Raw genomic sequence first — 56,291 nt, forward strand, 5'->3', positions numbered from 1 at the left:
GATGGAACACTTGCGCGCCTGATGGGAACGCTGAAATCACGCAGCAGCAGGCTGTTGGGGCAGCAATTTGGCGTGCAGACGCCGCTATGGCAGCCGAGCTACTTCGATCATGCGGTGCGCACTGAAGATGCAATCAGGCGCCATGCGCTGTACATCCTTGGCAATCCCGTTCGTGCGGGGCTGGCGGTTCAGCTGGACGAGTATCCATTCGCTTGGTGCCGCTGGTCCCTGCGGTAGCACTGAGCCCTGCGAATGTCTGACCGAAAAGCCGCCGGGTATGACCCGGCGCTACCGGGATCTCACCTACAGGTAGCGCCGGGCCATGCCCGGCGAGCGCACAGCGCGGCCTGCGTCAGGCCCTGCGAATGTCTGATCGAAGCGCCGCCGGGTATGACCCGGCGCTACCGGAATCCACGCCGGGCCATGCCCGGCGCGTCCCGTCAGCTGCGTTCGTGCCAGCCGCCGCCCAGCACCTTGTACAGGGTGATGCGGTTGGCCTGCTGGGCCAGCTGCGCCTGCAGCCGCGTCTGCTGCGCGCTGTAGGCCGTACGACGCGCGTCGAGCAGGCTGACGAAGCTGTCCAGGCCGGCGTCATAGCGCGCCTGCGACAGCCGGTTGGCCTGCTCGGCCGCGTCGACCAGACGCTGCTGCGCGCTGACCTGCTCATCCAGGCTGACATTCATCGACAGCGCATCCGCCGCTTCGCGGAAGCCGTTCTGGATCGCCTTCTCGTACTGCGCCAATGCGATATCACGATCTGCATTGGCGATGTCGAGATTGGCACGCAGACGGCCGCCCTGGAAGATCGGCAGGGTGATCTTCGGCAGGAAGCTCCACACGCGCGTGCCGCTGTCGAAGAGGTTCGACAGTTCGTTCGATCCGCTGCCGATGCTGCCTGTCAGCGAAATGCTCGGGAAGAACGCTGCGCGGGCAGCGCCGATGTTGGCGTTGGCGGCCAGCAACTGGTGTTCGGCCGCCATGATGTCCGGGCGCAGCAGCAGCACGTCGCTGGGCAGGCCGGCCGGTGGTGGGGCCAGTGCCAGCAACTGCGGCTCGATGCCATCCGGCAGCAGAGCCGGGTCGACCTGGCCACCGGCCAGCAGCGCCAGGGCATTGCGGTCCTGCGCGAGCTGGCCGCGCAGGCGTGCGGCATCGGTGCGCGCGGTTTCGACCAGGGTGCGGGTCTGGGTCAGTTCCAGTGCTGAACTGCCGCCACGTTCATGGCGTGCTTCTGCCAGGCGCAGCGAATCCTCATAGGTCTTCAGCGTCGCTTCGGCGATCTTCAGCTGCTGGCTGTCGGCGCCGTAGGTCAGCCACGCCGTTGCCGTCTCGGCCACCAGGCTCAGCTGTGCATTACGGCGGTTGGCGGCGATGGCAAAGTACTGCTGCAGGGCTGCTTCGCTGAGGTTGCGCACGCGGCCGAACAGGTCCAGCTCGAATTCGGCAACACCGACGCCGGCAGTGAACTGCTCGGTGACTCCCGCATCCGTACCTGTGCGCTCCATCTGCCCGGTGATGGCCACACCCGGCACCCGGTCGGCGCGCTGCACCCGGTACTGGCCGCGTGCGCGCTCGACATTGAGCACGGCCACACGCAGGTCGCGGTTGTTGTCCAGCGCCTGGCCGATCACCTGCTGCAGGCGTGGATCGGTGAAGAAGTCACGCCAGCCCAGCGTGGCCACATCGGCAACCTGGCCCTGCGTGGCCTCTGCCGGCCACTGCGCAGGAATCGCCGGGGCAACGGCCGTGTCCTTCGGCGCGAGGGTGGAGCATCCGGCGACCGTGAGCACGGCGGCCAGGGATACAGCAAGAGAAGAGAATTTCATGGCGACACCTTGGGGGTCACGGTGGTAGCGCCGGGCCGTTCCCGGCAGCTACGTGGTAAGGCATCCGCCGGGCATGGCCCGGCGCTGCCGGATTCCATCACTCGGCGGTCCTGCGTTTGAACACGCGCTGCACCACCACGAAGAACAGCGGCACGAAGAACACGCCCAGCGCGGTGCCGACGATCATGCCGCCCAGCACGCCGATGCCGATGGCCTGCTTGGCGCCGGAACCGGCACCGGTGGAGATCGCCAGCGGCACCACGCCCATGCCGAATGCAAGCGAGGTCATCACGATGGGACGCAGGCGATCGCGCACGGCATGCATGATCGATTCGATCAGGCCGGCCCCCTTCTCCAGGTTTTCCTTGGCGAACTCGACGATCAGGATCGCGTTCTTGCTGGTCAGGCCCACCGTGGTCAGCATTGCCACCTGGAAGTAGATGTCGCGCTCCAGGCCCTTGAAGGTGTTGGCCAGCACCGCGCCGAGGATACCCAGCGGGGCGGCCAGCAGCACGGCGGTCGGAACACTCCAGCTTTCGTACATCGCGGCCAGGCACAGGAACACGATCATCAGCGACAGCGTGTACAGCAGCGGGGTCTGCGAGCCGGCCTGGCGTTCCTGGTAGGACATCGCGGTCCACTCGATGCCGAAGCCCGCCGGCAGCTGCTTGGCCAGCTGCTCGATCTCGGCCATGGCGTCACCGGAGGCGACCCCCGGGGCCGGTTCGCCCTGGATTTCCATTGCCGACACGCCGTTGTAGCGCTCCAGGCGCGGCGAGCCGTAATCCCAGTGCTTGCTGGCGAAGGCGCTGAACGGAACCATCTCGCCCTTGTCGTTCTTCACCGACCAGAGATCGAAGTCCTCCGGCACCATGCGGAACGGCTGGTCGGCCTGCACGAACACACGCTTGACGCGGCCACGGTCGACGAAATCATCGATGTACGCGCTACCCCATGCGGTGGCCAGGGTGGTATTGACCTGGGCGATCGACAGCCCCAGCGACGTTGCCTTGGCCACGTCGATGTCGATGCGGAACTGCGGCGTGTCTTCCTGTCCGTTCGGGCGGACGTTGGCCAGCTTCTTGCTGCCGGCCGCCAGGCCGAGCAGCTGGTCACGCGCGGCCACCAGCGCATCGTGGCCCTGGCCGCTGTTGTCCTTCAGGAAGAAGGTGTAGCCCGAAGCGGTACCCAGCTCCGGGATCGCCGGCGGCGGGAAGGCGAAGATGAAGGCGTCCTTGATCCCACCCAGCGCAGCCATGGCGCGGCCGGTGATCGGCATCACGCCGTTGTCGGCGTCACGCTCGCTCCAGTCCTTCAGCTTGACGAAGGCCATGCCCGCGTTCTGGCCCATGCCGGCGAAGCTGAAGCCCTGCACCGAGAACACCGACTCGACCGCCGCCTTCTCGTTCTCCAGGAAGTGATTCTCCAGTGCCGCGATCGATTCCAGGGTACGTTCCTGGGTGGCGCCGACCGGGGCCTGCACCAGCGCCATCAGCACGCCCTGGTCTTCATTGGGCAGGAACGAGCTGGGCAGGCGCACGAACAGAACCGCCATCAGTACGAACAGCGCGGCGACGATGCCCATGAAACGCCACGGACGATTCAGGATGCCGCGTACACCACGCTGGTAGCTTTCGCTGGTGCGGTCGAAACCCCGGTTGAAGCCGTTGAAGAAGCGACCGGCCAGGCCGCGGTGGGCGACATGATGCTCGCCCTTCTTCAGCGGCTTGAGCAGCGTGGCGCACAGCGCCGGGGTCAGTACGATCGCGACCAGCACCGACAGCGCCATCGCCGAAACGATCGTGGCCGAGAACTGCCGGTAGATCACGCCGGTGGAGCCACTCATGAAGGCCATCGGCACGAAGACGGCCGACAGCACCAGGCCGATGCCGACCAGTGCACCGGTGATCTGGCCCATCGACTTGCGGGTGGCCTCCAGCGGCGACAGGCCCTCCTCGGACATGATGCGCTCGACGTTCTCCACCACCACGATGGCGTCGTCCACCAGCAGGCCGATCGCCAGCACCATCGCGAACATGGTCAGCATGTTCACCGAGAAGCCGAGCATCGCCAGTACGCCGAACGTGCCCAGCAGCACCACCGGCACGGCGATGGTCGGGATCAGGGTGGCGCGGAAGTTCTGCAGGAACAGGTACATCACCACGAACACCAGCACGATCGCTTCGATCAGGGTCTGCACGACGCCCTTGATCGACACGCGTACGAACGGCGTGGTGTCGTACGGAATCTCGGCCTTCAGGCCGGCCGGGAAGAAGTTCTTCAGGTCGTCCAGCGCGGCATCCACGCCGGCGGCAGTGTCGAGCGCATTGGCGCCGGTGGCCAGGGTGACGGCCAGGCCGCTGGCCGGCTGGCCGTTGTAGCGGGTGACGAAGTCGTAGGACTCCGCGCCCAGCTCGACGCGGGCGACATCACCCAGGCGCAGTTCGGCACCGTCCTGCGCGCCGCGCACGACGATGTTGCGGAACTGCTCCGGCGTCTGCAGGCGCGACTGCGCATTGATCGTGGCGTTGAGCTGCTGGCCCTTGACCGAGGGCGCGCCGCCCAGCTGGCCGATCGCCACCTGTGCGTTCTGTGCCTGGATCGCTGCGGTCACTTCCGGCACCGACAGGCCATAGGTATGCAGCTTGTTCGGGTCCAGCCAGATGCGCATGGCGTACTTGCCGCCGAAGACCTGGATGTTGCCCACGCCCGGGACTCGGCTCAGGCGATCGACGACATTGGAGCCGACGTAATCGGCGATGTCGTTGGCATCCATGCTGCCGTCTTCGGAGACGAAGGCGATCACGTTCAGGAAGCCCGAGCTGGACTTGGCCACGTTGATGCCCTGCCGCTGCACTTCCTGCGGCAGCAGCGGCATGGCCAGCTGCAGCTTGTTCTGCACCTGCACCTGCGCGATGTCGGGATTGGTACCGCTCTCGAAGGTCAGGGTGATGGTCGCCTGGCCGTTGGCCGAGCTGTTGGAGGAGAAGTAGATCAGGCCATCAAGCCCCTTCATGTTCTGCTCGATGATCTGCGTCACCGAGTCTTCGACCACTTTGGCCGAGGCACCCGGGTAGGTGGCGCTGATTTCCACCGCCGGCGGAGCGACGTTGGGATACATCGAGACCGGCAGCTTGAACAGGGCCAGGCCGCCGGCGAGCATGATGATGATGGCGATGACCCACGCGAAGATGGGTCGATCGATGAAAAAGCGTGCCATGGAATTCTCCGCTTACTTCGCGTCGCCGGCCGGAGCCGCAGGCGGGGCAGCGGCCGGCTTGGCCGGTGCGGCGCCCTTTTCGGTGGCGTTGACCGGCATGCCGGGGCCGATCTTCTGCAGGCCTTCGACGATGACCTTGTCGCCGGGCTTCAGGCCATCCTCGACCAGCCACTTGTCGCCGATGGTGCGGCTGACCTTGACCGGGCGGACTTCGACCTTGCTGTCCTTGCCGACCACCATCGCCGTGGTGTCACCCTTGGCATCGCGGGCGATGCCCTGCATCGGCACCAGCACCGCGTCGCTGCGCACGCCGCCACCGATCACTGCGCGCACGTACATGCCCGGCATCAGCAGGCCATCGGGGTTTTCCACCTTGACCCGCAGGCCGAAGCTGCCGGTGGCTGGATCGACGCTGACTTCGGAGAACTCCAGCGTGCCCTTGTGCTCGAAAGCGCTGCCGTCTTCCAGCAGGATGCTGACCGGCGTCTGCTGGTTGTCCTGCAGGCGGCCGGCGGCCAGCTCGCGGCGCAGCTGCAGCAGCTCGGCCGAGGACTGGGTGAGGTCGACATAGATCGGATCCAGCTGCTGCACTGTGGCCAGGGCGTCGGCCTGGCCGGCGTTCACCAACGCACCCTGGGTGACGCTGGACTTGCCGATGCGGCCGCTGATGGGCGCGGTGATGCGGGCGTAGCCCAGCGTGACGTTGGCCGAATCCAGCGAAGCCCGTGCGGCGCCGACATCGGCCTCGGCCTGCTTCTGCGCGGCTACGGCGTTTTCCAGATCCTGCTGGCTGACCGCATCGACCTTGGCCAGCTCGGTGATGCGCTTGGCACTCAGGCGCGCGGCGTTGGCCGTGGCTTCGGCGCGGGCCAGCTGTGCGCGGGCACTGTTGGCCTGGGCGCGGTAGCTGGCGTCATCCAGCTGGTACAACGGCTCGCCGGCCTTGACCATGCCGCCCTCGGTAAACAGGCGCTTGGCCACGATGCCGCTGACCTGCGGACGGACTTCGGCCACCAGGAAGGCATTGGTCCGGCCCGGCAACTCGCGGGTCAGGCCCACGGTCTCGGACTTCAGCGTGACCACGCTGACCTGGCCGGGCCCCTGTTCGGGGGCCTGGGGTTCGCCGCCACAGGCGGCCACGGTCGTGGCGATGGCCAGCGACAGCGCAAAGGGACGGATTCGGCTCAGCAACATGGGGAAGGCTCTTGGAAGGAAGAATCTCAGCAGGCGATGATACGTCGGACACTTCCCGGGAACGGGTTGAGCCCTCTCGAACAACGCCACCCGGGCAGGCATGGGTGCCGGGAACCGGACAGCCACGCACACGACGGGAACGATGGAGGTGAAATATACATACATGCTTGTTTGTTTGTAAACAGGTACAATTCAGCCACGTTTCACCCGTACTCGTACCCATGGCCCGCAAGACCAAAGAGGACACCCAGGCAACCCGGGAAGGCATCCTTGACGCCGCCGAAGCCTGCTTCCATGAACATGGCGTGGCCCGTACCACGCTGGAGATGATCGGTGCCCGCGCCGGCTATACCCGCGGCGCCGTGTACTGGCACTTCAAGAACAAGGGCGAGGTGCTGGCCGCGATCATCGAACGGGTGCACCTGCCTTTCATGCAGGAACTGGAGCGCACCTCCACCGAGCAGCGCGATACGCCGGTGCATGATCTGCGCGCGGTGATGATCCATTCCTTCATCGAGCTGTCCGAAGACGAGCGCCTGCGCAAGACCATGGAGATCATGCTGCGCAGCGATGCTTCGGCCGACACCAAGGTGCTGACCGAACTCCAGCAGGCCGGTTTCCGCGACGCGCTGGACCGGATGGAGCGTGCGCTGCGACGCGCGCAGGCGCTGGGCCAGCTGCGCGAAGGCGCCGACCCGAAGATCGCCGCGCGCATGCTGCACGCGACCGTGCTGGGGGTGCTGCATGGCGCGATGGTCGAGCCGGATCTGATGGATCTCCAGCGCGACGGCATGCTCGCGCTGGACATGACCCTGGCCGCCTACGTGAAGGAAGGCGTGTTCGAGCCGGGCACCGTACCTGCGCCGTTGCCGGAGGCCTGAGCGCACAGGGGTCGGATCCCTCAAACAAGAAGGCCGCCTTTCGGCGGCCTTCTGCGTTACAGGATGTAGCGGCTCAGGTCCGGATCCTGCACCAGTTCACCCAGATGCGCATCGACGTAAGCGCTGTCGATGGCCAGGGTCTCGCCATCGCGGTCAGGCGCTTCGTAGCTGAGCGAATCCAGCAGGCGCTCCAGTACCGTATGCAGGCGGCGGGCACCGATGTTCTCCTGGCGCTCGTTCACCTGGAAGGCGATCTCGGCCAGGCGGTCGATGGCGTCGGCAGTGAAGCTGACCTTGACGCCTTCGGTGGCCAGCAGCGCTTCGTACTGCTTGGTCAGCGCCGCCTTCGGCTCGGTCAGGATTCGCACGAAATCACCCTTGCTCAGCGCGCCCAGTTCCACGCGGATCGGGAAACGACCCTGCAGCTCCGGAATCAGATCGCTCGGCTTGGCCAGATGGAAGGCACCGGAAGCGATGAACAGGATATGGTCGGTCTTGATCGTGCCGTACTTGGTCGACACGTTCGAGCCTTCCACCAGCGGCAGCAGATCGCGCTGCACGCCTTCACGCGAGACGTCGCCACCACCCACGTTGTCACCGCGCTTGGCAACCTTGTCGATCTCGTCGATGAAGACGATGCCATGCTGCTCGCAGGCTTCGATCGCCGCAGTGCGGATATCGTCCTCGTTGACCAGCTTGCCGGCTTCTTCCTCCAGCAGCAGCGGGCGTGCCGCCTTGATGGTCAAGGTGCGCTTGTGCGCCTTGGCACCACCGCCGAGATTGGCGAACATGGACTTCAGCTGCTGGCCCATCTCCTCCATGCCCGGCGGCGTCATGATGTCCATGCTGACGTTGGCGGCCAGATCCAGTTCAATCTCGCGCTCGTCCAGCTCACCATTGCGCAGCATCTTGCGGAACTTGATGCGGGTTTCGTTGTCCTGTGCCGACGGCTCGTTGCGCGCCACTTCCGGGTCGAAACCGATGCCGCCGCTGCGGCGTGGCAGCAGCGCATCGAGAATGCGGTCTTCGGCACGTTCTTCGGCCTGGGTGCGCACGCGCACCTTGGCCTGCTCGCGGTACAGCTTGACCGCGGTATCGGCCAGATCGCGGATGATCTGTTCGACGTCCTTGCCGACGTAGCCGACCTCGGTGAAACGGGTCGCTTCGACCTTCACGAACGGCGCATTGGCCAGCGTGGCCAGGCGACGCGCGATCTCGGTCTTGCCAACGCCGGTCGGGCCGATCATCAGGATGTTCTTCGGCATGACCTCGTTGCGCAGCTCGGCCGGCAGCTGCATGCGGCGCCAGCGGTTGCGCAGGGCGATGGCCACGGCGCGCTTGGCGTCATGCTGGCCAACGATGTGCCGGTCCAGCTCCTGCACGATCTCGCGCGGCGTCATGGTGGCGGAGGAAACTTCGATCTTCGACATGGATGGGCTCACGAATGCGTTGTCGATGACACCGGAACCAGACGGCCCGGCCGGTAGCGCCGGGCCATGCCCGGCGGATCAGGGAGCGTCACAGCTCCTCGACCACCACGTTGCGGTTGGTGTAGATGCAGATGTCGCCCGCGATGTTGATCGCTTCACTGGCGATGGTGCGCGCATCCAGCGCCGTGTGCGCCATCAGCGCGCGGGCCGCCGACAGCGCGTAGGAACCGCCGGAACCGATGGCGATGATGCCGTCTTCCGGCTCGATCACGTCGCCGGTACCGCTGATGATCAGCGAGGTTTCCTTGTCGGCCACGGCCAACAGTGCTTCCAGCTTGCCCAGGCGACGCTCGGTGCGCCAGTCCTTGGCCAGCTCGACGGCGGCACGCTGCAGCTGGCCGTGCTTTTCCAGCTTGGCCTCGAACAGCTCGAACAGGGTGAAGGCATCGGCGGCCGCGCCGGCGAAACCGGCCAGCACTTGGCCATCGCGACCCAGCCGGCGCACCTTGCGCGCATTGCCCTTCATCACGGTGTGGCCGAGCGTGACCTGGCCGTCGCCGGCAATGGCCACATGCTCGCCGCGACGCACGCAGACGATGGTGGTGGCGTGGAAAACGTTGGGGTTCTGACTGGGGTCCATGCGGCCTCCGATAGCTGTTCCCGGGACATGGGGACAGCGCCGGGGCCGATCAAGCCTGCGCGGATGGCTGCCGTTCAGGGCTCGGGCGCCAGCGGCCGCTGCATCCGCCGGGCATGGCCCGGCGCTACCACCGCATCAGGGCATGACTTGGCGCTACCACTGCCGCCGGGCGTGGATTGGCGCTACCGGCGGCGCTTGGCGCGCGGATGCGCAGCGTCGTAGACCTTGGCCAGGTGCTGGAAATCCAGATGGGTGTAGATCTGCGTGGTGGCGATGTCGGCGTGCCCCAGCAGTTCCTGCACGCCGCGCAGGTCGCCGGACGACTCGAGGATGTGGCTGGCGAAGCTGTGCCGCAGCATGTGCGGATGCACGTGCTTGAACAGCCCTTGCCGCTGCGCCAGCTGGCGGATGCGGATCTGCACCGCGCGCTGGCTGATCGGCCCGTTGCGGCCCGGAAACACCGGGGTGGCCGGGGCGCCGCCGCTTTCGCTGCGCCAGGCGAGCAGTGCCTCGCGCGCCGGCTTGCCGAACGGTACCCGACGCTGGCGGTTGCCTTTGCCCATCACGTTGACCAGTCCGCTGGCAAAATCCAGGTCACGCCAGGTCAATGCGCAGACCTCGCTCAGGCGCAGGCCGGAGGAATAGAACAGCTCCAGCAGCGCGCGGTCGCGTCGCCCCAGCTCGCCTTCCGGTTCCAGTTCGACCAGTTGCACTGCTTCATCGGCGTCGAGCACCTGCGGCAGCCTGCGCGGCGCTCGCGGTGCCTTCAGCGTGGCCGCTGGACTGACCTCGATGCGGCCATGCCTGAGCAGCCACGCATAAAAGCTGCGGCAGGCAGACAGCCGCCGCTGCAGGCTCTTGGCCGACAGGCCCCGGCGATGTTCATCGGCGACGAACTGTCGCACGGCGTCAGCATCCAGCGCCTCCACCGGCACGCCCCGCGGCTCGGCCCATGCCGCCAGCGCATCCAGGTCGCGACGGTAGGCGTCCAGCGTATGCGCCGACATCCGCCGTTCCACCTGCAGGTGCTGCAGGAACGCCATGACCGCGCTCATCGCCGCCGCGCTCCGCTCAGTCCTGGAAGCGCTTGAGGCCGGTGGCCAGGGCCTCGCCCATCATGCGCAGGAACAGCGTGCCCATGCCCGGGTAGAAGCGGTTCGGGTCATGGCTGCCGACCGCGATCAGGCCGACACCCGGCAGCGGCAGCAGGGCGGTGGTCTGCACCTCCTCACTGCGCGCGCCATACAGCACCGCGTTCTTTTCCGGCTGCAGGCGGCCGCAGATCGGCTCACCGTCCTTCAGGCAATCACGGAAGGGGCCCAGTCGTGGATCGTCGGCCGCGATGACCTGCAGCCATTCGGCCTGTTCCAGCCCGGCCACCGGCACGTGCACGACCAGCCGCACCAGATCACCCGCAAAATCCTCCTGCAGCGAGGCGGCCATCGCACGCAGGGTGTCGGCGGCACTGCCCTGCTTCATCAGTGCCAGCGTCAGCTGGTGGGTGCGCACCGCCAGCCGTTCGTTGACCTGGGCGGTCGCGCCCAGATCGGCCAACCGTCGCGCCAGCTCGCGGTTCTTTTCCCGCAGCAGCTCCAGCTGGTAGCTGGCCAGCGATGCGGTCGGGCCGTCATCGCGCGGCACCACCAGGGTCAGCGCCAGGTCCGGAAACTGCTTGAGGAAGGCCGGATGGCGCCGCAACCAGGCAGCGACTTCATGGGCCCCGAGCTTGTCGACGGTCTCAGTCATGCGATCCACTCCCCTTCGAAGACGAATGCGGTGGGGCCGGCCATCACCACGGGCTGCCCCTCGCCCGGCCACTGGATGCGCAGTTCGCCGCCGGGCAGGCTGATGCGTGCATCGCGCTGCAGGCGACCGCGCTGCATGAGGGTGACTGCGGCTGCACAGGCGCCGCTGCCGCAGGCGAGGGTCTCGCCGACGCCCCGCTCGAACACGCGCAACCGCGCGTGGTCCGGCGCGATGACCTGGGTGAAACCCACGTTCACCGACTTCGGGAACGAGGCATGCTGCTGCAGCAGCGCGCCGACCCGCTCGACCGGCGCCGCATCGATCAGGCCCACCTCGATCACGGCATGCGGATTGCCCATCGACACCGCAGCAAACCGCACGCTCTCGCCCTGCAGCGGCAGCAGATACTCCTCGCGCGGGTGGGCAAAGCCGACCAGCGGCACGCTGGCAGGTTCGAATGCGGGTACGCCCATGGTCACCGCATACTGGCCCTGGCCCAGCACCTGCACCGTATGGCTGGCCAGTGGGCTGTCGATGACGAATGCATCGCCCTGGGCACTGCCCTCGCGCACCAGCCAGGCCGCGATGCAGCGCGCGCCGTTGCCGCACTGCTCGGAATTGGAGCCATCGGCGTTCCAGATCCGGTACGAGGCAACCGAGCCTTCGACGCGCGGGGCCTCGATGGTCAGGATCTGGTCGCAGCCCACGCCGGTGTGGCGGTCGGCCAGGCGCGCGGCCAGCTGTGGCGTGGGCGGCGCGGTGCCGGCGCGCAGGTCGATCACTACGAAATCGTTACCCGCGCCGTGCATCTTGCTGAAACGCAGCGCGGTGGAACCGGTCTTACTCATTCCCGTCGTCCACCTTCTTCACCGGGTCCGGGGTCACCGACGGACTGCCGTCACCCGTGTCCTGGGTGGCAGGCGGGGTGGCTTCGCCGTCGGCATCGGTGGCCGGCTCGACGGTCTCTTCCACCGGCACCGGCTTCTGTGGCAGCACCAGCGGGCCCTTGTTGCCGCAGGCGGACAGGAACAGCAGCGAGGCCGCTGCCAGCGGAATCAGGATGGCGTTTCGATGGGGAATCTTCATGCCCCGAGTATAGCCACTGCCGGCTGAGCGGTTGGTGGAGGGTACGGCCCCCATGGCAGCGCCGGGCCATGCCCGGCGGAAGGGTCAGTCCTGCGGCGGCAGCGGCCGCGTCCACAGCCAGATCGCCACCACGGTCATGCTGCCGATGGAAAACCATTTCACCCAGGCGATCGGCACGCACCACAGCATGATCCCGGCGCAGACCGCCATGGTGATCGTGGCCATCCATTTGCCGTAGCGGCTGACCGCGCCATGCGCCTGCCAGTTGCTGATGGCCGGCCCGAAGCGCGGATGCTGCAGCAGCCAGGCATGCAGCCGCTCGGAGCCGCGCGAGGCGGCCCATGCCGAGATCAGGATGAATACGGTTGTCGGCAGCCCCGGCACGAAGATGCCGACAATGCCGGTGCCGAGACTGACATAGGCGAGCAGCCACCATGCCCAGCGGAAACGCACCGGCCGGCGGGTCGGGGCTGCGTCCTGGGCGGCAGGCGGTTCAGGCAGGCTCATGACCGCAAGGATAACGGTTCGGGGTGCCCGGCAACGCCCGGCACCCCGCCGCGATCACGGTGCTGCGATACCCAGCTGCTGCAGCACGAAGGCATACGATTCGGACAGCTCGCGGTAACGCTGGAAGCGACCCGACTTGCCGCCATGGCCGGCCTCCATGTTGGTGCGGAACAGGATCGGGTAATGGCCAGTATTGTCGTCGCGCAGCCTGGCCACCCACTTGGCCGGTTCCCAGTACTGCACCTGCGAATCCCACAGGCCGGTACCGACGAACAGCGCCGGATAGTCCTGCTTCCTGACATTGTCGTAGGGCGAGTACGAGAGCATGTAGTCGTAGTACTGCTTCTGCTCCGGGTTGCCCCACTCGTCGTACTCGTTGGTGGTCAGCGGGATGGTCGGATCCAGCATGGTGGTGACCACGTCCACAAACGGCACCTGCGCCACCATCACCCGGTAGTCCTGCGGCGCCTGGTTGGCCACCGCCCCCATCAGCAGGCCACCGGCACTGCCACCGGACGCGGCCACGCGATCCTTCGCCGCCCAGCCCTGCGCCACCAGTCCACGGGTAACGTCGATGAAGTCGTTGAAGGTGTTCTGCTTGTGCAGCAGCTTGCCGTTCTCGTACCAGTCGCGGCCCATCTCCTGGCCACCGCGGATGTGGGCGATGGCATACACCACGCCGCGATCGAGCAGGCTCACTGCCGTCTGGTTGAAGTACGGGTCCATCGACATGCCGTAGCTGCCGTAGGCGTACTGGAACAGCGCGCCCTTGCCGTCCTTCTGGTAGCCCTTGCGGTAGACCAGCGACACCGGCACCTTCACGCCATCGCGCGCGGTGATCCAGACGCGTTCGGTTTCGTACTTCGATGCGTCATAGCCGATCACCGGCTGCACCTTCAGCTGGCGGCGCTCGCCGGTGGCGGTGTTCAGCTCGAACACGGTGGTCGGGGTGGTCATCGAGGTGTAGACGTAGCGCAGCCATGGCGTATCGGCCTCGGTGTTGTCGCCCAGGCCCATCGAGTACGCCGGCTCATCGGCCTTCACGTAGTCGCTGCGGCCATCCTTGAACAGCAGGCGGATGCGCTCCAGGCCTTCGGAACGCTCGGCAATGGCGGTGAAGCCATCAAACAGTTCGAAGCCTTCGATGAACACCGCATCGTCATGCGCGATCCAGTCCTTCCACTGCGCACGCGAGGTGGCATCGGTCGGTGCGGTGACCAGTTTGAAGTTCTTTGCACTGTCGTTGGTACGTATCACCCAGCGGCCATCGTAGTGGTCGGCGTCGTACTCGACGTCGCGCTGGCGTGGCGCCAGCACGGTGAACGTGGTCGGGTCGCCGGCCGGCGCGTAGCGCTCTTCCGACGACACGGTACTGTGCACGCCGATGGTGATGAAGCGGTCGTCGCGGGTGCGGCCGATGCCCATGTAGAAGCTGTCGTCCTTCTCTTCGTAGACGACGGTGTCGGCGCTGGCCGGGGTGCCCAGCACGTGCTTCTTCACGCGCACGGTCAGCAGCGTTTCCGGATCGTTCTCGACGTACAGCACGGTGCGGTTGTCGTCGGCCCAGACCAGGTCGCCGGAACTGCCGGTGATCACGTCGGGCAGCACCTGCCCGGTCCGCAGGTCCTTGAAGCGGATCGTGTACTGGCGACGGCCCACGTCATCGTCGGCCCAGGCCAGCAGCTGGTTGTCCTGGCTGACTTCCATCGAGCCGACATTGAAGTAGCCCTTGCCGGCGGCCATTGCGTTGACGTCCAGCAGCACTTCTTCGGCGGCATCCATGCTGCCCTTGCGGCGTGCGTGGATCGGGTAGTCCTGCCCGGTCTCGAAGCGGCTGTAGTACCAGTAGCCGCGCTCGCGCGCCGGCACGCTGGAATCATCCTGCTTGATGCGGCCGACGATTTCCTTGTACAGCGCGTCTTCCAGCGGCTTCAATGGCGCCAGCACCTGGTCGGCATAGGCGTTCTCGGCCTGCAGGTAGGCCAGCATGTCCTTGTTCGCGCGCTTGTCGTCACGCAGCCAGTAATAGTCGTCGTTGCGGGTCGCGCCGAACGGGGCCTTGACCTCGTGCGGATGCCGGGCGGCGTCCGGCGGAACAGGCAGGGGGGCGGCGGTAGCGGTGCTGGTCATCAGGCTGGCGAGCAACAGGCAGAGGGTGGGCTTCATGAGATAAGGCTCCAGGCGCTTCAATGCAATGGTCTTCGACGGGATCGGTTCCCTTCCCCGAACAGCGATCTGACCCCAATCCCGTCGGCACCACAACCCTGCAGGTCGTCACGGTGCGGACCCGCCGGCAGCGGTCGGCGTACCATGGGCGCATGAGTACCCTGCCCCACCCGCCGGTCTACAGCCGGCGCAGCCATGAAATCGCTCCGTTCCACGTGATGTCCCTGCTGGCCCGCGCGCAGGCGCTGGAACAGGCCGGCCACGATGTCATCCACCTGGAGATCGGCGAACCGGACTTCACCACGGCCGCGCCGGTGGTGCGTGCCGGCCAGGCGGCCCTGGCCGCCGGGCACACGCGCTACACCGCCGCACGCGGCCTGCCTGCGCTGCGCCAGGCAATCAGCGGCTTCTATCGCAGCCGTTACCGGCTGGATGTGGACCCGGAACGCATCCTGGTCACTCCTGGCGGCTCCGGCGCGCTGCTGCTGGCCAGCAGCCTGCTGGTCGACCCGGGCCGGCACTGGCTGCTGGCCGATCCCGGCTATCCCTGCAACCGGCATTTCCTGCGCCTGGTGGAAGGTGCCGCACAGCTCGTCCCGGTCGGTCCGCAGACGGCTTACCAGCTCACACCCTCGCTGGTGCAACAGCACTGGAACACGGACAGCGTCGGCGCACTCGTCGCCTCGCCGGCCAACCCCACCGGCACGGTGCTGTCGGCCGATGAACTTGCGGCGCTGTCACGCGCACTGCACGCACGCGGCGGGCACCTGGTGGTGGACGAGATCTATCACGGCCTGACCTACGGCGTGGACGCGGCCAGCGTATTGCAGGTCGATGACAGCGCGTTCGTGCTGAACAGTTTCTCGAAGTACTTCGGCATGACCGGCTGGCGCCTGGGCTGGCTGGTGGCGCCGCCCGCAGCGGTGCCCGAACTGGAGAAGCTGGCGCAGAACCTGTACATCAGTGCGTCGAGCATCGCCCAGCATGCAGCCCTGGCCTGTTTCACCGATGAATCGATGGCGATCCTCGAACAGCGACGGGAGGCCTTCCGCCAGCGTCGCGATTTCCTGTTGCCGGCGCTGCGCGAGCTGGGCTTCCGCATCGAGGTGGAGCCGCAGGGCGCGTTTTATCTGTATGCCGATGTCAGTGCGTTCACCGATGATGCCCAGGCGTTCTGCGCACACTTCCTCGAAACCGAGCATGTGGCGTTCACCCCGGGCCTGGATTTCGGCTTCCACCGCGCCAACCAGCATGTGCGCCTGGCCTATACCCAGGAAATACCGCGGCTGCAGGAAGCGGTGGAGCGCATCGCGCGCGGGCTGCAACATTTCCGGTAGCGCCGGGCCATGCCCGGCGAGCGCGCAGCGCCGCCCATGAAAAACGCCGCCCGGGGGCGGCGTTTTTCATTTCGTCATTTACCGCCCAGGCGCTCCCACAGGAAGCTGTAGGCCAGGGCCGCCATGTGCGCGGCCTGCGCGTTGTTGGCTGCGCCGCCATGACCACCTTCGATGTTCTCGTAGTAGGTCACATCCTTGCCGGCGTCGATCATCTTCGCCGCCATCTTGCGGGCATGGGCCGGGTGCACGCGGTCATCGCGGGTGGAGGTGGTGAACAGCACCGGCGGGTAGTTCTTCTTCGCGTCGAACAGGTGGTACGGCGAGAAGGTCTTGATGAACTCCCAGTCGCTGGTATCGGGGTTGCCGTACTCGGCCATCCACGACGCGCCGGCCAGCAGGTGGCTGTAGCGCTTCATGTCCAGCAGCGGAACCTGCACTACCACCGCACCGAACAGCTCCGGGTACTGCGTCAGCATGTTGCCGGTCAGCAGGCCGCCGTTGCTGCCGCCCTGCACGCCCAGGTGCCTGGCACTGGTGATCCTGCGCTTGACCAGATCCTGTGCCACCGCGGCCATGTCCTCGTAGGCCTTGTGACGATTCTGCTTCAGCGCCGCCTGGTGCCAGCGTGGGCCGTACTCACCGCCACCACGGATGTTGGCGACCACGTACACACCGCCCTTCTCCAGCCAGGCGCGGCCCATGCCACCGGAATAGCTGGGTGTCAGCGAAATCTCGAAACCGCCGTAGCCGTACAGCAGGGTCGGATTGGAGCCGTCCAGCTTCATGTCCTTGGCATGCACCACGAAGTACGGCACACGGGTGCCATCCTTGCTGGTGGCGAAGTGCTGCTCGATCACCTTGCCCTCGGCATTGAAGAAGGCCGGCATGGTCTTCAGCGTTTCCGGTGCCTTGCCGATCTCGGCCAAAGCCAGGGTGGTCGGCGTCAGATAGTCGGTGGCGGTCAGCCAGACCGCATCGCTGTCGTCGCTGTCCACTGCGCCCACGGCCAGAGTGCCGAATGCCGGCGCGCCGACAAACGCGCTCTTCTGCCAGCCATTGGCGCCCGGGGTCAGCACGGACAGGCGATTCTTCACATCGTCCAGTACGTTAAGGACGAGGTGGTTCTTGGTCCAGGTCGCACCGGCCAGCGAGGTGGTCGCGGTCGGAGTGAACAGGACCTCGAAGTCACGCTTGCCGGCCAGGAAGTCATCGAGCCGGGTCGCCAGCAGCGAGCCGGACGCGTAGGTCTTGCCGCCCACGGTCCAGGCGTCGCGCAGCTCCAGGGTCAGCCACTGCTTGTGCAGGCCCTTCTCGGCGGAGTTCGGCGCATCGATCTTGGTCAGCGTGCCATCGTCGCCGCGCAGGTAGACCTCATTGTTGTAGAACGCCAGCGTGCGGCTGACCAGGTTGCGCTCGAAGCCCGGGGTGTCATCGTGCATCGCCGCGATGTACATGTCCTCCGGCTTGCCTTCGTACACCACGCTGGCCGACGACATCGGCGTCCCACGCTTCCACAGCTTGGCCACGCGCGGGTAGCCGGAGGTGGTCATGGTGCCGGCACCGAAATCGGTGTAGACGAACACGGTATCGCGATCGATCCAGTTCAGGCCGCCCTTCGACTCGGGACGGAAGAAGCCATCCTCGATCCAGCGCTTCGTCGACAGATCGAACTCGCGGGTGACATCGGCATCCGCGCCACCGCGTGACAGCGCGATCAGGCAGCGGCTGTAGTCCGGGCGCAGGCAGTCGGCGCCGTGCCAGACCCAGTTCTCGCCCTCGGCCTTGTTCAGTGCGTCCAGGTCAAGCACGGTTTCCCACTGCGGCGAGGCCTTGCGGTACTCGGCCAGGGTGGTGCGCCGCCACAGGCCACGTTCGTGCTGCTTGTCCTTCCAGAAGTTGTAGTAGTAGTCGCCGATCTTCTGCACGCCGGGAATCTTGGCATCCGAATCGAGCACCTCACGGATGCTGGCCTCCATCTGCCTGAAGGCCGGAGTCTGCGCCAGGCGCGCCTCGGCCTTGGCGTTCTGCTCCTTGACCCAGGACAGCGGCTTGTCGCCGGTGACGTCCTCCAGCCAGGCATAACGGTCGGTATCTTCAGCAGCCACGGCGGTCCCCACCGAGGCAGCGGTCATCATGCCAGCCAGCAGGCAGGCGGAAGCGAGTCGTGACATTGCAGCTCCAGGCAGTCATAAGCCGTGGAACGCTAGCACGGATCCGGACACCGCCCCCCGTGTCGAAGGTCAGGCCGCCGCCGTCGCGCCGCGCCGGCCGCGCGCGCCGGCTGCCCTGCGGCGGCGCGCCTGTCCACCGGTACGACGCGACGACCGCCGCCGCAGCGACGGCAATGGGCAGCGCAGCAACGCCCACCAGGCCACCAGCGGCATGCCGATCAGCCACAGGGGCAGCCAACCCAGCCAGGCACTGCTGCCACGGGCGGCCGGCCACACCAGGACCAGTGCGACGCCGGCCAGTGCCAGATGCTGTACACCCCGCAGCAGGCGCGGATCGGCGCGTTCGCTGACGCGTTCAGTCGAGGGGCGGCGTGTGAGGCGTGCGCTCATGCGGGTTTCTCCGGTGGACAATGCAACACAGCTTGGGCAAGGGCCTTCTCATACGCTGCGACACCATTGACGGACCGCGTGCACACAGTCGACCATGCGCGTGCAAGCCCACTGGAGCCCGCTCCCGCATGACTTCGATCCGCCCGCTCTGCGCCGTGCTGCTGGCCCTGTCCCTGGCGGGCCCGGCGCTGGCTGCCAGCGATCCGCCGTCGCCGCGTGCCGCGGCGCCCCGCGCCCCCGATCCGAACGCGCCGATCGACCTGCAACGTTTCATGGGCACCTGGTACGTGATCGGCCGCGTGCCGAACTTCGTCGAGCGCGGTCACGTTGCCAGCGTCAACGAGTACGCGCTGCGCGACGATCACAAGGTTGCCATCACCTACCGCTACCGCAACGGCTTCAGCGAACCGCAACAGGAGATCCGCGCCCGTGCCAGCGTCGACCCGGACAGCGGCAACCATGGCTGGCGGACCTGGTTCTACCGCGTGGTGCCGACCCATTCGCGCGTTCTGGAAGTGGCGCCGGATTACTCCTGGGCACTGATCGGCTATCCGGGCCGCGAGATGGCGTGGATCTTTGCCCGTCGGCCTGACATGGACAAGACGCTGTACAAGGAGCTGGCCGAGCGCCTGCGCGACGAGTACGGAGTGAATACCGACAAGCTCAAGCGGGTGCCGCAGCGCCCGGACCAGGTCGGCAAATTGGGCTATGAAGTGCCCAACGCGCGGTGAGACGACGCCGCCGGGCATGGCCCGGCGCTACTGGAACGTCCGCGTGGCAGGGTAGCGCCGGGCCATGCCCGGCGGACGTGCCGGTTACCTGCGGGTGTAATGTGCGACCAGCCGGTCGCCTAGCATCTGCAGCAGCTGCACCAGCACCAGCAGCAGCACCACGGTCACCAGGGCGACGTCGGTGTGCGAACGCTGGTAGCCATCACGGAACGCCAGATCGCCCAGGCCGCCCGAGCCGATCGCACCGCCCATGGCGGTGAAGCCGATCAGCGCAACGGTGGTGACCGTGGCACCTGCGATCAGGCCCGGCCGCGCTTCCGGCAGCAGCACACGGGTGACCAGCTGCCAGGTGGTTGCGCCCATCGCCTGGGTCGCCTCGATCACCCCACGGTCCACTTCGCGCAGCGCGGTTTCCACAAGCCGCGCATAGAACGGTGCGGCGCCGATCACCAGGGGCACGATCGCACCGCGAACACCCAGCGACGTCCCCATCATGAACAGCGTCACCGGAATCAGCACGATCATCAGGATGATGAAGGGCACCGAACGCAGCAGGTTGACCACCAGCGCCAGCACGCCATAGGCGAACGGACGACGCTTCATCTGCGGCGCACCGAACAGGTACAGCAGCACGCCCAGCGGCAGCCCGATGGCCAGGGTCAAGGGCAGCGAACCGGCCAGCATCAGCAGGGTGTCGATGGTGGCCTGGCCGATATCGGCCCACTTGCCGGCGTCCAGGTGGCGGAAGAATCCGTCTGCAGCAGCAATGATCATCGACGCAGTTCCTCGACATGCACGCCAGCGGCCACGAACGCGGCCTGCGCGGCGGCGTGATCGCCACCGACCAGGGCCACGACCAGTTGGCCATACGGTGTGTCCTTGATCCGGTCGATACGCCCGGACAGGATGTTGTAATCGACCCCGGTCTGGCGCGCGATGCTGCCCAGCAGGGGTTCGTAGGTATCGCCACCGAGGAAGGTCAAGCGCACGATGCGCCCACTCACGGCGTCGAAATCACGGTGCAGCGTTCCTTCGTCCACATGCTCCGATTCGCTGACGAAACGGCGGGTGGTGGGATGCTGCGGATGCAGGAACACCTGGGTGACCGGACCGGTCTCCACCAGCTGGCCGGCATCGAGCACCGCCACCCGGTCGCAGACGCGGCGGATCACATCCATCTCGTGGGTGATCAGCACGATGGTCAGGCCCAGCTCGCGGTTGATCTTCGACAGCAGCGCCAGCACCGACGCGGTGGTCTGCGGGTCGAGAGCACTGGTGGCCTCGTCGCACAGCAGGATCTGCGGGCGGGTGGCCAGGGCACGGGCGATGCCCACGCGCTGCTTCTGGCCTCCGGACAGCTGCGCCGGGTACTTCTGTGCGTGTGCCTGCAGGCCGACGGTCTGCAGCAGTTCGGCCACCCGGCTGTCGATCTCCGCCTTCGGTGTACCGGCCAGCTCCAGCGGGAAGGCGACGTTGCCCGCCACCGTGCGCGAGGACAGCAGGTTGAAGTGCTGGAAGATCATGCCGATTCGCCGGCGCAGCGAGCGCAGGCCGTCGGCATCCAGCGCGGTGATGTCCTCGCCTCCGATCAGCAATCGGCCACCGGAAGGCTCTTCCAGACGGTTGATCATGCGGATCAGCGTCGATTTGCCGGCACCGGAATGACCGATGATGCCGAAGACCTCGCCGGCCTCGATGGTCAGGTCCAGCGGTTGCAGCGCGCTGACCGCGCGGCCGGCAACGGCATAGGATTTGTGCAGGCGCTGGAACTCGATCACGGGAGCGGCTCACCGGCAGGCGACAGAAGGGGGCGTGCAGCCTACCAGCGCCGGCGGTCGCGCGCCCGCGCCATGGGCCAGAATGTTATTCCTTTTGGTTCTAAGACACCTACTCCGGCCGGGTTCCGGGGTCAGAGCCCCTGTGGGATCTGACCCCGGGGTCGGATCCCCGCAGGGGCTCTGACCCCGCTCCCCGGCCAAACCGGTTCAGGGATGATCCAGCGGCTTCGGCGGCTGCTGGCGGTTCACCCGCTCGCGGTGCAGCAGGTACAGGCCCGACGCCACGATGATCGCCGCCCCCACCCAGGTGTAGCCGTCCGGCAACTGCCCCCAGAAAGCCAGATCCCATCCGATCACCCAGACCAGGCCGCTGTACTCCAGGGGCGCGATCATGGATGCCTCGCCCAGCTGGAAGGCCTTGGTCAGGGCGATCTGACCCAGCGCACCGGCCAGCCCCATGCCTGCGATCAGCGGCGCGTGCGCCAGCAGCAGCGGCCTCCAGCCGGGAATCGCCAGCAGGCCCGCGCCGATCGCCATGATGACCAGGAACCAGACCACCATCGACTGCGAGGTGTCGGTACGGGTCAGCAGGCTGACCGTGATCGCGGCAACGGCGTAGGCGGTGGCCGCGGCCAGCACCATCAGGCCCGGCACCGAGATGAACCCATCCACGCCGGGCCGCAGCACCACCAGCACGCCGACCAGGCCGATGCCGATGGCCACCCAGCGACGCGGTCCGACCCGTTCGCCCAGCAGCGGCACCGACAGGGCCGCGATCAGCAGCGGCGCGACGAAGTAGATGGTGTAGGCGGTGGACAGTGGCAGATCGCGCAACGCGAACACGAAGCAGCCGATCATCGCCATGCCCAGCGCGCCACGCAGCAGATGCAGGCCCCAGCGACGTGGCACCAGCGAACGCGGGCCCGCGCTGACCAGCACCCAGACCAGCACGAACGGCAACGACGCCGCGCCGCGCAGGAAGGTCACCTGCAGGGTGGGATAGCTGGCCGCCAGCTGCTTCATGCCGGCGTCCATCAGGGAGAAGCAGGCGACCGCGGCGACCATCCAGGCCACCGCGCGCGAGGGGGAGCGTTGCACGTTCATGGCCCATTATCGCCGAGCCGGCGGCGGGATGCCGTTGCAGCGATGCCCAGCGCCACGGAAAGCGGGCAGGCTGGCCGGCGCGATAGAATGTCCGCACTGAATTCTGTGGAGCATCGCCCATGCCTTCCTTCGACGTCGTCTCCGAAGTCGACACCCACGAGCTGACCAACGCCATCGATCAGGCCAACCGCGAACTGAGCACCCGCTTCGATTTCAAGGGCGTGGACGCCAAGTTCGAGCGTGATGGCGATGTCATCAACCAGTTCGCGCCGACCGAGTTCCAGCTCAAGCAGATGAACGACATCCTGCGTGCGCGTCTGGCAGCGCGCGGCATCGACGTGCTGAGCCTGGAGTTCGGCGACATCGAGACCAATCTGGCGCAGGCGCGGCAGAAGATCACCGTCAAGCAGGGCATCGAGCAGAAGGTGGCCAAGAAGATCGCCGCCGCACTCAAGGACGCCAAGCTGAAGGTGGAAAGCCAGATCAATGGCGACAAGCTGCGCGTGCAGGGCAAGAAGCGCGACGATCTGCAGGACGCGATCGCAGTACTGAAGGCCGGCAAGTTCGAGCTGCCGCTGCAGTTCAACAATTTCCGCGACTGACTGCTCCGCCGGGCGTGGCCCGGCACCGCGCTCGATCAATCACGCAGCAGCTTGTACAGCGTGGTGCGCGAGATGCCCAGCTGACGTGCGGCCAGACTGAGATTGCCGTCCGCCGCCTGCGCCGCCCGGCGCGCCGCTTCACGCTGCTGATCGCGCAGCGCCGGCGCCGCCATCGTCGCCGGTGAAGACCGTCGCACGCTGTTGCCAGCGACCTTGCGCGGCGCCTGCAGATGCTGCAGGTAGACCGCACTGCCCTCGCCCAACCGGACCCGATGCGGCGCCCCCGGCTGCAGCAGGCGCCGCCGCTGTGCGGCACTGGCGCCGGCAAACACCGCTGCAATATCCAGCAACGGCAGTGGCCCGCGCCGCGGCAGGCCCAACAGACGCCGGGCCACACGGTTGGCGGCGCGCAGCTGGCCATCCTCCTGCACCGCCAGCAGCCCCTGCAAGGGTGACGCCAGCCAGCGCGGATCATGCTGCAGCGCCAGCAGGTGCACATCGGCAAGCGTGTAGAACAGGCGATTCTCGCTGGCCAGTGCGGCCTGCCGGAAATAGCCCTGCAGCAGCGAAGGATCGCGCTCACCCAGCCCGGTGATATCGATCACTCCGCATACCCGCCCGTCGAGATCGTGCAGGGGTTCACTGAGGCAGAACACCGGAGCGAAACGCTGCAGGTAATGTTCATTGCCGCGTACCAGCGCAGGCAGGTCGTCGGCCAGGCTGACCGCCGGCGCGGTGGTGCCGATCTCGCTTTCGCCCAGCCGCCGCCCGACCTGGATCGGCCGCAGCAGGGGCGAGTCTTCCAGGCCATGCGCCTGCTGCGCGATCACCATGCCCTCGCGGTTGGCGCAGAACATCGTCCAGCCGCGTCCGCCGAAAGCGGCCCACAGCTGTTCCAGCTCCGGTTGCACGCAGCGCGCCAGGCGACGGTCGTCGCGCTGGGGCAGATGCCGACCATCGCTCTGCAGCGGCAGGTAGACCGGTTCCTGCCCGGGCTGCAGGCCAGCCGCGCGCGAGCGCATCCACGACTGCTGCAACGGCTGCGGCAACACGTTCAATGAGCGCGCATCGCCCTCGGCAAAGGCCGCGCGTACCGCTACCAGCTGCTGTTGCCCGACGGAAGTTGCGATCATGGGCGCAGCGTACACCCGCCAGCGGCAACGCCACGTTACGCTCCGATGAGGTATTGGCCTGCGGTTGCCGCCCATCCGGCAGGTGCAGGGCGAAGCCCTGCAGCCCTGCCCTCAGATCACGCCGCGATGCGCAGGATCGGCTTCAGGGTGATGCCCCGGGTGCTGTCCTCGGCCGCCTGGTTGATCTGCTCCAGCGGGTAGAACTTCACCAGCCTGTCGAACGGGAAGCGGCCCTGCTGGAACAGCGTGACCAGCTGCGGAATGAACACCTGCGGCACACTGTCGCCTTCCACGATGCCACGGATGCTGCGGCCACCCAGCAGCAGGTTGTTCACGTCGAAACTGGCGGTCGTGCCCAGCTTTGGTGCACCGACCACGCCCATCATGCCCAAGCCCCCCAAGGCTTCGATACCCGCAGAGAGCACCTCCGGGCGACCGGTCGATTCCAGCGCGAAATCAGCGCCACCGCCGGTGATGGCGCGCACGGCCTCGACCACATCGGTCTCGCGGCTGTTGACCACGTGGGTGGCGCCCAGCTCCAGCGCGAGTGCCAGCCGCGACGGCACCACATCGATGGCGATGATGGTCGTGGCACCGGCCACCTTGGCCGCCATCACCGCACTCAGACCGACTGCGCCGGCACCGTAGCTGGCAAAACTGCTGCCCGAGCGTACCTTCAGCGAATTGAGTACCGCGCCGGCACCGGTCTGGATGCCGCAGCCCAGCGGGCCCAGCAGTTCCAGAGGCGCATCGTCGGGCACTTTGATCGCATTGATCTCGCGCGCCAGCGCATAGGTGGCAAACGAAGACTGCGCGAAGAAATGGTCATGCAACGGCTGACCCTGCGCATCGGTGATGGCGGTATGGCCGTGGCCATCATCGCCACCAAAGTTCAGCGCGAAGAAATCCCTGCAGTAGGCGCCATGACCGCCCCGGCACGGATTGCAGTGGCCGCAGGCGCCATAGGTCAGCACCACGTGATCCCCTGCTTTCAGTTCCTTTACGTTGGGGCCGACCGCCTCCACGACGCCGGCGCCTTCGTGACCCAGCACCGCGGGCAACGGCACCGGGTAGTACTGATCGCGCACGATCAGGTCGGTGTGGCACAGGCCGGTGGCTACCACCTTCACCAGGACCTCATCCTCCTGCGGGCCGCGCAGCCGGGCCTGCTCGATGACGAAGGGTTGTTCCTTGCCGCGGACCACTGCGGCGGTGATCTCGCGTGTTGCCGTATTGTCGTTCATCGTGATGGCTCCTTCGATCAGATCGGATAAGCGGGCGCCTCGCCCTTGACGGTCAACCACTGCCACTGCGTGAACTCCTCCCAGTTGGCGGGGCCGCCGATACTGGTGCCATTGCCGGATGCTCCGACACCGCCAAAGGGATTGATCACCTCGTCGTTCACGGTCTGATCGTTTATGTGCAGCAGTCCGGTGCGCAGGCGCTCACCGAGCTTCAGTGCGCGGCCGACATTGCTGGAAACGATGGCCATCGACAGGCCGTACTCGCTGTCGTTGGCCAGGCGCACTGCATCGTCGTCATCGTCGAACGGCACCACCACCGCCACCGGCGCGAAGATTTCTTCGTTGAACGCCGGATTGTCAGCAGCGACGTTGCCAAGCACGGTCGGCGCGAAGAACAGATCGCGATGGGTACCTCCGGCCTCCAGCGAGGCACCGGCCTGCACTGCCTGCTCGACCACGCGCGTGGCGTGGTCGCGCTGGCCGGCATTGATCAGCGGACCGATCGCCACGTCTTCGCGCGCCGGATCGCCCACCTTCAATGAATTGGCCTTGGCCACCAGCTTCTGCAGGAACGCGGAGTGGATCTTCCGCTGCACCAGCACGCGGCCGGTCGCCATGCAGATCTGGCCCTGATGCAGGTAGACCCCCCACGCGGTGTTGGCCACCGCCAGGTCGAGGTCGGCATCATCGAGGATGATCAACGAGTTCTTGCCGCCCAGCTCCAACGAGACCTTCTTCAGATGCTTGCCCGCCGCTTCTCCGACCTTGCGCCCGGCGGCGGTGGAGCCGGTGAACTGGATCATCGCCACGTGCGGATCGCTGGTCAGCGCAGCGCCGGCCGCGCCATCACCGGGCAGCATGTGCAGAACGCCTGCCGGCAGGCCGGCCTGCTCGAACAGGCGTGCGATCACCGCCCCGCCGCACACCGCTGTGCGCGGGTCAGGTTTGAGTACCACCGCGTTGCCCAGCGCGATGGCCGGCGCCACCGCGCGCATGGCCAGATACAGCGGAAAGTTGAAAGGCGAGATGACCCCTACCACACCCAGCGGTCGGCGCCGCGCCAGATTCAGTCGGCCCGGCTCGGAAGGCAGAATCTCGCCGGTGCTGCGCGACGGCAGCGCCGCAGCCTCGTGCAGTGCCTTGATGGTCACCTTGGCCTCAAAACCTGCCTTCAGGCGGGTGGAGCCGCTTTCGCGTACCAGCCATTCGACCAGGGTGTCGATGTGTTCTTCGGCCAGGCGTGCCGCTTTGCGCAGCACTTCAGCGCGCTGTTCGTACGGAGCCGCCGCCCACGCCTGCTGCGCCTGCGCAGCGGCCGCCGCCGAGCGCGCCACCTGCGCCGGGTCGGCCAGGCCGATCTGGCCGAGCGTGTTACCGGTGGCCGGCTCGATCACCGGCTGCCGTTGCGCGGCCGCCTGCCACCGGCCGTCGAAGAGGGCGCCGGCCCAAAGGGCGTCCGGCAGCCACGGAGAAGATGCAGTCATGGGTGTCCTCCTGTGTCGTGCGTCCATTCCACGCCTACCGCCCGCAGCAGGCAATCGGCCATCTGCCGGTGGCCTGCAAAGGCTTGAATCGGCGGGGATTTGCAGCATGGCGACTGTCCAGTTCCTGCACAGTGAACAGCGCAGCGGCGGCACACTGCCTACAATGGCGACCTCGCCCGCCGATGTGCCCGCCATGACCGATACCGCCCTGCCCACCGACGACCCGATCGCCGCCACCCGCCTGTGGCTGGAGCGCATCGTCATCGGCCTGAACCTGTGTCCGTTCGCCAAGGCCGTATATGTGAAGGACCAGGTCCGCTTCGTGCTCAGTGATGCCACCACCCCCGAAGCACTGGTCGAACAGCTGGCCGAGGAACTGGTGCTGCTGCGGGACACGCCGGCCGAGCAGATCGACACCACCCTGATCGTGCACCCGCAGGTGCTGACGGATTTCCTGGACTACAACGACTTCCTCGACAACGCCGACGCGGCGATCGAGGCGCTCGATCTGCAGGGCATCCTGCAGGTGGCCAGCTTCCATCCGGACTACCAGTTCGAAGGCGTGGCCGCCAACGACGCCAGCAATTACACCAACCGCGCGCCCTATCCCACGCTGCACCTGCTGCGCGAGGACAGCGTGGCACGCGCGGTGGACGCCTTCCCCGATCCGGACGTGATCGTCGAGCGCAACATCCAGACGCTGGACCGCATCGGCGTGGACGGCTGGCATCGCCGCCTGCGTGGCGAAGACCTGTCATGAGCGCGGTTCCGCCGATCGCTGCCTGGCCTGCCGCGCCGCTGGCGGGCAAGGTGGTGCTGGTCACCGGTGGCGCCAATGGCATCGGCCGCGGCATCGCCCAGGCCGTGCTCGGTGCCGGCGGCCGCGTGCTGATCGGTGATCTGGATACGGAAGCCGGCCACGCCTGCCTGGCCGAATGGCATCGCGATGACGATGCGGCGTTCCAGCCCCTGGACATCACCGACGAAGCCAGCGTGCGCGCGTTCATCGCCACGGCGGTGCAGCGGTTTGGCGGCATCGATGGCCTGGTCAACAATGCCGGCATCGCCGGTGCGCACGGTACGCCACTGCAGGACATGGCGTGGGACGAATGGCAGCGCCGCCTGTCATCGCTGCATGGCGCTTTCCTGTGCAGCCGGCATGCCCTGCCGGCACTGTCATCCGGTGGCGCCGGCGCCATCATCAACATCGCCTCGACCCGCGCCCGGCAGTCCGAAGCCCATAGCGAAGCCTATGCCGCGGCCAAGGGCGGACTGGTGGCATTCACCCACGCGCTGGCAATCAGCGCCGGACCGGCTGTACGGGTGAACAGCATCAGTCCGGGCTGGATCGGCACCAGCGAGTGGCAGGCGCCCCCCCGGCGCCATGCGCCCGAGTATTCGGCCATCGACCACGCACAGCATCCGGTCGGCCGCGTCGGCCGCCCGGAAGACATCGGCGCGCTGGCGGTGTACCTGTTGTCGCCGCTGTCCGGATTCACCACCGGCCAGGATTTCATCGTCGACGGCGGCATGACCCGCAGGATGATCTACGCCGAGTGACCGATGCCCGTCGAGGGGTGCCCGCCATGGGGGGCACCCCTCACAGCCGACGTGGGATCAGGCCATGCCCGAATGGCGCAGCAGCGCATCGATCTGCGGCGCACGGCCACGGAAGGCCTTGAAGTTCTCGGCCGCTGGACGGCTGCCCCCGCGCGAGAGGATCTCGTCGCGGAAACGTGCACCGGTCGCGGCCAACGCCTGCGGTGCTTCCTCGAACGCCGCATAGGCATCGGCACTGAGCACCTCGGCCCATTTGTAACTGTAGTAGCCGGCCGCATAGCCACCGGCGAAGATGTGGCTGAACTGATGCGGGAAGCGGTTCCAGGCTGGCGGATGATTCACCGCCACTTCGCCGCGCACGCGCTCCAGCAGTGCCAGCACACTGTCCTGCGTGGGCTCGAACTGGCTGTGCAGCAGCATGTCGAACAGACCGAACTCCAGCTGGCGGACAGTCGCCATGCCGCTGTGGAAATTGCGCGCGGCCAGCATGCGCTCATACAGCGCACGTGGCAGCGGTTCACCCGTCTCCACGTGCGCAGTCATGCGCTGCAGGTGGTCCCATTCCCAGCAGAAGTTCTCCATGAACTGGCTGGGGAGCTCCACCGCATCCCATTCCACGCCATTGATGCCGGCCACGCCCAGCTCACCAATGCGGGTCAGCAGCTGGTGCAGGCCATGGCCCATTTCATGGAACAGCGTGGTCACTTCATTGTGGCTGAACGTAGCCGGCCTGCCGCTGGCACCGCGACCGAAGTTGCACACCAGATACACCAGCGGCGTCTGCACGCTGCCATCGGCACGCTCGCGCCGGTTGCGGCAATCGTCCATCCACGCACCGCCGCGCTTGCCCTCACGGGCGTACAGATCCAGGTAGAACTGGCCTACCAGCGCGTCCCGCGCATCGACCAGCCGGAAGAAGCGTACGTCCTCGTGCCAGACCGGTGCGCTGTCCTCCTGCACGCGCAGTCCATACAGCTGCTCGATCACCGAGAACAATCCACCCAGCACCTTCGGCTCGGTGAAGTACTGTTTCACCTCCTGCTCGGAATAGCTGTAGCGCGCCTGCTTCAGGCGGTCGGCCGCGAACGCCAGGTCCCAGGCCTGCAGGCTGTCGATGCCCAGGTGGTCACGCGCGAACTGCTCCAGTTCGGCACGGTCCCTGGCCGCGAACGGCTTGGCGCGCGACGCCAGGTCACGCAGGAAGCCCAGCACTTCGGCCGGGTCCTGCGCCATCTTGGTGGCCACCGAGTAGTCGGCGTAGGAATCAAAGCCGAGCAGTGCGGCCAGTTCGGCCCGCAGGGCCAGGATGCGGTCGATGTTGCCGCTGTTGTCCAACGCGTCATCGCCGAATTCGGAAGCGCGCTGCGCGCTGGCCCGGTACAGGATCTCGCGCAGGTCACGATCTTCGGCCCAGGTCTGTACCGGCAGGTAACACGGCATCTGCAGCGTCAACTTCCAACCGTCCCTGCCATCGTTCGCCGCTGCCGCACGCGCGGCAGCCTTCACGTCGTCCGGCACGCCGGCAAGGCGTGCTTCGTCTTCCACGATCAACGACCACGCATCGGTGGCATCCAGCACGTTCTGCGAGAACTTCGCGGACAGCGCCGACAGTTCTTCCTTGATCGCGGCGAACCGCTGCTGGGCGTCCGGCGCCAGCTCCGCGCCCCCCAGGCGGAAGTCGCGCAGCGTATTGTCCAGCACCTTGCGCCGGGCCTCATCGAACGTCCCCGCCTCCGGGCCGGTGGCCAGTGCCTGGTACTGGCGGTACAGCGCCAGGTTCTGGCCCAGCGCACTGGCGAAGCGGGTCACCCGCGGCAGGTTGCTGTTGTAGGCCTCGCGCAGTTCCGGGGTATTGACCACGCCCTGCAGGTGGCCGACCAGACCCCAGGCGCGCCACAGCCGCTCGGTGGCATCGTCCAGCGGGACCACGAAGGTGTCCCAGCGGACCGGCTGCACCTGCTCGGCTGCGTTGACGGCGGCCTCGGCCTCGGCCAGCAGCACGTCCAGCGCCGGCGCCACGTGCTCGGGGCGGATCGCCTCGAAGCGGGGCAGGCCGGAGAAATCGAGCAGGGGGTTGGCAGCGGTCACGGCAGATCTCCAGTTACGGGCCCGAGGGGCGGGCAGCCCAGTGGATATGGCGCTGGCCGGGGCCGCAGACAAGGGGTGCCTGCCGATCATTCACGTCGGCCTTACGGTGTCGCGCGGAAGCTCTGGCTGCGGGGGAGTCCGCAGCGGAACATGCCGATAGAGGCCCCACATGGAAGGTCTGGCTCAGGTTGCAACCGCGTTGCCGGCCCGGTCGCTGGCGCTGTCTGCCAGCGCGGAGGAGTTGTCCTGGATCGCCACATTGTGCGATCCCGGCGATGATGCCCGGCGCCATCTGCAGGAGCTGCAGGTGCTCATGCAGCAGGGCGGCATCCTCAACGATGAGCAGGAGTGGTACCCGTTCGAGGTGATCGAACGCGGTGCCGGCCACCTGCACCCGGGGCACGAGCGCGAGTTCGTGATCTGCGTGCTGCTGTGGCTGCAGGCGCTGGCCCAGGACCGCATCAGCAGCCTGGACCCACGGCTGCACCTGGATGATCGCGCGATGGACATCGAGGCGCTGCCTGATGCGCTGCGCGATGTGGTGCTCGACGCGTTCACTGCGGCGGGATACTGATCGGGATGCGCCGCTGCGCTCGCCGGGCGTGGCCCGGCGCTACCGGGATCGACGGGCACTGATACGCCGCTGCGCTCGCCGGGCGGAGGCACCGCAGGCTTACAGCGCTTCCAGGCTGCAGCACGGCAGCGCAGGCAGGCCCTGACCCGCCACGGCCGCGGCCAGCTGCGCATCGGCACCGTCCACATCGATGCCCTGTCGTGCGTACCACGCCGGGTCATAATAGCTCTGCGCGTAGCGCTCGCCACTGTCGCACAGGATGCTGACGATGCTGCCGTGGCGGCCGGCTTCGCGCATCCACTGCGCCGCCTGCAGCACACCGATGAAGTTGGTGCCGGTGGAGCCTCCCACGCGCCGACCGAGCTGCCGGCTGACGTGGCGCATGGCTGCCAGGCTCAATGCATCCGGCACCTTCACCATCGCATCGACGCTGGTTGGAATGAAGCTCGGCTCCACCCTCGGTCGGCCGATGCCTTCCACACGGGAGCCACCGCTGCAGGTCAGGTCACGCCACTGCTGCTCGCCCGCCACCGCCGCCTGGTAGCCCTCGAAGAACACCGAGATCTCCGGATCCGCGCAGAGGATGCGGGTGTCGTGCCGCCGGTAGCTGACGTAGCGGCCCAGCGTGGCCGCAGTGCCGCCGGTGCCTGGGCTGCAAACGATCCACTCGGGTACCGGGCTGGGCTCTTCGGCCATCTGCTTGAAGATGGACTCGGCGATGTTGTTGTTGGCGCGCCAGTCAGTGGCCCGTTCGGCGTAGGTGAACTGGTCCATGAAGTGACCGCCGGTTTCGCGCGCCAGCCGTTCCGATTCGCAGTTGAGATCACAGGCGCGCTCGACCAGGTGGCAGCGGCCACCATGGAATTCGATGGCAGCGATCTTTTCCGGCGAGGTCGTGGCCGGAATCACCGCGATGAAGGGCAGCCCCAGCAGGCGTGCGAAATACGCTTCGGACACCGCGGTCGAGCCGCTCGACGCCTCGATCACCGGCCGCCCTTCGCGCAGCCAGCCGTTGGCCAGCGCGTACAGGAACAGCGAACGCGCCAAGCGGTGCTTGAGGCTGCCGGTGGGGTGGCTGGATTCATCCTTCAGGTAGACATCGATGCCTTCGAACCCGGGCAGCGCCATCGGGATCAGGTGGGTATCGGCGGACCGGTTGAAATCGGCTTCGATCTTGCGGATGGCCGCAGCCACCCAGGCGCGCTGGGACATGGAACGCCACTTCGGTGAGTACAGCTGCGCATTCTACTCCGCCCGCACCGCTGCAACGGGCGCCGCGGCCGCCCTGCACGGCCACGGCGCCTCCACTTCAGATCTTGAAATCGTCGTATGCGATCCGCTCTTCCGTCACCCCCAGCCGCTGCAGCAGCTGCCGGGTCGCGGCCAGCATCGGTGGTGGCCCGCACAGGTAGAACTCGCAGCCGGAAAGATCCGGATGCCGTTGCAGCAGATCCTCATGGATGGCGTCATGCACGCGCCGGCCGGTTCCCTGCCCGGACCAGACGGGATGCCAGCTGAAGTTCGCGTGCGCTGCCTGCAGGGCCTGCATCTGCGCCATGTAGGGGCAATCGCGATCGCTGCGGGCACCGTACCAGTAGTGGATGCGCTCCTGCCCTCCCTCGGAAAGCCGATGTTCGATCATCGCCCGCAGCGGTGCCATGCCGGCGCCGGCTCCGATGAAGATCTTTTCCCGGGACACGCCGCTGAGCGCGAAATCACCGAACGGTCCGCTGTAGCGGACGCGATCGCCGGGGCGCAACGAGTACAGATAGCTGGACCCTTTGCCCGGCGGATGCCGCTTGCCCTGCTGCCAGCCAGGGCTGAACCGGGCCAGCAGCACCAGGCGCCCCGCTTCGGCGGCAACCGGCTTCGCCAGCGAGTACGAACGACGCACCGCCGCCTTGTTGTGCAGGGTTTCCGGCAGGGCCAACGGTGCCCAGTCCTGCCAGTGTTCGTCCGGATGCCAGAGCGCGGAACGGGGCAGCTCGTATTCGGGCACATGCAGCTGCAGGTAGCAGCCGGGTTGATAGAGTGCGTCGGCGGCGTGGTCGGGACGCAGGTGGATCTCGCGCAGGAACGGGGTCACCGCTTCGATCCGCTCGACCGTTGCCTCATGCTCGGTCCACAGGCTGGCACCGCCGGCTACCTCGATCTCCATATCCGCCCCCACCTGCAGGTTGCAGGCGAGCCGGCAGCCGACCTTCAGCCGCGATCCGGCCAGGTGCGCCCGATCTGCGGCGGAAGGCGTGCCGGCCTGTCCGCGGACCCGGACTTCGCACAGTCCACAGCTCTGCCCGCCGCCGCAGTTGGAGGGCAGGTTCACGCCTTCGCGGGCCAGCGCCAGGTAAACACTGTCCCCCTGCGCCGCAGCCACCGTGCGCAGGTGCGTGCCTCCTGGGGCGAACACTGCCAACTGCCGGCGGCTGCGCCATCGATGTGGAACGAACTCATGCAGGCGAACGCTCGCCAGCAGCAGCCACGCACCGGTCAAGGCCATCCACAGCCCCCCCAGCCCCATTCCCACCACCAGCGGATTGTTGAAGTTGGCCCGCGCCGCGTAGTCCATGATATGCAGCATCCAGAACACATCGAACAGCCGCCACGTCGCGGTGCGGTGCTCGAGCACCTGTCCACTGTCGGCGGAGACGTAGACGGTGGTGTCCTGCGCATCACCGAAGTCCACCCGCCAGACCGGATCGGGATGGCTGCGCGTCTCCAGACTGTGCGCCAGATGCACCGGCACTGCGGGCACGCCCTGGCCACGGTAGGCGGCCTGCGCGACGCGCAGCGCGATCACCGGATCGATGGTGATGCGCCTGCCATCACGCGCATCGATCACTTCGGTGCCTTCCGCTGACTGCAGTCGATACACCGGCGTCTGCAGCAGCCAGCCGCTGTCCAGGGTCGCGGCCGGCCATCGTGCGGCTCGCAGTGCATCGGCCGGTGAGACGCTGTCTGCCGGCCATGCCGGGGGCGCCGGGGGCGCAGCCCGCTGCGAAGTGCCAGCGATCCGGTCCGGGTCAAGCAGGCTCATGCCCAGTCCACTGCCGAGCCAGACCAGGAACTGCAGTCCGACCAGCACCCCGATCCACCTGTGCAACCGGCGCAGCCACGGCGTCATGCGCGCCTCCTCTGGCCGAAGCTGTAGAACAGCAGCCACACGCCACTGAGACCGAATGCCAGTCCGATCACCGATGCGACGCGCAGCAGGCCATTGTTGACGTCGGTGCGCTGCTCGTAGTCCATGATGTGGAACATCCACAGGAAATCGAACCAGCGCCACAGGCTGTGCCGGCGCGCCAGCAGTTCACCGCTGTCCGGTGACAGGTACAGCGTGGTGCTTCCGCGGTCAGCGAAATGGACGGCCCACATCGGCACCGGTCGCGTCTTCACTTCCGACGGCGCACGGGTCACCCATTCCACCCGCGCGACCTCGCCTGCGCCCTGGTACAGCGCTGTGGCCAGCGCGATGGCGCCATCCCGGTCCAGCCGCGGCAGGCGCTCTCCACTGCGGGCATCGACCAGGAAGCGTTCCGGTCCGCGCTGGACGTCGTAGACCTCACGCTCCAGCAGCCGCTTGAGGCGGAACGACTGCAGGCCGGGATAACGCGCGGCCAGCACATCGACACCGACTCGATCATGCACCGGCGCCAGCGGTTCGCCACGGACATGCGCCAGGTGGTCGCCATGGATCACCTGCAGCGGCACCACGGTCATGTAGACCCCGCTGAGCATCCACAGCAGCGCCTGCACACCGATCACCAGTCCGATCCATTTGTGGGCGCGGCGCGCCCAGAATGCGGGTTTCATCTACCTTCTCTCCCTTGCGGAGCACCCCCGCCGCAGGCGACGGGGGCGCGTGCGATCACCAGCGGTAGCCGATGCGTGCATACCAGCGACGACCGAGCAGGTCGTAGGTCATGGTGTCTGTGTTGGCGTCGGTATAGCTCTGGATGAACGGCGCCGAGCGATCAAAGACGTTGTCCACGCCCAGCGCCACATCCAGCGCCTTGCTGACCGCGTACCTGAGCTGGAGATTGTGATAGAACACCGATGGCGCATGATCACCGATGTCGCCACGCGCGGCATTGATGTCGTCGGCCCGGCCGATGTACTGGGTGGTCCAGGTACCGGACCATTGCCCACGGGACGCGTTCATCGACATCAGTCCACGCCACTTGGCATAGCTGCCACGGCCGCCGGTGATCCTGCCGGCATACGTGATCACCTCTGCTCCGGCATACGGGCGCACGTCATAACGCTGAAGGTAGGAGATGTCGGCACTGATGCTGGCGTCCATGCCCCACGGCTTGAACTCGTAGAGTGCGCCCAGGTCGTAGCCACTGACCTGTTCATCGGCCGTGTTCACCGGCTGCGACGACAGGTAGTTCACTTCGCCGGTGCGCGGGTCCCGGGTGAAGTTGCTGGCGTCGCAGAACGGATGCGCCAGCGAGGGAGTGTTGTAGCAGATGGCCAGCTTGGTGGAACCGGCGATGCGCTGGATCGCGTTCTCGATGCGGATGCGGTAGTAGTCCAGGGTGAGCGTCAGCCCGGGTGCGAACGTGGGTGTCCACACCACCCCGGCGGTGAAGGAGGTCGCATCTTCCGGCTCGAGATCCGCATTGCCGCCGGACGTGGTCAGGATGGTATTGCCCGGCTGCACGTAACCAGCCGGCACGCCATCGGCCTGGCAGTTCGCACGCACGATCGAGCTGGCCGGCAGTCCGCTCCAGCCACTGCAGGGGTCGGTGGTGGTGAGGTTGCCCTCGGACACGCCACCGAACAGTTCGGGGATGTTGGGAATGCGGAATGCCGTAGCATAGGTGCTGCGCAGCTTCAGCGAAGGGCTGACCTGCCAGTCCAGCCCGGCCTTGTAGTTGAAGTCGCGCCCGAACAGGTCGTAGTCGGACACGCGGCCGGCCAGGTTGAGGTACAGCGAATCTGCGATGACCGCGTCCTGCAGCAGCGGCACCGCCAGCTCCATGTACGCTTCCTTGGCCGTGTATCGCCCGGCGATCGGATCCTGCTGGTTGGTGTTGCCGATGCCGAGCACGGTCAACGGATCCGGATCACGCCAACCGCGCTCCCTGCGCACCTCCACGCCCGCGGCGAATCCCACCCAGCCTGCCGGCAGCTCGAAGATCTGCCCGCTGAGATTAGCGGTGAAGCTCTTCTGCTCGTTTCCGCCGGTATCGCGCGAGGTGTACAGGATGTAATCCAGCACGTCACGGCTCAGGTCCCCGTAGCCGAGATAGTCGCCGCAGGGAATCGCTGCGCCGGGCGCGGTACTGCACAGGGACCGGTCCAGCGTCTGGTCGACGCGATCGAGGTTGGCGACATTGTCCGAACCATCCACGCCGGTGTTGCGCCCCCAGTTGAAGGCCACCGACCAGTCCCAGCTGGTGCCGAACTGGCCTTTCAGGCCCGCTACCACCCGGTAGGTGTCGGTCTCCTGGAAGAAGTGGCGGGGACCGGCCTCTTCCAGGCGCCGGCGCTGCAGCAGCAGATCCTGCCCGGTGGGATTGGTCGGATGGTCGGCGGCGATGTTGATCGGCCGGTAGACGCCCAGCCCACCCGAGGTCGCCAGCTGCCTGGACTGGCGGTTGGTGTACATCGCTTCGATGAACGCGCGTGTGCTGTCATTCAACTGGCTGTCGCCGAACACGCTCAGGCTGAGCCGCTCGATCGGGTTGACCGCGTTGAGCGTGGGATTGCCGTTGTAGTTGTGCTTGGCCGCCGAATAGGGCTCGTAGAAATCGCCGTCGCCTCCGGGCACCTGGTTGAAGTTGACCCGTCGGCCATCCGCCAGCAGTGCACGACCACCGATGGTGGACGAACTGCCGGAGCAGACCAGCCGGCCATCGGATTCGATCAGGCCGCAGGGCGCGCGCGAGGCCATGTTGACCGCTCCGCTGTCGAAGTAGCTGACCGCAGCCATCAGCGAGCCGCGTTCGCTGCTGACACCCCAGCTGACATCGACCGAGGTTTCCTCGCCGTCGCCCTGGCTGGTCTGGCCATAGCGCACCACCGCTTCGGCACCCTCGAATCCCTGCTTGGTGATGATGTTGACCACGCCAGCCACCGCATCGGCGCCATAGATTGCCGATGCACCGTCCTTGAGCACCTCCACGCGCTCGATCAGTGAGACCGGAATGACATTGAGGTCGACCGAACTGTTGGCGCCGGTGCCGCCATTGACGATGCGCCGGCCGTTGAGCAGGACCAGGGTCCGGTTGATACCGAGACCGCGCAGATTGACCTGGGTGGTGCCGTAGCCGTTCTCGGCCCAGTACGCATTGCTCTGGCTGCCCGCGAACCCTGCCGAGGCCGGCAGGCGCTGCAGCAGGGTTTCCACCGAGGTGGCGCCGGAACGTTCGATGGCCTCGGCATCGACCACGCTCACCGGGCCGACGCCTGACAGCTGCGCGCGCTTGATGTGGCTGCCGGTCACCTGCACGGTATCCAGCGTGCGTGCCTTCGCATCGGGCGACTGCGCATCCTGCGCGGCGACGGAGTGGACAACGGAGACGCACAGCAGACTGCCGATGGCCGCAGCCATGGCATTGGACTTCAGATACATGTTCTCTCTCCCGCAGGAATACTGTCTCTGGGTGCCCCGCCACGATTCGGGCAAAGGGACACGACGGCGTCATGTCGACGCGGGGACAGGCGCTCAGGCGATGGGAGGTCGGAATACGCGGGAAAGTTTGCTGGCAGGCAGGATCAGTGCCGGCAGCGCAATGTCCAGCGCGATGCGCGGATGGGCGCTGGGCAGCAGCAGCGATGGCATCGGAGGGTAGAGACTCAACAGGCAGCGGCAGTCGCAGCCGGCCGCGTCGACACAGCTGCAGTGATCCTTGTGCACGTCGCCGGCGGCCACCGGCGCCTGATCATGGCGGGTGTGGCCCGACGCCGGTGCCCCGCTGCGCGGCGTTGCCTGGCAGCCCGCAATCGCCCGGCCCGCGGAGCCTGCAGCGTCCCCGCCAGGCAGCGCCATGCGCGTCCCCGCCCACGCTCCGAAGACACCTTCGAAGAGGAGCACGGCCATCAGCAGCAGCGGCAGCCATCGGCGGTAAGGCATGGGACCCCTGAAGACCCTCGGTTATTTGTATATACATACCATCATTAGCGCGGCAGGCAACGGGCTGTCAACCGCCCGCGACGATGCGCGGGCGTCTCGCCATCCCTGCCGGATTCCCCTGCGTCCCACTGCCGCGCCGTAATGCTCTGGTTGCAGGCATTTCACCCGGCGTTGCGGGAGCGCTCATCCCATTGCGGACGCACACCGATTATCCTGCGCTGCAACATGACCCGACGATCCCAGATCGACAACGAGGATGCAAGCGAAGTGCGGGTTCCGGCAACTGCCGGTTTCAGATGCAACTTCCAGCCACTCTCCGCGGGTCATTTCCCCCCATTGCTGACAGGACGCGAATCATGAGCCTTTCTTCCCTCCAACAGGTCCCCGGCGTCGCCGCCCAGACACCGGCCGAAACCACCGGCTTCGTGTTCAACCACACCATGCTGCGGGTGAAGGACATCACCGCCTCGCTGGACTTCTACACCCGCGTGCTGGGCTACCGGCTGATCGACAAGCGTGACTTCGCCGAAGCGCAGTTCAGCCTGTATTTCCTGGCCTACGTGCCGTCCGGCGCCGTGGTGCCGGAAGACGATGCCGAGCGCCGCCTGTGGATGGCCGGCCTGCCGGGCGTGCTGGAGCTGACCCACAACCACGGCACTGAAGCCCAGGATGGCCCGGTCTACCACGACGGCAACAGCGATCCGCGCGGCTTCGGCCACATCTGCGTCTCGGTGCCCGAGCTGGAAGCTGCCTGCCAGCGCTTCGAAGATCTGGGCGTGCCGTTCCAGAAGCGCCTGACCGACGGTCGCATGAAGAACATCGCCTTCATCAAGGACCCCGACGGCTACTGGGTGGAAATCATCGCCAACGCCTGATCCGGAAAGGGGCACAATTGCGCTGGCGCCAGGCCATGCCCGGCGGCCTTGCTCCGATATTCATCGCATGGGAAGCAGGCCGCGCTGCGCGCTCGCCGGGCGCGGCCCGGCGCTATCCACACTGTCCCCTTTTCTGTAGAGGTACGCATGGAAACTATGGAACTGCACCGCGGTCGATTGATCGATCACCTGCAGCTGGTGGTGCGCGACCTGCCGGCCAGCCGCCGCTTCTACCAGGCGGTGTTCGACACGATCGGCATTCCGGTTGCCGGCGAAGGGCCGGACTATTTCTGGGCTGACGAGCTGTTCATTTCCACCGCCAGCAGCGAAGCCGCTGCCGGCCAGCTGACCGGACGCCACCACCTGGCATTCCAGGCGCGCGATGCGGCGACCGTCGATGCGTTTCATGCTGCCGCCATCGCCGCTGGCGGCACCGACAACGGCGCACCGGGCGAGCGCCCCTATCATCCGGGCTACTACGGCGCGTTCGTGCTTGACCCGGATGGCAACAACATCGAGGTGGTCTATCACGGCCCGGCGCGCTACAGCGCCGATTCGGTGAAGGTGACGTTCTGATTCCACCGATGCCGTGAACGAAGAAGCCGGGCAGTGCCCGGCTTCTTTCCTTCTACTGCGCCGGCGTCAATGCGCGGCCATGTAGATGTCCTGCAGCACGGCCTTTTCCAGCTCCAGCTCGCCCAGCAGATTCTTCACGATGTCGCCCAGACTGAGGATGCCGACCAGGCGCGTGCCATCGGTGACCATCAGATGACGGCGCCGCGAGTACGTCATCAACGACATGGCCTGCTTCAGGGTGGCCTCCGGTGCGATGCCTTCCAGTCCTGTGGACGGCAGGGTGGAAATCACCCGGCGGCCGGCCTGCGGGCCATCGTCAGCCAGGGTACGCACGATGTCTTTCTCGGAGATGATGCCGACCGGCGCATCATCCTTCATCACCACCAGGGCAGCGATCCTGTTCGCGCTCATCTTGTGGGCGGCGGCACCGATGGTGTCTTCCGCATCGATGGTGATGACAGCTTCTTTCTTGGATTGCAGGAGTTCGCGGACGTTCATTCTTGTTTCCTGTTGCAGGTCACTGAAGTCAAAAAAGTGTGCTCTTCCGATTCGCCCCCTCCCCGGGAACAGACCTTTCAGCGCACGTCTGGCGCACCGGTCTGCCCATGGGGAATGCATCGGCAAGGCGAGGTGCTGCAACGCGAACGAGGCGGGTCCGGCAACGCAACCCGTATCTCGGTCGGCTCGATTCTACGACTGCGATCCTCGGTCACTACCGGCATCGATAGGACAGTACGTCGTGGGAACCTGCCGACAATCCAGAGAATGGCACTGCGGCTGAAACCGCCGCTGAACACACGCGGTGCCGTACGTTAAAGATTGATTGCCTGCTGCCGAGCGCGGACAGAACACCCTGCGGGTGTCCCACTTGGCGCTGTGAGCGGCGCAAACGAAAGGGGGCCACGTGGCCCCCTTCACCTGCAGCATCCCATGCAGCCGACGGCAGTTACTCCACCGTCACGCTCTTGGCCAGGTTGCGTGGCTTGTCCACGTCGGTGCCACGCGCCAGTGCGGTGTGGTAGGCCAGCAGCTGCACCGGAATGGTATGCACCACCGGACTGAGCACGCCCGCGTGGCGCGGCGTACGGATCACATGCACGCCTTCGCTTTCGGAGAAGTTGCTGTCCTGGTCGGCGAACACGAAAAGCTCGCCTCCCCGCGCGCGGACTTCCTGCATGTTGGACTTCACCTTCTCCAGCAGGCTGTCGTTGGGGGCGATCACCACCACCGGCATGTCCTCGTCCACCAGCGCCAGCGGACCGTGCTTGAGCTCGCCCGCCGGATACGCCTCGGCGTGGATATAGGAGATCTCCTTGAGCTTGAGCGAACCTTCCAGTGCGATCGGATAGTGCAGGCCACGGCCCAGGAACAGCGCGTTGGATTTGCGCGCGAAGCGCTCGGCCCAGGCCGCGATCTGCGGCTCCAGGTTCAACGCGTGCTGCACGCTGCCCGGCAGGAAGCGCAGCTGCTCCAGATAGTCGGCTTCCTGTGCGGCATCGACGCGCCCATGCAGCTTGCCCAGCACCACGGTCAGCTGGAACAGCGCGGCCAGCTGGGTAGTGAACGCCTTGGTCGAAGCCACGCCGATCTCGGCCCCGGCACGGGTATAGCAGACCAGTTCACTGGCGCGTGGAATCGCGCTTTCCGGCACGTTGCAGATCGACAGCGTGTGCTGGTGGCCGAGCGACTTGGCGTACTTCAGCGCCTCCATCGTGTCCAGCGTTTCGCCGGACTGGGAGATCGTCACCACCAGGTGCTTCGGGTTCGCATACGCCGCGCGGTAGCGGTACTCGCTGGCGATCTCCACGCTGCACGGCAGGCCGGCGATGGACTCGATCCAGTAGCGCGCGGTCAGGCCGGCGTAGTAGCTGGTGCCACACGCCAGGATCTGCACGCCTTCGATGCCCGCCAGCACCGCCTCGGCATTCCTGCCGAACAGCTCGGCCGGGAAGCCACCGGCGTCGATCGCCGCCTCGATGGTGTCACCCAGCGCGCGCGGCTGCTCGTGGATTTCCTTCTGCATGAAATGGCGGTAAGGGCCAAGTTCCAGCGAGGCCAGCGACACGTCGGACAGGTGCACCTCGCGCTGTACCGGATGATCGTGCTCGTCGAAGATGCGCACACCCTCGCGGCGCACCTCGGCGGTGTCGCCCTCCTCCAGGAAGATCACCTTGCGGGTGGCCGAGATCACCGCCGAGACATCGGAGGCAACGAAATTCTCGCCTTCGCCCAGGCCGACCAGCAGCGGGCAGCCCATGCGTGCGCAGACGAAGCGCTCCGGCTCGGCACGGCTGACCACGGCCAGTGCATAGGCGCCGGTGAGTTCCTTCACGGTGCGCTGCAGCGCCACCAGCAGATCGTCACCGCTCTGCAGATGATGATGGATCAGGTGGGCGATCACTTCGGTGTCGGTCTGCGACTCGAAGGTGTAGCCCAGCGCGCGCAGCCGCTCGCGCTGTTCTTCATGGTTCTCGATGATGCCGTTGTGGACCAGGGCCACGCCCTGGCTGATGTGCGGATGCGCATTGGCCTCGGTGACGCCGCCATGGGTGGCCCAACGCGTATGGCCGATACCCAGCTGCGCATTGAACCCCTCGGCGGCGGCGGCCGCGGCCATCTCGGCGACCCGGCCGGTACGGCGGACGCGGTGCACGTCAGGTTGATCGGTCGCGTCGATCACCGCGATGCCTGAAGAATCGTAGCCGCGGTACTCCAGTCGCTTCAGACCTTCGATCAGCACCGGCACCACGTCGCGATCAGCGATCGCTCCCACGATTCCACACATGTCACGCATTTCCTTGAAGACGGTCGCGGCATTCTAGCGTGCGTGTCCGGTTTCCCCCTCCTGTCCGCTTAATGAATGTGTCCGCACAGGTGTCCGCGGACACCCGGACACCGCCACTCGAATTGCAACTTATTGATAGGAAAGGAAATAAAGTTGGCACGCAACGTGCTTGGTATGGATCACCACCGTCAGGCACGAACCCGATGATCCGCGACACTTCCGCCCAGGACCAGATCGTTTCCTCCACCCCGGCCCGCCCGACCGCCGCCTGGCATCGCTACCGTTGGCCGGCACTGGGCAGCATCGCCCTGCTCGCCGGCATCGGCTGGGCCGTGTACGCCTGGGCAAACGCCAGCCGCTCGTTCGACAGCAGCCGGGTGCGCATCGCCGAAGTGCAACGTGGCGACCTGGTGCGTGACATCGCTGCCGACGGCCGTGTGATCGCCGCCAACAGCCCGGTGCTGTATGCGATCTCCGCCGGTACCGTGGACCTGAAGGTCGTGGCCGGCGACGTGGTCAAGAAGGGACAGGAGCTGGCGATCATCGACAGCCCGGAACTGCGCAGCAAGCTGGCCCAGGAACAGGCCACCCTGGCTGGCCTGGAAGCCGAGGCCAGCCGCGCCGCGCTGGACGCAACGCTGGCCCGCGCCAAATCGCGCAAGGAAACCGATCAGGCCACCATCGAGCGCCAGGCTGCCGATCGCGACCTGCAACGCTACCAGCGCGGCTTCGACGGCGGTGCGGTGCCGCAGATCGACCTGGCCAAGGCCCAGGACAGCCTGAAGAAGGCCGACATCAGCCTTGCCAACGCCACCACCGATGCCCGCCTGCAGAGCCAGGGCGCCGACCTGGATGCACGCAACAAGCGGTTGCTGGCCGATCGCCAGAAGGCGGTGGTGGCCGAAGTGCAGCGCCAGGTCGATGCGCTGACCCTGCGCGCGCCGTTTGATGGCCAGGTAGGCCAGGTGCAGGCCACCCAGTCCACCAACCTGGCGGCCAATGCGCCGGTGCTGGGCGTGGTGGACCTGTCCAAGTTCGAAGTCGAGATCAAGGTTCCGGAAAGCTTCGCTCGTGATCTGGCCATCGGCATGCCCGCACAGCTCACCGGCGGCAACGGCCAGCCGTTCCCGGGCGAGATCAGCGCGGTGTCGCCGGAAGTGGTGAACGGCGAGGTCAATGCCCGCGTGCGCTTCGCCGACAAGCAGCCCGAAGGCCTGCGCCAGAGCCAGCGCATGTCGGTCCGGGTGCTGCTGGATACCCGCAAGAACGTGCTGAAGGTCGAGCGCGGCCCGTTCGTCGAACAGGGCAACGGCGTGGCCTACGTGATGGATGGCCGCACAGCGGTGCGCCGTCCGGTGGAACTGGGCGTCAGCAGCCTGGGCGAAGTGGAAATCAAGTCGGGTGTGCAGCCGGGCGACCGTATCGTGGTCTCCGGCAGCGACCTGTTCAAGGACGCCGAACGCGTCTCCGTCAACTGATACATCCTGGAGAGAGGACACCCCATGTACATGCTCGAAATGCGTTCGGTCGCCAAGGTCTTCCGCACTGAACAGGTGGAAACCCATGCACTGCGCTCGCTGGAACTGCAGGTCAAGGAGGGCGAGTTCGTCGCCGTCACCGGTCCCTCCGGCTCCGGCAAGACCACCTTCCTCAACATCGCCGGCCTGCTGGAAACCTTCACCAGCGGCACCTACCTGCTTGATGGCGAGGATGTCAGCCAGCTCGGTGACGATGCGCGCAGCCGCCTGCGCAACCAGAAGATCGGCTTCATCTTCCAGGGCTTCAACCTGATTCCGGACCTGAACCTGTTCGACAACGTCGACGTGCCGCTTCGCTACCGCAAGATGAGTGCCGGCGAGCGCCGTGAGCGCATCGAGAAGGCGCTGACCCAGGTCGGCCTGGGCTCACGCATGAAGCACTACCCGAACGAACTGTCCGGCGGCCAGCAGCAGCGCGCGGCGATTGCCCGTGCCCTCGCCGGCAGCCCGCGCCTGCTGCTGGCCGACGAACCGACCGGCAACCTGGATACGCAGATGGCACGTGGCGTGATGGAGCTGCTGGAGGAAATCAACGCGGCCGGCACCACCATCGTCATGGTCACCCATGATCCGGAACTGGCCGCGCGTGCGCAGCGCAACGTGCACATCGTCGATGGCCAGGTCACCGACCTGGTGCGCGAGCCGGTGCTGGCCACCCCGCGCCGCATCGTCGCCGTCAACGAGTGAGGGCATGCCCATGTTCGCCTACTACGCTCGACTGGCGGTACGCAGCTTCCGCCGCAACAAGGTACTGACCGCGCTGATGGTGGTGGCCATCGCACTGGGCATCGGTGCCTCGATGACCACCCTGACCGTGTTCCATGTCCTGTCCGGCGATCCGATTCCGGAGAAGAGCGACCGCCTGTTCTACGCGCAGCTCGATCCGCGGCCGCGCTCCGGCTACCTGACGGACGAGGAGCCGGAAGGCCAGATGACGCGGTTCGACGCCGAAGCCCTGCTGCGCGAGAAGCGCGCCGTGCACCAGGCGATGATGAGTGGCGGCAGTGCCATCGTCGAGCCGGAGGGCAGCACCCTCAAGCCGTTCTCGGTGGATACGCGCTGGACCTCGGCGGACTTCTTCCCGATGTTCAACGTGCCGATGCAGTACGGCCGCGCCTGGTCTGCCAGCGACGACGATGCACACAGCCGCGTGGTGGTGCTGTCCAAGGCCATCAATGAAAAGCTGTTCCAGGGCGCCAACAGCGTGGGCCGGGAGATACGCGTGAACAGCCAGTCGCTGCGCGTGATCGGCGTGATGAAGGAATGGAATCCCGAACCGCAGTTCTTCGACCTGACCACCGGTTCCTACGGCAAGGACGAGGACCTGCTGGTGCCGTTCTCCACTGCCATGGATCTGGATTTCGGCAACAACGGCAACATGAACTGCTTCCGCGACGGCGGCCCGGGCGGCGACAGCCACTCGCTCAGTGCGGCCTGCACCTGGATCCAGTACTGGGTCGAGCTGGAGCCGGGCAAGGTCGATGACTACCGCCGCTATCTGGTGAACTACTCCGACCAGCAGCGCGCTGCAGGCCGCTTCGAGCGTCCCGCCAACGTGCGTGTGCGCAGCGTCATGGAGTGGCTGGACTTCAACGGTGCGGTGCCCAGCGACGTGCGCCTGCAGATGTGGCTGGCGCTGGGCTTCCTGGGCGTGTGCCTGGTCAATACGGTCGGTCTGCTGCTGGCCAAGTTCCTGCGCCGCAGCGGTGAGATCGGCGTGCGGCGTGCGCTGGGTGCCAGCCGTGGGCAGATCTTCCTGCAGTGCCTGGTCGAAGCCGGTGCCATCGGTGTGGTCGGCGGTGTGCTCGGCATCGGCCTGGCCCTGATCGGTCTGGCCGCAGTGCGCAGGCAGCCGGTGGAGTACGCCCAGCTGGCCCATCTGGACGGCAGCATGCTGCTGCTCGCCCTCGGCCTGACCCTGCTGGCCAGCCTGGCCGCCGGATTCCTTCCGGCCTGGCGTGCCATGCAGGTCACCCCCGCCATCCAGCTCAAGTCGCAGTAAGCACAAGGACACTGCCATGGATATCCGCCCCATCCTCAGCACGCTGCGCCGGCACAAGACCGCCGCTGCCCTGATCGTGCTGGAAATCGCGCTGACCTGCGCCATCGTCTGCAACGCGTTGTTCCTGGTCAGCCAGCGCGTGGAGAAGATCACCCAGCCCAGCGGCCTGGCCGAGAACGAACTGGTGATCGTCCGTACCAGTGGCATCGGTACCCAGACCAATGCCATGGCGCGTACCCAGGAAGACCTGGCCGCGCTGCGCGCCGTTCCCGGTGCGACCAGCGTGACCAAGGTCAACCAGCTGCCGTTCCGCCCCAGCTCGTCCAATACCAGCATCTCGCGCGAGCGCGACCAGGAACGGCCGACGACCTCGGCGACGCTGTACATGTTCAACGAAGGTGCGTTGTCCACCCTGGGTCTGCAGCTGGTGGCCGGCCGTGACTTCCTGCCCGGCGAGTACATCGACTTCGAGGACGCACGCAAGTCGGCCAGCACCACACCGGACAAGGCTTCGGCGGTGATCCTCAACCAGGCCGTGGCCGAGAAGATGTTCCCGGGCCAGAACCCGCTGGGCAAGACCTTCTACATGGGTCGGCAGGCGCTGCACGTGGTGGGCGTGGTTGCCCACCTCGCGCCGCCGACGGACTGGAACAACAACACCACCCTGTCGATGATCCTGCCGGTGCGCACCGACTTCGCCAGCGGCGGCCCGTACATGCTGCGCACCACGCCTGAACGCCGCGATGACGTGCTGAAGGGTGCCCTGGCGGCCCTGGAACGCAACGATCCCAACCGCCTGGTGCGCGAGAAGCTCAGCTATGAGGACCAGCGCAACGACTACTTCAAGAACGACCGGGCGATGGTCGGGCTGCTGGTCACCGTATGCATCGCCCTGCTGGTGGTGACCGCGCTGGGCATCGTCGGCCTGGCCAGCTTCTGGGTGCAGCAGCGCAGCAAGCAGATCGGCATCCGCCGTGCCCTCGGTGCCACCCGCGGCCAGGTGCTGCGCTACTTCCAGACCGAGAACTTCCTGCTGGCCTCGCTGGGCATCGTGCTGGGCATGCTGGCGGCCTACGCCATCAATCTGTGGTTGATGAACATGTACGAGCTGCCTCGCATGCCGCTGCTGTACCTGCCGCTGGGTGCGGTGCTGCTGTGGGCACTGGGCCAGATCGCCGTGTTCGGCCCTGCGCGCCGGGCGGCCGCCGTGCCTCCGGCCGTCGCCACGCGGGGGGCCTGACATGCGCGCACCTTTCCTGGCGATGATGCTGATGCTGCCGCTGCCGGCCCTTGCCGGCAGCAGCAACCAGCAGACCATGAGCTGGCAGGACGACGGCGCCCATGTGGCGCTGGCTTCCTCGGGCGGCCACGTGCGGGTCGATGCGGCGCATCCGGAGGCGCGCTTCGGCGTGCGCCGTGGCGACCGCATCCTGCGCGTGGACGATATCGCCGTGCAGCAGGTCGACCAGCTGACAGCCGCGATGCAGGCCACCGACGCATCCAGCGTACGGCTGCTGCTGCAGCGCGATGGAAAGACGCTGACCGTGCCGGTGTCCCTGGCTGGCTGGCGGCCCCTGCTGTCACCGCCCACCGCACCACCACCGCCGCCGCCGCCGCCGCCGCCGCCGCCGCCACGACGGTGATCCGGCACCGGCTGCAGGGCGGCAGCTTTTAGCTATGCTTGATGGGTGGCGCCGGCTCCTGCCGGCGCCCTGGAACCTACAGCTCTCTCCGGCGCTGCCCATCCCTTTTTCCCGAACCGGTCCATGCCCGCGATCCTCATCATCGACGACAACGCCAGCGTGGGCACCGCGCTGGACGTGCTGTTCTCCCTGCACGACATCGACACGCTGCAGGCACAGAGCCCGGCCGAAGGCCTGGCCCTGCTCGAATCGCAGCCGGTGGACCTGGTGATCCAGGACATGAACTTCAGCGAGGACACCACCTCCGGCGAGGAAGGCGAAGCCCTGTTCGCGCAGATCCGCGCACGCCACCCCGACCTGCCGGTGATCCTGCTGACCGCCTGGACCCATCTGAGCAGCGCGGTGGACCTGGTCAAGGCCGGCGCGGCCGATTACCTGGCCAAGCCCTGGGACGACCGCAAGCTGCTGACCACGGTCAACAACCTGCTGGAACTGTCCGAGGCACGTCGCGAACTGGACCGTCGGCGCGAACGCGAGCAGCGTCAGCGCACCGCGCTGGAACAGAAGTACGACCTCAGTGGTGCCGTCTTCGCCGATCCTGCCAGTGAACGCGTGATCGCCCTGGCCTGCCAGGTCGCACGCTCCGAACTGCCGGTCCTGATCACCGGACCCAATGGCGCCGGCAAGGAGAAGATCGCGCAGATCATCCAGGCCAATTCGCTGGTGGCAAAGGGACCGTTCGTCACGGTCAACTGTGGTGCGCTGCCGTCCGAGCTGATCGAAGCCGAGCTGTTCGGCGCCGAGGCAGGTGCCTACACCGGTGCCAACAAGGCGCGCGAAGGCAAGTTCGAGGCGGCCGATGGAGGCACCCTGTTCCTGGATGAGATCGGCAACCTGTCGCTGGGCGGGCAGATGAAGCTGCTGCGCGTGCTGGAGACCGGTCGCTTCGAGCGCCTGGGCTCCAACCGCGAACGCCAGGTCAAGGTACGCGTGGTCAGCGCCACGAATGCCGACCTGCCGGCGATGATCCGCGACGGCACGTTCCGCGAGGACCTGTACTACCGCCTCAACACCGTGGAGCTGGTGCTGCCGCCGCTGGCCGAGCGGCCCGGCGACATCCTGCCGCTGGCCGAACGCTTCCTGGCGGGCGGCAAGCCGTTGTCCAGCGCCGCCGCTGCCGCGTTGCAACGGCACCCGTGGCCGGGCAACGTGCGCGAACTGCGCAACGTGATCCAGCGCGCCGAGCTGCTGGCCACCGGCAACCGCATCGAAGTGACCGATCTCAACCTGCCACGCGCTCCGGCTGCGCCACGCCCGGCGCCGAGCGCCGGCAACGATCCGGACCGCACGCGCATCGAGGAGGTACTGGCGCGCAATCATGGGGTCATCGCGCAGGCGGCCGCCGAACTCGGTCTCAGCCGCCAGGCACTGTACCGGCGCATGGACCGCCACGGCATTCCGCGCGAATGAAGCGACGCTCGTTCACCTTCCGCCTGTTCCTGCGCCTGCTGCCGGTGCTGGCGCTGGCTGCCGCGCTGCCCTGGCTGCTGGCCTACTGGCTCGACCACGGCTGGGCGGTGGCCATCGTATCCACGGTGATCCTGCTTGCCCTGATGTGGTGGGCGCTGCGCCGCGCCACCGCACCGGTCCGCTCGCTGATGCGTGCGTTGTCCGGCACCACCAGCAGCTACCGCGATGGAGAGTACAACTTCGGCGTTCACTGGGAAGGCAACGACGAACTGGGTGACCTGGTGAAGGCACATCGCGAGCTGGGCGACGTGCTGCGCGAGCAGCGCCAGGGTCTGGTGCAACGCGAACTGCTGCTGGACACGATGGTGCAGAACACGCCCGTGGCGATGCTGCTGATTGCATCAGGCGGCGATGGCATCGCCCGTGTGGTGTTCTCCAACCTGGCTGCGCGCAAGCTGCTGCATGGTGGCTGGAAGCTGGAGGGCCAGCGCCTGGAGGAGGTGCTGGAGCAGGTGCCGGTGGAACTGCGCGACGCCATCGCCCGCGGCGGCGACAGCCTGTTCGCGGTGCAGGCCGAAGGCGAGGACGGCGACGAGGATGACGAGCAGGTCTACCATCTCTCGCGGCGCGCGTTCCATCTCAATGGACGGCCCCATGATCTGCTGCTGGTGCGTCTGCTCACCGCCGAGCTGCGCAGGCAGGAAGTCCAGACCTGGAAGAAGGTGATCCGGGTGATCAGCCACGAGCTGAACAATTCGCTGGCACCGATTGCCTCGCTGGCGCATTCCGGAGGGGAACTGGTCAAGCGTGAGCGGTTCGACCGCCTGCCGGAGATCTTCACCACCATCGAAGATCGCGCCCGCCACCTGGAGGGATTCATCCGCGGATACGCACGCTTCGCCAAGCTGCCACAGCCCCAGCTGCAGACCGTGCACTGGGCCCCGTTCCTGTCCAGCCTGCGCCAGCAGATTCCGTTCGGCATGGAGCAGGAGCCGGACGAGGAGATGAGCAGCCGCATCGATATCGCGCAGTTCGGGCAGGCGCTGCTGAACCTGCTGAAGAACGCGCACGAAGCCTGCGCGGAAGCCGATCCGCCCAACGATGACGTGCAGGTGCAGTTGACCCGCCTGCCCCAGTGGCTGCGTCTGGATGTGCTTGATCGCGGCAAAGGCATGAACGAGCAGGTACTGCAGAATGCGTTGATGCCGTTCTATTCGACCAAGCGCAACGGCACCGGGCTGGGACTGGCGCTGACCCGGGAGATCGTGGAGGCGCACGGTGGACGGGTGTCGCTGCAGAACCGCAGTGAGGGGGGGTTGTGTGTTTCGATCCTGCTGCCGGCGGGGTGAGGTGACGCTCCGGGAAGCGGAAGCGGTCGCTCCGCCCGCCGGGCATGACCCGACGCTGCCCGACATCATTGGCGAAGGCACCCCGGAACGACCTTCAGCCATCCATCGAAGACAGGACACGCCGCATCGCCACCCGTAGATGCATCGGAAACCCCAATGCGGCTTCCTCCGCCATCACGGCCTGCAGCCCGTCACCCCATTCCTCCTGCGCAAGCCCCACGAATCCCTCGCCGGCATAGAACGGCGCATTCCACGGCACGTCTGCCAGCGTCGTCAGCACCGCAGAGCGATAGCCCTGGGTCCTGGCCATTGCCAACGCGTGCCGCAGCAAAGCACGACCATGGCCACGACGCGCATGCGCCGGGTCCACATCCATCTGCAGCACATGGAATTCGCCGCACAGCCCGCCTGCCAGCAGGTAACCGGCGATGCCGCCGCCGTCGGCGTCATCCACCACCCACAGCTGGCCGCGCCGGAGGCCGTCCCGCAGCGCCTGCAGATCCAGGCCGTGGCCGGCGAACACCGGATAGGCTTCGTGGCCCTTCAGCAGTTCGCCGGCACGCTGTTCGATCGCCGGCAGCGCGCCGAGCTCGTCGGCATGCGGAACCCGTGGCTCAGGATTTCTTGACCGGCCGCTTCCAGCCATCGATGGTTTCCTGCCGTGCGCGTGCCAGCGTCAGCTTGCCGTCCGGCGCGGTGCGCGTGATGACCGAACCGGCGGCGATGGTGGCGCCCTCGCCGATCAGCACTGGCGCCACCAGCGAGCTGTTGGAACCGATGAAGGCATTGTCGCCGATGGTCGTGGTCGACTTGTTGACGCCGTCGTAGTTGCAGGTGATGGTGCCGGCGCCGATGTTCACCTTGCTGCCGATCACCGCATCGCCCAGATAGGTCAGGTGGTTGGCCTTGCTGCCCACGCCGAGGGTCACTTTCTTGGTCTCCACGAAGTTGCCTACGTGGACGCCATCGGCGAGCACCGTGCCCGGGCGCAGCCGGGCGAACGGGCCGACCGATGCGGCACCTTCGGTGACCACCCCTTCCAGGTCGCAGTGCGCGCGCACTTCGGTGCCCGGCCCGAGCGTCACGTCCTTGAGTCGATTGAACGGGCCGATGGTCACGCCATCTCCCAGCACCACCTTGCCCTCGAGAATGACATCGACATCGATGAGCACATCGCTGCCGACCGTCACGCTGCCGCGGATATCCAGCCGTGACGGGTCCAGCACGCGCGCGCCCTGCGCGCACAGCGCACGTACTGCGCGGCGCTGCCACGCGCGCTCGAGCTGCGCCAGCTGCCAGGGATCGTTCGCCCCTTCTGCTTCCTGCACATCGGCCACCAGAGCCATCTCGGCCGGGGTGAACTCACGGGCTGCAAAGGCAAATACGTCGGTCAGGTAGTACTCGCCCTGCGCGTTGCTGTTGGACAGCTGCGAGAGCCACCGGCGCAGCGCGGTCGATTCGGCGGTGATGATGCCGGTATTGATCGTGCGCACGCGCAGCTGGTCATCGCTGGCGTCCTTCTGTTCGACGATGGCGCCGACCCGGCCCTCGGCGTCGCGCAGCACGCGGCCATAACCGGTCGGGTCATCGACATCGGCCACAAGCACGGCCAGCCGGCCCGGCTGCGCCAGCAGGTCGCGCAGCGTCTGCGCGCGGATCAACGGCACATCGCCGTACAGCACCAGCACCTGCGCGGCGTCGGGCACCTGCGGCATCGCCTGCGCGACCGCGTGGCCGGTCCCCAGCTGCTGTGCCTGCTCGGCCCATTGCAGGTCGGTCTGGTCGGCGAAGTGGCGCCGCACTGCCTCGCCACCATGGCCATACACCACGTGGATCGCAGCGGGGTCGAGCTCGCGGGCGGCAGCGATGACATGCGCGAGCATCGGCTGCCCGGCGATCGGCTGCAGCACCTTCGGCAGCACCGACTTCATGCGCTTGCCGGCACCTGCGGCCAGGATGATCACGTGCAGGGGTTGGGTCATGGGGGGGAATCCGTGGTTCGATGACATCGATTCTAGAGCGTGGCCCGTTAACATGGATGCCCCTCCTTCTTCAGCATGCCGATGAGCCTCATCCGCCAGGGAAGCACCTACCTCGTCATCGGGCTCGTGCAGCTGCTGGTCGACTGGGTGGTCTTCGTGGCGGCCACCGCACTGGGGTTGCCGGTTGCACCGGCCAACGTCACGGGCCGGCTGGCGGGGATGCTGCTGGGCTTCTGGCTCAACGGTCGCTACACGTTCGCCGAGCCGGGCACGCACAAGCTGGGCTGGAAGCGCTTTGCGCGCTTCTGCGCGCTGTGGCTGCTGCTGACGGCGGCCAGCACGCTGCTGGTCAGCCTGGTCGACCAGGCTCTGGGCCTGCGCTACGCGTGGCTGGCCAAGCCGCTGGTCGAGGGCGGACTGGCGGCGGTGTCGTTCCTGCTGATGCGCCACGTGGTCTACCGCTGACCGGCGGTGATGGCGCACAAACAAAAACGCCGGCACGAGGCCGGCGTTCCTGTGGGTGTGGCGAGCCTCAGTGCTTGAGGTTCTTGCGCAGGCGCTCCAGCGCCTGCAACTGGACCACGGCTTCGGCCAGCTTCTGCTGGGCTTCGGCCACTTCCATGGCTTCACCACGGTTGGCCAGGATGCGCTCGGCTTCTTCCTTGGCCTTGCGGACCGAGGCTTCGTCGATGTCCTGCGCGCGGATCGCGGTGTCGGCCAGCACGGTCACCACCTGCGGCTGAACCTCCAGGATGCCGCCGGAAATGGCGAAATCCAGCTGCTCGCCGTTCGGCGTGGTCACCACCACCTTGCCCGGCTTCAGGCGGGTGATCAGCGGTGCGTGCTTGGGCGCGATGCCCAGTTCGCCCAGCTCACCGGTGGCCACGACCAAGGTCGCTTCGCCACGGAAGATTTCCTGCTCGGCGCTGACGATGTCGCAACGGATCGTGCTCATGCAAATCTCTTCGCTGTTCGCGGTGGCGCGATGCCACCGTGGAGGTCCACCGGCCCGGGCGGCTGCCCGGCGCCGGCGTCAGGTCGGGCAGGATCGCTCCCGCCCCTCCCGGATCAGGCCTTCTCGGCCATCTTCTTGGCCTTCTCGACCGCTTCTTCGATGCCGCCGACCATGTAGAACGCCTGCTCCGGCAGGTGGTCGTACTCGCCATCGACGATGGCCTTGAAGCCACGGATGGTGTCCTTCAGCGGCACGTACTTGCCCGGCGAACCGGTGAACACTTCGGCCACGTGGAACGGCTGGCTGAAGAAGCGCTCGATCTTGCGGGCGCGCGACACGGCCTGCTTGTCTTCTTCGGACAGTTCGTCCATACCCAGGATGGCGATGATGTCCTTCAGTTCCTTGTACTTCTGCAGGGTCTGCTGGACGCGCTGGGCGGTGTCGTAGTGCTCGTGGCCGATGACCAGCGGGTCCATCTGGCGGCTGGTGGAGTCCAGCGGATCGACGGCCGGGTAGATACCCAGCGAGGCGATCGAACGCGACAGGGTCACGGTCGAGTCCAGGTGGGCGAAGGTGGTCGCCGGCGACGGATCGGTCAGGTCGTCCGCGGGAACGTAGACGGCCTGGATCGAGGTGATCGAACCGTTCTTGGTCGAGGTGATGCGCTCCTGCAGGACGCCCATTTCCTCGGCCAGGGTCGGCTGGTAACCCACGGCGGACGGCATACGACCCAGCAGTGCCGACACTTCGGTACCGGCCAGGGTATAGCGGTAGATGTTGTCGACGAACAGCAGCACGTCCTTGCCCTTGCCGTTCTCGTCCTTCTCGTCGCGGAAGTACTCGGCCATGGTCAGGCCGGTCAGCGCGACGCGCAGGCGGTTGCCCGGCGGCTCGTTCATCTGGCCGTACACCATCGCCACCTTGTCGAGGACGTTGGAGTCCTTCATTTCGTGGTAGAAGTCGTTGCCCTCACGGGTACGCTCACCCACGCCGGCGAACACGGACAGACCGCTGTGCGCCTTGGCGATGTTGTTGATCAGTTCCATCATGTTGACGGTCTTGCCGACGCCGGCGCCGCCGAACAGGCCGACCTTGCCGCCCTTGGCGAACGGGCACATCAGGTCGATGACCTTGATGCCGGTTTCCAGCAGCTCGGTGGCCGGGGACTGGTCTTCGTACGACGGTGCCGCACGGTGGATTTCCCAGTTGTCGCTGGCAGCGACCGGGCCGGCTTCGTCGATCGGACGGCCCAGCACGTCCATGATGCGGCCCAGGGTGCCGGCGCCGACCGGCACCGAGATGCCACGACCGGTGTTGGTGGCGACCAGGTTGCGCTTCAGGCCATCGGTGGAACCGAGGGCGATGGTACGCACCACGCCGTCGCCCAGCTGCTGCTGGACTTCAAGGGTGATTTCGGTGTTGTCGACCTTCAGTGCGTCGTACACCTTCGGCACCGACTCACGCGGGAATTCGACGTCGACGACCGCGCCGATGATCTGAACGATCTTGCCCTGACTCATTGCTGCATCCTCTAAATGTGTGCTTTGAACGAACGCGGTCAGACTGCTGCCGCGCCGCCGACGATTTCGGAGATTTCCTGGGTGATCGCTGCCTGGCGCGCCTTGTTGTAGACGAGCTGCAGCGTACCGATCAGCTTGTTGGCGTTGTCGCTCGCCGCCTTCATCGCGACCATGCGTGCGGCATGTTCGGAGGCGACGTTTTCCAGCAATGCCTGGTACACCAGCGACTCGATGTAACGCGTCATCACGTGCTCGAGCACGGTCGCGGCATCGGGTTCGTACAGGTAATCCCAGTCGTGGTGCGCGACCTGCTTCTCGGCCGCCGGCAGCGGCAGCAGCTGATCGAAGCTGGCCTTCTGCGTCATGGTGTTCACGAAGCGGTTGTAGACCAGGTACACGCGGTCGACCTTGCCTTCAGTGAAGGCGTCGAGCATGACCTTGATCACACCGATCAGCGATTCCAGCTTCGGCACGTCGCCGATGTGGGTCACGCTGCCGACCATGTTGACCTTGACGCGGCGGAAGAAGGTCGATGCCTTCTGGCCGATGGTCACCAGATCCACTTCCGCACCCTTGTCCTGCCATGCCTTGGCTTCGCCCAGCATCTTGCGGAACAGGTTGTTGTTCAGGCCGCCGGCCAGGCCGCGATCGGAGGAGATCACGATGAAACCGACCCGCTTGACCTGCTCGCGCTCGACCAGGAACGGATGCTGGTAATCGGTGCTGGCCTGCGCCAGGTGGCCGATCACCTGCTTCATCGCCTGCGCGTACGGACGCGAGGTCTTCATCCGATCCTGCGCCTTGCGGATCTTGGAGGCCGAGACCATCTCCAGGGCGCGCGTCACCTTGCGGGTGTTCTGCACGCTCTTGATCTTGGTTTTGATTTCGCGTCCGCTTGCCATCTCTTGTTTCCCGTGGCGCGGGGCTGATGCCCCGCGTTGTTCAACGGTGGAACGGGGCCAGGCCCCGTTCCCCATGCGCTGTTACCAGCTGCCGGTGGTCTTGAAGTCGGCGATGCCCTTCTTGAAGGCACCTTCGATATCGTTGTCCCAGCCACCGGTGGCGTTGACCTTGTTGATCAGCTCGCCCTGGGTGTTGGCGAAGTGGGCGTGCAGGCCCTCTTCGAACGCCAGCAGCTTGTTGACCGGCACGTCGTCGAGGTAACCCTCGTTGACGGCGTAGATCGACAGCGCCTGGTTGGCGATCGACATCGGCGCGTACTGCTTCTGCTTCATCAGCTCGGTGACGCGCTGGCCACGTTCCAGCTGCTTGCGGGTGGCTTCGTCCAGATCCGAAGCGAACTGCGCGAACGCAGCCAGCTCACGGTACTGGGCAAGCGAGATGCGGATGCCGCCCGACAGCTTCTTGATGATCTTGGTCTGCGCCGAACCACCGACGCGCGACACCGAGATACCGGCGTTCACGGCCGGGCGGATGCCGGCGTTGAACAGGTCGGTTTCCAGGAAGATCTGGCCGTCGGTGATCGAGATCACGTTGGTCGGAACGAAGGCGGACACGTCGCCGGCCTGGGTTTCGATGATCGGCAGCGCGGTCAGCGAACCGGTCTTGCCGGTGACCTTGCCTTCGGTGAACTTCTCGACGTACTCCTCGGACACGCGGGCA

Annotated in this window: 51 protein-coding genes and 1 pseudogene (2 of these 52 only partly in view); 19 read left to right on the forward strand and 33 right to left on the reverse strand. The window is 66.6% G+C overall.

The window, feature by feature from the left end; translation table 11 throughout:
- Positions 1–237 carry the 3' portion of an REP-associated tyrosine transposase gene (locus AC5P5M_RS05080; RefSeq protein ID WP_197572522.1) on the forward strand. The gene continues 216 nt to the left of window position 1, outside the view, so the window shows 237 of its 453 coding nt (coding positions 217–453); the start codon falls outside the window, past its left edge; its stop codon occupies positions 235–237.
- A gap of 203 nt (positions 238–440) precedes the next feature.
- On the opposite strand, the gene smeF is transcribed toward AC5P5M_RS05080, so the two are convergent.
- The 3 genes from smeF to smeD form a co-directional block, all read right to left on the reverse strand.
- Complete coding sequence (gene smeF, locus AC5P5M_RS05085; protein ID WP_476340387.1) at positions 441–1,826, reverse strand: multidrug efflux RND transporter outer membrane subunit SmeF; 1,386 nt, start codon at positions 1,824–1,826, stop codon at positions 441–443.
- Between the two features lie 97 nt (positions 1,827–1,923).
- Positions 1,924–5,046 (reverse strand): multidrug efflux RND transporter permease subunit SmeE, encoded by a 3,123-nt coding sequence (gene smeE / locus AC5P5M_RS05090; protein WP_053520172.1) that lies wholly within the window; start codon positions 5,044–5,046, stop codon positions 1,924–1,926.
- A gap of 12 nt (positions 5,047–5,058) precedes the next feature.
- On the reverse strand, positions 5,059–6,240 hold the full coding sequence (smeD, locus tag AC5P5M_RS05095; protein ID WP_065175174.1) for a multidrug efflux RND transporter periplasmic adaptor subunit SmeD: 1,182 nt from the start codon (positions 6,238–6,240) through the stop codon (positions 5,059–5,061).
- 221 nt (positions 6,241–6,461) lie between these two features.
- On the opposite strand from smeD, the gene AC5P5M_RS05100 reads away from it, so the two are divergent.
- Entirely contained in the window at positions 6,462–7,121 is a 660-nt protein-coding gene (locus AC5P5M_RS05100; RefSeq protein ID WP_065175175.1) for a TetR family transcriptional regulator, read from the forward strand.
- Between the two features lie 56 nt (positions 7,122–7,177).
- Here AC5P5M_RS05100 and hslU read toward each other — a convergent pair whose 3' ends face one another.
- The 8 genes from hslU to AC5P5M_RS05140 all read right to left on the reverse strand — a co-directional run bounded on the left by hslU (position 7,178) and on the right by AC5P5M_RS05140 (position 14,660).
- Entirely contained in the window at positions 7,178–8,551 is a 1,374-nt protein-coding gene (gene hslU / locus AC5P5M_RS05105) for an ATP-dependent protease ATPase subunit HslU (protein WP_053520175.1), read from the reverse strand.
- A gap of 88 nt (positions 8,552–8,639) precedes the next feature.
- Positions 8,640–9,191 (reverse strand): ATP-dependent protease subunit HslV, encoded by a 552-nt coding sequence (gene hslV / locus AC5P5M_RS05110; protein ID WP_053520176.1) that lies wholly within the window; start codon positions 9,189–9,191, stop codon positions 8,640–8,642.
- A gap of 182 nt (positions 9,192–9,373) precedes the next feature.
- Positions 9,374–10,246 carry a tyrosine recombinase XerC gene (gene xerC / locus AC5P5M_RS05115; protein WP_053520177.1) on the reverse strand — a complete coding sequence of 291 codons (873 nt, stop codon included), beginning with the start codon at positions 10,244–10,246 and terminating at the stop codon, positions 9,374–9,376.
- Positions 10,247–10,262: 16 nt separating this feature from the next.
- Complete coding sequence (locus AC5P5M_RS05120) at positions 10,263–10,937, reverse strand: DUF484 family protein (RefSeq protein ID WP_065175177.1); 675 nt, start codon at positions 10,935–10,937, stop codon at positions 10,263–10,265.
- Positions 10,934–11,785 carry a diaminopimelate epimerase gene (gene dapF, locus AC5P5M_RS05125; RefSeq protein WP_495205625.1) on the reverse strand — a complete coding sequence of 284 codons (852 nt, stop codon included), beginning with the start codon at positions 11,783–11,785 and terminating at the stop codon, positions 10,934–10,936. The genes AC5P5M_RS05120 and dapF overlap by 4 nt, the downstream gene beginning before the upstream one ends.
- Positions 11,778–12,023: an LPS translocon maturation chaperone LptM gene (lptM, locus tag AC5P5M_RS05130; protein WP_053520180.1), complete on the reverse strand. Its 246-nt coding sequence runs from the start codon at positions 12,021–12,023 to the stop codon at positions 11,778–11,780. The genes dapF and lptM overlap by 8 nt, the downstream gene beginning before the upstream one ends.
- Before the next feature lie 84 nt (positions 12,024–12,107).
- Positions 12,108–12,530: a YbaN family protein gene (locus AC5P5M_RS05135; protein ID WP_053520181.1), complete on the reverse strand. Its 423-nt coding sequence runs from the start codon at positions 12,528–12,530 to the stop codon at positions 12,108–12,110.
- A gap of 54 nt (positions 12,531–12,584) precedes the next feature.
- Positions 12,585–14,660: a S9 family peptidase gene (locus AC5P5M_RS05140; protein WP_368866004.1), complete on the reverse strand. Its 2,076-nt coding sequence runs from the start codon at positions 14,658–14,660 to the stop codon at positions 12,585–12,587.
- On the opposite strand from AC5P5M_RS05140, the pseudogene AC5P5M_RS05145 reads away from it, so the two are divergent.
- Both AC5P5M_RS05145 and AC5P5M_RS05150 read left to right on the forward strand, forming a co-directional pair.
- A pseudogene (locus tag AC5P5M_RS05145) lies at positions 14,638–14,703 on the forward strand (hypothetical protein); the annotation flags it as partial. The gene AC5P5M_RS05140 and the pseudogene AC5P5M_RS05145 sit on opposite strands and share 23 nt — an antisense overlap.
- 145 nt (positions 14,704–14,848) lie before the next feature.
- Positions 14,849–16,033 (forward strand): pyridoxal phosphate-dependent aminotransferase, encoded by a 1,185-nt coding sequence (locus AC5P5M_RS05150; RefSeq protein ID WP_461288395.1) that lies wholly within the window; start codon positions 14,849–14,851, stop codon positions 16,031–16,033.
- A 74-nt stretch (positions 16,034–16,107) separates the two neighbouring features.
- Here AC5P5M_RS05150 and AC5P5M_RS05155 read toward each other — a convergent pair whose 3' ends face one another.
- Together AC5P5M_RS05155 and AC5P5M_RS05160 are read right to left on the reverse strand one after the other, a co-directional pair.
- The gene (locus tag AC5P5M_RS05155; RefSeq protein ID WP_053519813.1) at positions 16,108–18,204 is read right to left on the reverse strand and encodes a prolyl oligopeptidase family serine peptidase; all 2,097 of its coding nucleotides are present in this window, start codon (positions 18,202–18,204) and stop codon (positions 16,108–16,110) included.
- Between the two features lie 69 nt (positions 18,205–18,273).
- The gene (locus tag AC5P5M_RS05160) at positions 18,274–18,594 is read right to left on the reverse strand and encodes a hypothetical protein (protein ID WP_053519814.1); all 321 of its coding nucleotides are present in this window, start codon (positions 18,592–18,594) and stop codon (positions 18,274–18,276) included.
- A 128-nt stretch (positions 18,595–18,722) separates the two neighbouring features.
- Between AC5P5M_RS05160 and AC5P5M_RS05165 the strand changes: the two genes are divergently transcribed.
- Complete coding sequence (locus AC5P5M_RS05165) at positions 18,723–19,325, forward strand: lipocalin family protein (RefSeq protein ID WP_053519815.1); 603 nt, start codon at positions 18,723–18,725, stop codon at positions 19,323–19,325.
- A gap of 84 nt (positions 19,326–19,409) precedes the next feature.
- Here AC5P5M_RS05165 and AC5P5M_RS05170 read toward each other — a convergent pair whose 3' ends face one another.
- The 3 genes from AC5P5M_RS05170 to AC5P5M_RS05180 all read right to left on the reverse strand — a co-directional run bounded on the left by AC5P5M_RS05170 (position 19,410) and on the right by AC5P5M_RS05180 (position 22,207).
- Complete coding sequence (locus AC5P5M_RS05170) at positions 19,410–20,099, reverse strand: methionine ABC transporter permease (protein ID WP_053519816.1); 690 nt, start codon at positions 20,097–20,099, stop codon at positions 19,410–19,412.
- Positions 20,096–21,103, reverse strand: coding sequence for a methionine ABC transporter ATP-binding protein (locus tag AC5P5M_RS05175; protein ID WP_065181774.1), 1,008 nt, complete (start codon positions 21,101–21,103; stop codon positions 20,096–20,098). The genes AC5P5M_RS05170 and AC5P5M_RS05175 overlap by 4 nt, the downstream gene beginning before the upstream one ends.
- A 207-nt stretch (positions 21,104–21,310) precedes the next feature.
- Positions 21,311–22,207, reverse strand: coding sequence for a DMT family transporter (locus AC5P5M_RS05180; protein ID WP_065175182.1), 897 nt, complete (start codon positions 22,205–22,207; stop codon positions 21,311–21,313).
- A 119-nt stretch (positions 22,208–22,326) separates the two neighbouring features.
- On the opposite strand from AC5P5M_RS05180, the gene AC5P5M_RS05185 reads away from it, so the two are divergent.
- On the forward strand, positions 22,327–22,809 hold the full coding sequence (locus AC5P5M_RS05185; protein ID WP_053519819.1) for a YajQ family cyclic di-GMP-binding protein: 483 nt from the start codon (positions 22,327–22,329) through the stop codon (positions 22,807–22,809).
- A 35-nt stretch (positions 22,810–22,844) separates the two neighbouring features.
- Here the strand turns inward: AC5P5M_RS05185 and AC5P5M_RS05190 are convergent, their stop codons facing one another.
- The 3 genes from AC5P5M_RS05190 to AC5P5M_RS05200 form a co-directional block, all read right to left on the reverse strand.
- Entirely contained in the window at positions 22,845–23,942 is a 1,098-nt protein-coding gene (locus tag AC5P5M_RS05190; protein WP_461288396.1) for a helix-turn-helix domain-containing protein, read from the reverse strand.
- A 116-nt stretch (positions 23,943–24,058) separates the two neighbouring features.
- Entirely contained in the window at positions 24,059–25,186 is a 1,128-nt protein-coding gene (locus AC5P5M_RS05195) for an NAD(P)-dependent alcohol dehydrogenase (RefSeq protein ID WP_053519821.1), read from the reverse strand.
- A gap of 17 nt (positions 25,187–25,203) precedes the next feature.
- Positions 25,204–26,670 carry a benzaldehyde dehydrogenase gene (locus AC5P5M_RS05200; protein ID WP_053519822.1) on the reverse strand — a complete coding sequence of 489 codons (1,467 nt, stop codon included), beginning with the start codon at positions 26,668–26,670 and terminating at the stop codon, positions 25,204–25,206.
- Positions 26,671–26,863: 193 nt separating this feature from the next.
- Here AC5P5M_RS05200 and AC5P5M_RS05205 point away from each other — a divergent pair, with 193 nt between their 5' ends.
- Positions 26,864–27,430 (forward strand): DUF1415 domain-containing protein, encoded by a 567-nt coding sequence (locus AC5P5M_RS05205; protein WP_164150708.1) that lies wholly within the window; start codon positions 26,864–26,866, stop codon positions 27,428–27,430.
- Positions 27,427–28,230: an SDR family oxidoreductase gene (locus AC5P5M_RS05210; RefSeq protein WP_164150647.1), complete on the forward strand. Its 804-nt coding sequence runs from the start codon at positions 27,427–27,429 to the stop codon at positions 28,228–28,230. The genes AC5P5M_RS05205 and AC5P5M_RS05210 overlap by 4 nt, the downstream gene beginning before the upstream one ends.
- Positions 28,231–28,287: 57 nt before the next feature.
- On the opposite strand, the gene AC5P5M_RS05215 is transcribed toward AC5P5M_RS05210, so the two are convergent.
- The gene (locus AC5P5M_RS05215) at positions 28,288–30,318 is read right to left on the reverse strand and encodes a M3 family metallopeptidase (protein WP_414487935.1); all 2,031 of its coding nucleotides are present in this window, start codon (positions 30,316–30,318) and stop codon (positions 28,288–28,290) included.
- Positions 30,319–30,487: 169 nt separating this feature from the next.
- Between AC5P5M_RS05215 and AC5P5M_RS05220 the strand changes: the two genes are divergently transcribed.
- Positions 30,488–30,892: a hypothetical protein gene (locus tag AC5P5M_RS05220; RefSeq protein WP_197600915.1), complete on the forward strand. Its 405-nt coding sequence runs from the start codon at positions 30,488–30,490 to the stop codon at positions 30,890–30,892.
- A 99-nt stretch (positions 30,893–30,991) separates the two neighbouring features.
- Here AC5P5M_RS05220 and AC5P5M_RS05225 read toward each other — a convergent pair whose 3' ends face one another.
- The 5 genes from AC5P5M_RS05225 to AC5P5M_RS05245 all read right to left on the reverse strand — a co-directional run bounded on the left by AC5P5M_RS05225 (position 30,992) and on the right by AC5P5M_RS05245 (position 37,973).
- Positions 30,992–32,104, reverse strand: a complete 1,113-nt coding sequence (locus tag AC5P5M_RS05225) for a PLP-dependent cysteine synthase family protein (protein ID WP_065181781.1) — start codon at positions 32,102–32,104, stop codon at positions 30,992–30,994.
- 97 nt (positions 32,105–32,201) lie between these two features.
- Positions 32,202–34,013: a 2Fe-2S iron-sulfur cluster-binding protein gene (locus AC5P5M_RS05230; RefSeq protein WP_495205626.1), complete on the reverse strand. Its 1,812-nt coding sequence runs from the start codon at positions 34,011–34,013 to the stop codon at positions 32,202–32,204.
- Entirely contained in the window at positions 34,010–34,702 is a 693-nt protein-coding gene (locus tag AC5P5M_RS05235; protein WP_065181783.1) for a PepSY domain-containing protein, read from the reverse strand. The genes AC5P5M_RS05230 and AC5P5M_RS05235 overlap by 4 nt, the downstream gene beginning before the upstream one ends.
- A gap of 55 nt (positions 34,703–34,757) precedes the next feature.
- Positions 34,758–37,472 carry a TonB-dependent receptor gene (locus tag AC5P5M_RS05240; protein ID WP_111186214.1) on the reverse strand — a complete coding sequence of 905 codons (2,715 nt, stop codon included), beginning with the start codon at positions 37,470–37,472 and terminating at the stop codon, positions 34,758–34,760.
- 93 nt (positions 37,473–37,565) lie between these two features.
- The gene (locus AC5P5M_RS05245) at positions 37,566–37,973 is read right to left on the reverse strand and encodes a CopL family metal-binding regulatory protein (RefSeq protein WP_414487933.1); all 408 of its coding nucleotides are present in this window, start codon (positions 37,971–37,973) and stop codon (positions 37,566–37,568) included.
- A gap of 356 nt (positions 37,974–38,329) precedes the next feature.
- Between AC5P5M_RS05245 and gloA the strand changes: the two genes are divergently transcribed.
- A complete protein-coding gene (gene gloA / locus AC5P5M_RS05250; RefSeq protein ID WP_193396451.1) occupies positions 38,330–38,848 on the forward strand; it encodes a lactoylglutathione lyase in 519 nt (172 codons plus the stop codon).
- 147 nt (positions 38,849–38,995) lie between these two features.
- Entirely contained in the window at positions 38,996–39,424 is a 429-nt protein-coding gene (locus tag AC5P5M_RS05255) for a VOC family protein (protein WP_053518717.1), read from the forward strand.
- Between the two features lie 66 nt (positions 39,425–39,490).
- On the opposite strand, the gene AC5P5M_RS05260 is transcribed toward AC5P5M_RS05255, so the two are convergent.
- Both AC5P5M_RS05260 and glmS read right to left on the reverse strand, forming a co-directional pair.
- Positions 39,491–39,922, reverse strand: coding sequence for a CBS domain-containing protein (locus AC5P5M_RS05260; protein WP_053518718.1), 432 nt, complete (start codon positions 39,920–39,922; stop codon positions 39,491–39,493).
- 448 nt (positions 39,923–40,370) lie between these two features.
- Positions 40,371–42,209: a glutamine--fructose-6-phosphate transaminase (isomerizing) gene (gene glmS, locus AC5P5M_RS05265; protein WP_111186215.1), complete on the reverse strand. Its 1,839-nt coding sequence runs from the start codon at positions 42,207–42,209 to the stop codon at positions 40,371–40,373.
- A 203-nt stretch (positions 42,210–42,412) separates the two neighbouring features.
- Between glmS and AC5P5M_RS05270 the strand changes: the two genes are divergently transcribed.
- From AC5P5M_RS05270 to AC5P5M_RS05300, 7 genes are all read left to right on the forward strand, one after another.
- Positions 42,413–43,687: an efflux RND transporter periplasmic adaptor subunit gene (locus AC5P5M_RS05270; RefSeq protein WP_476340364.1), complete on the forward strand. Its 1,275-nt coding sequence runs from the start codon at positions 42,413–42,415 to the stop codon at positions 43,685–43,687.
- 24 nt (positions 43,688–43,711) lie between these two features.
- A complete protein-coding gene (locus AC5P5M_RS05275; RefSeq protein ID WP_053518723.1) occupies positions 43,712–44,434 on the forward strand; it encodes an ABC transporter ATP-binding protein in 723 nt (240 codons plus the stop codon).
- 10 nt (positions 44,435–44,444) lie between these two features.
- Positions 44,445–45,749: an ABC transporter permease gene (locus tag AC5P5M_RS05280; protein WP_053518747.1), complete on the forward strand. Its 1,305-nt coding sequence runs from the start codon at positions 44,445–44,447 to the stop codon at positions 45,747–45,749.
- A 16-nt stretch (positions 45,750–45,765) separates the two neighbouring features.
- Positions 45,766–46,989, forward strand: coding sequence for an ABC transporter permease (locus AC5P5M_RS05285; protein ID WP_495205627.1), 1,224 nt, complete (start codon positions 45,766–45,768; stop codon positions 46,987–46,989).
- A 1-nt stretch (position 46,990) separates the two neighbouring features.
- Positions 46,991–47,392 (forward strand): PDZ domain-containing protein, encoded by a 402-nt coding sequence (locus AC5P5M_RS05290; RefSeq protein WP_495205628.1) that lies wholly within the window; start codon positions 46,991–46,993, stop codon positions 47,390–47,392.
- Between the two features lie 123 nt (positions 47,393–47,515).
- Positions 47,516–48,862, forward strand: a complete 1,347-nt coding sequence (locus tag AC5P5M_RS05295) for a sigma-54-dependent transcriptional regulator (RefSeq protein ID WP_074899853.1) — start codon at positions 47,516–47,518, stop codon at positions 48,860–48,862.
- Entirely contained in the window at positions 48,859–50,211 is a 1,353-nt protein-coding gene (locus AC5P5M_RS05300; protein ID WP_053518729.1) for a sensor histidine kinase, read from the forward strand. Before AC5P5M_RS05295 ends, AC5P5M_RS05300 begins: the two co-directional genes overlap by 4 nt.
- A gap of 94 nt (positions 50,212–50,305) precedes the next feature.
- On the opposite strand, the gene AC5P5M_RS05305 is transcribed toward AC5P5M_RS05300, so the two are convergent.
- The gene (locus tag AC5P5M_RS05305; RefSeq protein WP_476340355.1) at positions 50,306–50,857 is read right to left on the reverse strand and encodes a GNAT family N-acetyltransferase; all 552 of its coding nucleotides are present in this window, start codon (positions 50,855–50,857) and stop codon (positions 50,306–50,308) included.
- Positions 50,826–52,193 carry a bifunctional UDP-N-acetylglucosamine diphosphorylase/glucosamine-1-phosphate N-acetyltransferase GlmU gene (gene glmU / locus AC5P5M_RS05310; protein ID WP_065175197.1) on the reverse strand — a complete coding sequence of 456 codons (1,368 nt, stop codon included), beginning with the start codon at positions 52,191–52,193 and terminating at the stop codon, positions 50,826–50,828. Before glmU ends, AC5P5M_RS05305 begins: the two co-directional genes overlap by 32 nt.
- Before the next feature lie 81 nt (positions 52,194–52,274).
- Here glmU and AC5P5M_RS05315 point away from each other — a divergent pair, with 81 nt between their 5' ends.
- Positions 52,275–52,658 carry a GtrA family protein gene (locus AC5P5M_RS05315; RefSeq protein ID WP_053518733.1) on the forward strand — a complete coding sequence of 128 codons (384 nt, stop codon included), beginning with the start codon at positions 52,275–52,277 and terminating at the stop codon, positions 52,656–52,658.
- 67 nt (positions 52,659–52,725) lie between these two features.
- Here AC5P5M_RS05315 and AC5P5M_RS05320 read toward each other — a convergent pair whose 3' ends face one another.
- From AC5P5M_RS05320 to atpA, 4 genes are all read right to left on the reverse strand, one after another.
- A complete protein-coding gene (locus tag AC5P5M_RS05320) occupies positions 52,726–53,148 on the reverse strand; it encodes a F0F1 ATP synthase subunit epsilon (protein WP_005419509.1) in 423 nt (140 codons plus the stop codon).
- Between the two features lie 113 nt (positions 53,149–53,261).
- Positions 53,262–54,668, reverse strand: coding sequence for a F0F1 ATP synthase subunit beta (gene atpD, locus AC5P5M_RS05325; protein WP_049429233.1), 1,407 nt, complete (start codon positions 54,666–54,668; stop codon positions 53,262–53,264).
- Positions 54,669–54,706: 38 nt separating this feature from the next.
- Entirely contained in the window at positions 54,707–55,570 is an 864-nt protein-coding gene (gene atpG / locus AC5P5M_RS05330; RefSeq protein WP_053518734.1) for a F0F1 ATP synthase subunit gamma, read from the reverse strand.
- An 81-nt stretch (positions 55,571–55,651) separates the two neighbouring features.
- A protein-coding gene (atpA, locus tag AC5P5M_RS05335) for a F0F1 ATP synthase subunit alpha (RefSeq protein ID WP_053518735.1) crosses the window boundary here: on the reverse strand, positions 55,652–56,291 show its 3' portion. Its footprint extends 908 nt past the window's final position; only the last 640 of its 1,548 coding nucleotides appear in the window; the start codon falls outside the window, past its right edge; its stop codon occupies positions 55,652–55,654.

Source organism: Stenotrophomonas sp. YJH_SMC_106-19 (assembly GCF_059368375.1).

Coding starts and splice junctions, on each gene's coding strand:
- smeF (WP_476340387.1), bottom strand. CDS start 1,826: ATGAAATTCTCTTCTCTTGCTGTATCCCTGGCCGCCGTGCTCACGGTC.
- smeE (WP_053520172.1), bottom strand. CDS start 5,046: ATGGCACGCTTTTTCATCGATCGACCCATCTTCGCGTGGGTCATCGCC.
- smeD (WP_065175174.1), bottom strand. CDS start 6,240: ATGTTGCTGAGCCGAATCCGTCCCTTTGCGCTGTCGCTGGCCATCGCC.
- AC5P5M_RS05100 (WP_065175175.1), top strand. CDS start 6,462: ATGGCCCGCAAGACCAAAGAGGACACCCAGGCAACCCGGGAAGGCATC.
- hslU (WP_053520175.1), bottom strand. CDS start 8,551: ATGTCGAAGATCGAAGTTTCCTCCGCCACCATGACGCCGCGCGAGATC.
- hslV (WP_053520176.1), bottom strand. CDS start 9,191: ATGGACCCCAGTCAGAACCCCAACGTTTTCCACGCCACCACCATCGTC.
- xerC (WP_053520177.1), bottom strand. CDS start 10,246: ATGAGCGCGGTCATGGCGTTCCTGCAGCACCTGCAGGTGGAACGGCGG.
- AC5P5M_RS05120 (WP_065175177.1), bottom strand. CDS start 10,937: ATGACTGAGACCGTCGACAAGCTCGGGGCCCATGAAGTCGCTGCCTGG.
- dapF (WP_495205625.1), bottom strand. CDS start 11,785: ATGAGTAAGACCGGTTCCACCGCGCTGCGTTTCAGCAAGATGCACGGC.
- lptM (WP_053520180.1), bottom strand. CDS start 12,023: ATGAAGATTCCCCATCGAAACGCCATCCTGATTCCGCTGGCAGCGGCC.
- AC5P5M_RS05135 (WP_053520181.1), bottom strand. CDS start 12,530: ATGAGCCTGCCTGAACCGCCTGCCGCCCAGGACGCAGCCCCGACCCGC.
- AC5P5M_RS05140 (WP_368866004.1), bottom strand. CDS start 14,660: ATGACCAGCACCGCTACCGCCGCCCCCCTGCCTGTTCCGCCGGACGCC.
- AC5P5M_RS05150 (WP_461288395.1), top strand. CDS start 14,849: ATGAGTACCCTGCCCCACCCGCCGGTCTACAGCCGGCGCAGCCATGAA.
- AC5P5M_RS05155 (WP_053519813.1), bottom strand. CDS start 18,204: ATGTCACGACTCGCTTCCGCCTGCCTGCTGGCTGGCATGATGACCGCT.
- AC5P5M_RS05160 (WP_053519814.1), bottom strand. CDS start 18,594: ATGAGCGCACGCCTCACACGCCGCCCCTCGACTGAACGCGTCAGCGAA.
- AC5P5M_RS05165 (WP_053519815.1), top strand. CDS start 18,723: ATGACTTCGATCCGCCCGCTCTGCGCCGTGCTGCTGGCCCTGTCCCTG.
- AC5P5M_RS05170 (WP_053519816.1), bottom strand. CDS start 20,099: ATGATCATTGCTGCTGCAGACGGATTCTTCCGCCACCTGGACGCCGGC.
- AC5P5M_RS05180 (WP_065175182.1), bottom strand. CDS start 22,207: ATGAACGTGCAACGCTCCCCCTCGCGCGCGGTGGCCTGGATGGTCGCC.
- AC5P5M_RS05185 (WP_053519819.1), top strand. CDS start 22,327: ATGCCTTCCTTCGACGTCGTCTCCGAAGTCGACACCCACGAGCTGACC.
- AC5P5M_RS05190 (WP_461288396.1), bottom strand. CDS start 23,942: ATGATCGCAACTTCCGTCGGGCAACAGCAGCTGGTAGCGGTACGCGCG.
- AC5P5M_RS05195 (WP_053519821.1), bottom strand. CDS start 25,186: ATGAACGACAATACGGCAACACGCGAGATCACCGCCGCAGTGGTCCGC.
- AC5P5M_RS05200 (WP_053519822.1), bottom strand. CDS start 26,670: ATGACTGCATCTTCTCCGTGGCTGCCGGACGCCCTTTGGGCCGGCGCC.
- AC5P5M_RS05205 (WP_164150708.1), top strand. CDS start 26,864: ATGACCGATACCGCCCTGCCCACCGACGACCCGATCGCCGCCACCCGC.
- AC5P5M_RS05210 (WP_164150647.1), top strand. CDS start 27,427: ATGAGCGCGGTTCCGCCGATCGCTGCCTGGCCTGCCGCGCCGCTGGCG.
- AC5P5M_RS05220 (WP_197600915.1), top strand. CDS start 30,488: ATGGAAGGTCTGGCTCAGGTTGCAACCGCGTTGCCGGCCCGGTCGCTG.
- AC5P5M_RS05225 (WP_065181781.1), bottom strand. CDS start 32,104: ATGTCCCAGCGCGCCTGGGTGGCTGCGGCCATCCGCAAGATCGAAGCC.
- AC5P5M_RS05230 (WP_495205626.1), bottom strand. CDS start 34,013: ATGACGCCGTGGCTGCGCCGGTTGCACAGGTGGATCGGGGTGCTGGTC.
- AC5P5M_RS05235 (WP_065181783.1), bottom strand. CDS start 34,702: ATGAAACCCGCATTCTGGGCGCGCCGCGCCCACAAATGGATCGGACTG.
- AC5P5M_RS05240 (WP_111186214.1), bottom strand. CDS start 37,472: ATGTATCTGAAGTCCAATGCCATGGCTGCGGCCATCGGCAGTCTGCTG.
- AC5P5M_RS05245 (WP_414487933.1), bottom strand. CDS start 37,973: ATGCCTTACCGCCGATGGCTGCCGCTGCTGCTGATGGCCGTGCTCCTC.
- gloA (WP_193396451.1), top strand. CDS start 38,330: ATGAGCCTTTCTTCCCTCCAACAGGTCCCCGGCGTCGCCGCCCAGACA.
- AC5P5M_RS05255 (WP_053518717.1), top strand. CDS start 38,996: ATGGAAACTATGGAACTGCACCGCGGTCGATTGATCGATCACCTGCAG.
- AC5P5M_RS05260 (WP_053518718.1), bottom strand. CDS start 39,922: ATGAACGTCCGCGAACTCCTGCAATCCAAGAAAGAAGCTGTCATCACC.
- glmS (WP_111186215.1), bottom strand. CDS start 42,209: ATGTGTGGAATCGTGGGAGCGATCGCTGATCGCGACGTGGTGCCGGTG.
- AC5P5M_RS05270 (WP_476340364.1), top strand. CDS start 42,413: ATGATCCGCGACACTTCCGCCCAGGACCAGATCGTTTCCTCCACCCCG.
- AC5P5M_RS05275 (WP_053518723.1), top strand. CDS start 43,712: ATGTACATGCTCGAAATGCGTTCGGTCGCCAAGGTCTTCCGCACTGAA.
- AC5P5M_RS05280 (WP_053518747.1), top strand. CDS start 44,445: ATGTTCGCCTACTACGCTCGACTGGCGGTACGCAGCTTCCGCCGCAAC.
- AC5P5M_RS05285 (WP_495205627.1), top strand. CDS start 45,766: ATGGATATCCGCCCCATCCTCAGCACGCTGCGCCGGCACAAGACCGCC.
- AC5P5M_RS05290 (WP_495205628.1), top strand. CDS start 46,991: ATGCGCGCACCTTTCCTGGCGATGATGCTGATGCTGCCGCTGCCGGCC.
- AC5P5M_RS05295 (WP_074899853.1), top strand. CDS start 47,516: ATGCCCGCGATCCTCATCATCGACGACAACGCCAGCGTGGGCACCGCG.
- AC5P5M_RS05300 (WP_053518729.1), top strand. CDS start 48,859: ATGAAGCGACGCTCGTTCACCTTCCGCCTGTTCCTGCGCCTGCTGCCG.
- AC5P5M_RS05305 (WP_476340355.1), bottom strand. CDS start 50,857: ATGGCTGGAAGCGGCCGGTCAAGAAATCCTGAGCCACGGGTTCCGCAT.
- glmU (WP_065175197.1), bottom strand. CDS start 52,193: ATGACCCAACCCCTGCACGTGATCATCCTGGCCGCAGGTGCCGGCAAG.
- AC5P5M_RS05315 (WP_053518733.1), top strand. CDS start 52,275: ATGAGCCTCATCCGCCAGGGAAGCACCTACCTCGTCATCGGGCTCGTG.
- AC5P5M_RS05320 (WP_005419509.1), bottom strand. CDS start 53,148: ATGAGCACGATCCGTTGCGACATCGTCAGCGCCGAGCAGGAAATCTTC.
- atpD (WP_049429233.1), bottom strand. CDS start 54,668: ATGAGTCAGGGCAAGATCGTTCAGATCATCGGCGCGGTCGTCGACGTC.
- atpG (WP_053518734.1), bottom strand. CDS start 55,570: ATGGCAAGCGGACGCGAAATCAAAACCAAGATCAAGAGCGTGCAGAAC.